We start from the raw sequence: 54097 nt of genomic DNA, 5'->3' as shown, positions 1-54097 counted from the left end.
CCCCGGATCACCCGGTCCAGATGCGCGGCATCGGCATCCACCAGCGACACGTCCTCGGCCACACCCGCCGCATGCACCACCGCATCAACCGGACCCACCACCGCCAACAACGCCTCGACCGCCGACCGGTCCGCCAGATCACACGCATGCACCTCAGCCCCGGGAAGCTCCGCCACCAACTCCGCAGCCCCCGGAGCCCCAAGCCCACGCCGCGACACCAACACCAACCGCTCCGCACCGGCCCCCGCCGCCCACCGCGCCACCTCCGCACCGAGCCCACCCGTGCCGCCAGTGACCAGCACCGTCCCACGCGGACGCCAGACCGTGCCCGAAGCCGCCGGCGCCTGCACCAGACGCCGCACCAACACCCCACCACTGCGCACCGCGACCTGGTCCTCCGCACCCAGCCCGCCAGCCAGCACCGCGCCCAGTCGCCCGACAGCCCGCGCGTCAACGGCCGCCGGAAGATCCAACAGGCCGCCCCAGAGCTCCGGGTGTTCCAGACCCACCGCGCGGCCGAAGCCCCACAGTTGCGCCTGGTCGACGTCCACCGCACCATCAGCCCGGCCCGTCGCCACCCCACCACGCGTCACCAGCCACAACGGCACCCGGCACCCCACGCCGACCAGCGCACGAACCACCGACAACGCGTCAACCACACTCACCGGCGACGCCACCACACCCACGACATCCAGCCCCGCCAGCGCAGCCCCGTCCACCACGGCCACCACCGACACGCCCAACCCGGCCAACACCGCACCCACACCGTGCACGTCCTCACCGACCACCGCCCACGTGCCGGACAACTCACCGACAGCAAGATCAGCCGGCTCCCACGTCACGCGATACCGCCACCCGTCGACCAGCGACCGCTCCCGACCACGAGCACGCCACGACGCCAGAGCCGGCAGCACGTTCTCCAGTGAGGCGGCCGGAACGCCGAGGCTCTCGGACAGGCCGGACAGGTCCCCCTGCTCCACCGTGGCCCAGAACCCGGCCTCGGCCGAGTCATCGGCAACAGCAGCAGCAGGGCGGCTCTCCAACCAGTAGCGCTGCCGCTGGAAGGCGTAGGTCGGCAGCTCGACCGGCTCGACGCCGGCGAACAGCGGCGCCCAGTCGACGGGGGTGCCGTTGACCCACAGGCCCGCGAGGGCAGTCAGCGCGGTGGCGACCTCGTCGCGCTCCCGACGCAGCAGCGGCGCCGTGACAGCCCCGGGCTGCTGAACCAGCGCGGACAGCACACCGTCCGGGCCCAGCTCCACGAAACGGCCCACGCCATCCAACACCGCCAGCGCGTCGGCAAAGCGAACCGGCTCGCGAACCTGCCGCACCCAATACTCCGGATCCGACCACTCACCCGACCTGACCGGCAGACCCGTCACCGACGAAACCACCGGCATAGCAGGCTCGCCGAACTCCAACTCGCCGACTATGGCCCGGAACTGGTCCAGCATCGGGTCCATCAGGCGGGAGTGGAATGCATGGCTGGTCCGCAGCCGCGAGGCCTTCCACCCCCGCTCGGCCGCCACCGCAGCAGCCGCCTCGATCTCCTCCACCAGGCCCGAAACCACCACCGACACCGGACCGTTGACCACCGCGAGATCGAGGTCCGGGAACGCTTCGCGAACCTCGCCCTCCGAGGCCCCGACCGCCAGCATCGCACCACCGGACGGCAGCGCCTGCATCAGCCGCCCGCGCGCCGCCACCAGCACAGCAGCATCCGCCAACGACAGCACACCCGCCACATGCGCGGCCGCGATCTCACCGATCGAGTGACCCACCAGCACGTCAGCCTCAACGCCCCAGGACCGGAGCAGCGCGAACGCCGCCACCTCCACCGCGAACAGCGCCGGCTGCGCGTACTCGGTGCGGTGGACCAACTCCTCGTCCGCCAGCACCTCCGCCAACGGCCGCTCCAGATGCGCGTCCACCTGCAACGCCACCGCATCGAACACATCCGCGAACACCGGGAACGCCTCGTACAACCCCCGCCCCATCCCGACCCGCTGAGCCCCCTGCCCCGTGAACAGGAACGCCACCCGCCCCGCACGCGCCACACCCGTCAGCGCACCCGAGCCCGACACCACCGCATCCAACCCGCCGACCAGCGCGCCTCGGTCACCCGCCAGCACCACCGCCCGGTGGGTGAGCGCACCCCGGGTGAGCGACGCGAGGCCGATCCCGGGCAGGTCGGCGTCGGCGACCGTCCGCAGCCGCTCCGCCTGCGCCCGCAGCGCGTCCGCCGTGTGACCGGACAGCAGCACCGGCACCAGCGGCAGTTCGACGGCCCTTCCCGACGCAGCAGGGGCAGTCGGCGGCTCCTCGATGATGACGTGCGCGTTGGTGCCCGAGACCCCGAACGCCGACACACCCGCCCGACGCGGACGGCCCACGGCCTCCCACGGCCGCGCCTCCGCCAGCAACTCCACCGCACCGGAGGCCCAGTCCACGTGCGAGGACGGCTCGTCGACGTGCAACGTCCCCGGCAGCACACCGTGCCGCATCGCGAGAACCATCTTGATGATCCCCGCCACACCCGCAGCCGCCTGCGTGTGCCCGATGTTCGACTTCACCGACCCCAGCCACAACGGCTCACCGGAGCGCTCGCGTCCGTACGTCGCCAACAGCGCCTGCGCCTCGATCGGGTCACCCAACGAGGTACCCGTCCCGTGCGCCTCCACCGCATCCACCTCGGACGCCGACAACCCCGCCTGCGCCAGCGCCGCCCGGATCACCCGCTGCTGCGACGGACCGTTCGGCGCCGTCAGACCATTCGACGCACCGTCCTGGTTCACCGCCGTACCCCGCACCACCGCCAACACCCGACGCCCGGCCGCCCGAGCAGTGGAGAGTCGCTCCACCAGCAGCATGCCGACGCCCTCACCCCAGCCGGTGCCGTCCGCCGCTTCCGCGAACGGCTTGCACCGACCGTCCGCGGCAAGGCCCCGCTGGCGTGAGAAGTCGATGAACGCGTCCGGGGTGGACATCACGGTGACACCACCGGCCAGCGCCGCGTCGCACTCCCCGCTGCGCAGCGCCTGCACGGCGAGGTGCAGCGCGACCAGCGAGGACGAGCACGCCGTGTCGACGGTCACCGCCGGGCCCTCCAACCCGAACGTGTAGGAGAGCCGCCCGGAGACGACGCTGCCCGCCGTACCGGTGCCGAGATACCCCTCCAGGTCGGTGGGGACGTCGTGCCGCTGGGTGGCGTAGTCCTGCCCGTTGGAGCCGGCGAAGACGCCGATCCGGGCGCCGCGCAGCGCCAGCGGGTCGAGGCCGGCGCTCTCCAGTGCTTCCCAGGAGGTCTCCAGCAGCAACCGCTGCTGCGGGTCCATCGCCAGCGCCTCGCGCGGCGAGATCCCGAACAGACCCGCGTCGAACTCGCCCGCCTCGTAAAGGAATCCGCCGAACCGGGTGTACGAGGTGCCCGCGTGGTCCGGGTCCGGGTGGTAGAGCGCCTCCAGGTCCCACCCGCGGTCCGTCGGGAACCCGCCGACCGCATCCACGCCCGACGCGACCAACTCCCAGAGAGCCTCGGGCGTGTCGGCACCGCCGGGGAAACGGCAACCCATCCCGACGATGACGACCGGGTCGTCCTCGCCCGACACCGCCGCGCCCACCGGGGTCAGCACGGCATCGACCGAACCGCTCAACTCACCCAGCAGGTGGGCCGCCAACCGCTCCACGCTCGGATGGTCGAACACCAGCGTCGCCGAGAGCGTCAGACCGGTGACAGCGGCCAGGCGGTTACGCAGCTCGACAGCGGTCAACGAGTCGAAGCCCAACTCCTTGAAGGCCCGACCGACAGCCACCGCCTCGCCGGACTCGTGGCCCAGGACCAGGGCGACCTGGGTGCGCACCAGGTCCGCGACGAACCGTTCGCGCTCGCCGGCGGCGAGGCCCGCCAGGCGCTGGCCCAGGCCCGAGAACACGGTGCCGCCGACAGCGGAGGTGGCCGCCACGGCCAGCTCGTCGAAGAGCGGCCGCGCGCGCATCGCCGCGAAGAGCGGTACGAACTCGGCCCACCGCACGTCGGCGACCGTCACCGCGCCCTCGTCGCTGCCGACGGCGCCGGCCAGGGCGCTGATCGCCTGGGCGGGTGGCAGGGCGAGAAGACCCTGCCGTCGGAGGAGTTCGGTCTCGCCCTGGTCGGCGGCCATGCCGATCCGCGCCCATGGGCCCCAGGCGATCGCCGTCCCCGGCAGGCCGTTCGCCCGGCGGCGCGCCACCAGGCCGTCCAGGGCCGCGTTCGCTGCGGCGTAGGCGGCCTGGCCGCGGCTGCCCCAGATGCCGGAGATGGATGAGAAGACCACGAACGCGTCGACCTCGCCGACCAGTTCGTCCAGGTGCAGCGCACCGTCGACCTTGCCCCGGATCACCCGGTCCAGATGCGCGGCATCGGCATCCACCAGCGGCACGTCCTCGGCCACACCCGCCGCATGCACCACCGCATCAACCGGACCAACCACCGCCAACAGCGCCTCAACGGCGTCACGCTCCGCCAGATCACACGCATGCACCTCAGCCCCGGGAAGCTCCGCCACCAACTCCGCAGCCCCCGGCGCCCCAAGCCCACGCCGCGACACCAGCACCAACCGCTCCGCACCGGCCCCCGCCGCCCACCGGGCGACCTCCGCACCGAGCCCACCCGTGCCACCGGTGATCAGCACCGTGCCACGCGGATGCCACACCGCACCCGACCCAGCCGGCGCCTGCACCAGACGCCGCACCAACACCCCACCACTGCGCACCGCGACCTGGTCCTCCGCACCCAGCCCGCCACCCAGCACCGCGGCAACCCGACCAACCGCCCGCCCGTCCAACACCTCCGGCAGATCCAGCAGACCACCCCACAACTCCGGATGCTCCAGACCCACCACCCGACCCAGGCCCCACACCCCGGCCAGACCCACATCCACCGCACCATCAGCCCGGCCCGTCGCCACCCCACCACGCGTCACCAGCCACAACGGCACCCGGCACCCCACGCCGACCAGCGCACGAACCACCGACAACGCCTCAACCACACTCACCGGCGACGCCACCACACCCACGACATCCAGCCCCGCCAGCGCAGCCCCGTCCACCACGGGCACCACCGACACACCCAACCCGGCCAACACCGCACCCACACCGTGCACGTCCTCACCGACCACCGCCCAGACGCCATCCAGACGGCCCCCGGCTGCGACGGTCACCGGCTCCCACTCGATCCGGTAGCGCCAGCCATCGATCAGCGACCGCTCCCGACCACGAGCACGCCACGACGCCAGAGCCGGCAGCACCTCGGCCACCGCCCCGGTGTCGACGCCCAGTTCCTCGGCGAGCGCCGGGAGGTCGGCGCGGTCGACGGCAGCCCAGAACGCGGCGTCGCCCGGGTCGACCGCGCCGGGCCGGGCGGGGGCGCTCTCCAGCCAGTAGCGCTGCCGCTGGAAGGCGTACGTCGGAAGGTCCACCACCCGGGCGTGCGGGAAGAGGGCCGGCCAGTCGACGGCCTCGCCGTGGACGTGCAGCGCCGCCAGGGCCGCAGCCGCGGTGGCGGGCTCGTCGCGGTCGCGGCGCAGCAGCGGCACGCAGACGGCCTCGGGGGCGGCCTGCCGGGCCAGCGCGGTGAGTACGCCGTCCGGGCCCAGCTCCACGTACCGGGTGACGCCGTCCAGCGCCGCGAGCGCGTCGGCGAAGCGGACCGGCTCGCGAACCTGCCGCACCCAGTACTCCGGGTCCGTCCACTCGCCCGGCCCGACCGGGCGGCCGGTCACCGACGACACGACCGGCAGCTTCGGCTCATGGAAGGTCAGGAAGCGCAGGAGGCGGCGGAACTCGTCCAGCGCCGGGTCCATCAGGCGGGAGTGGAAGGCGTGGCCGGTCCGCAGCCGGGACGTCTTCCAGCCGCGCTCGGCCGCCACCGCCTCGGCCGCGTCGAGCTCCGCCGCGAGGCCGGAGAGCACCACCGACGCCGGGCCGTTGACCGCCGCCACGTCCACCGACGGGAACGCGGCCAGCACCTCGGCCTCGGACGCGCCGACCGCCAGCATCGCGCCACCGGAGGGCAGTTCCTGCATCAGCCGGCCGCGCGTGCCGACCAGGGCCGCCGCGTCCGCCAGCGACAACACACCTGCCGCATGTGCGGCGGCGATCTCGCCGATCGAGTGGCCGAGCAGCACGTCGGCCCGGACGCCCCAGTGCCGGAGCAGTGCGTGCAGGGCGACCTCGACGGCGAAGATCGCCGGCTGCGCGTACTCGGTCCTGGCGAGCAGTTCCGCGTCGCCGATCGCCTCGGCGAGCGGCCGGTCGAGCTGGATGTCGAGGTACCAGGCGGCCTCGTCGAAGGCGGCGGCGAAGACCGGCTGGGTGCTGTACAGGCCGCGGCCCATGGCGACCCGCTGCGCGCCCTGGCCCCCGAACAGGAACGCGGTCCGGCCGCGGTCGGCGGTCCCGGTCACGACCTGTGCGGACGGTTCCCCGGCGGTGAGCGCGGCGAGGCCGCGCGCCAACTGTTCGCGGTTCGTACCGAGGACGACGGCGCGGTGGGCGAAGTGGGTCCGGGTGGTGGCCAGCGAGAGGCCGAGGTCGGCCGGGTCGGTGTCCGGCGCGTCCAGCCGGGTGAGCAGTCGCTCGGCCTGTCCGGCGAGCGCCTCGGGAGTCCGGCCCGACAGCGGCAGCGCGACCGGCCCGGCGGGCACGGCAGCGGGCGCGGCACCGGCCGCAGCGGCGGGCTCAACGGGGGAAGCGGTCGGCGGCGCCTCCAGGACGAGGTGGGCGTTGGTGCCGCTCATGCCGAACGAGGAGACGGCGGCGCGGCGCGGTCGGCCGGTCTCGGGCCACGGGCGGGCCTCGGTGAGCAGCCGGACGTCGCCCGCGGCCCAGTGGACGTGCGGGGTCGGCTCGTCGACGTGCAGGGTCCTCGGCAGCAGGTCGTGAGCGAAGGACTGAACCATCTTGATGACGCCGCCGACGCCGGCGGCGGCCTGGGCGTGGCCGATGTTGGACTTCAGCGAGCCGAGCCAGAGCGGGTCCCCGGTGCGGCCCTGGCCGTAGGTGGCGAGCAGGGCCTGCGCCTCGATCGGGTCGCCGAGGGTGGTGCCGGTGCCGTGCGCCTCGACGGCGTCCACCTCGGAGGCCGACAGCCCGGCGTTGGCGAGGGCCTGCCGGATCACCCGCTGCTGGGACGGGCCGTTGGGGGCGGTGAGGCCGTTGGACGCGCCGTCCTGGTTGACCGCGCTCCCCCGCACGACCGCGAGCACGCGGTGCCCGTTGCGCAGCGCGTCGGAGAGCCGCTCGACGAGCAGCATGCCGACGCCCTCGGCCCAGGCGGTGCCGTCGGCGGCGGCGGCGAACGGCTTGCAGCGCCCGTCCGGGGCCAGGCCGCGCTGGCGGGAGAAGGCCGTGAACGAGGCCGGGCTCGCCATCACGGCGACGCCGCCGGCCAGCGCCATGGTGCACTCGCCCTGCCGCAGCGCCTGCGCGGCGAGGTGGATCGCGACCAGCGAGGAGGAGCAGGCGGTGTCGACGGTGAGGGCCGGGCCCTGGAGGCCGAGCGTGTAGGCGACCCGGCCGGAGGCGACGCTCGCCGCGTTACCGGTGACCAGGTAGCCCTCCAGCCCCTCGGTGGCGTCCTGGACGCGGGGCCCGTACTCCTGCGCCTCGGCGCCGACGAAGACGCCGACGCGTTCCTCGCGCAGCGTCTCGGGCCGGATGCCGGCCCGCTCCAGCGCCTCCCAGGAGGTCTCCAGGACCAGGCGCTGCTGGGCGTCCATGGCCAGCGCCTCGCGCGGGTTGATCCCGAAGAAGTCGGCGTCGAACTCGGCGGCGCCGTAGAGGAATCCGCCCTGGCGGGTGTAGCTGGTGCCGGGCCGGTCGGGGTCGGCGGAGTAGAGCGCGTCGAGGTCCCAGCCCCGGTCGGCCGGGAAGTCGCCGATCGCGTCCGTTCCGCTCTCGACGAGCTGCCAGAGGTCCTCGGCCGACCCGACGCCACCGGGGAAGCGACAGGCCATGCCGATGATCGCGATCGGCTCGTCGTGGTGCCCGGTAGCGACGGTCTCGGCCCGCTCGGGGGCGAGGCCGAGCAGTTCGGCGTGGAGGTGGCGGGCGAGCGCGGCGGGCGTCGGGTGGTCGAACGCGAGCGTCACGGGGAGCGCCAGGCCGGTCGCGGCGGTGAGCCTGCCGTGCAGTTCGACGGCGGTGAGCGAGTCGAACCCGGTCTCGAAGAAGGTGCCGTGGGCGGGGACCGGCTCGTCGGCCGGGCGGCGCAGCGCGGCGGCCGCGAGCTCCGTGACGAGGTCGGTGAGCAGCTGCCGCGCCTCGGGGACGGGCAGGTCGGCCAGGCGGCGGCGCAGGTCCGGCCCCGGCGCGGCGGCCGTCCCGTCGGCGCTCGGCACTGCTGCTCCGAAGTCCCCGGACGAACTCATCATCAAGCGCTCACCTTCGGCGAGAAGAACCGTGGATAGCCCACACCGTCCGGCGAACGTAACCAGCCCTCCCCGGGGCCACAGCTCCTACCGCACCCCTATGGCTGCTCCCAGGAGGGGTGACGGCCCGCCTACGGCCCGGGGGCCGGTTCGGGAGCCGGTTCGGGGACCGGTTCGGGGACCGGTTCGGGGACCGGTTCGGGGACCGGTTCGAGGAATGCGTCGACGATCCCGGGCGTCGCCTCGCGGATGAACGCGAGCCCCTCGGCGAGCGGCACGTCCCGGACGGTGTACCCGCCCCGCCCGGCGGCGACGGCGGCGACCAGGGTGGCCAGTCCGGCCCGCCGCTGGGCCGCCGACTGCTTGACGGTCCAGCCGACGATCCCGGCCCGGTCGAGCAGGACGGTGCGCCGGGCGTAGGTGCCGTAGCGGGTGACGAGGTAGCCGCCGTGCAGGCCTCGGCCGAGGCTGCGGTAGGCGTCGACCGCTGCGGCCAGGGCCGTCGGCAGCAGGACCAGGGCGGAGATCCACGCGATGTGCAGCAGGACGTCGGTGAGCAGCGCGCCGAGCAGGACCAGCGGCGCCTCGATCAGGGTGACGGCCGCGAGCGCCCAGGTGATCCGGCGGCGCAGTGCCGCCCGGGGCGGGCGGGTGAGCTCGATCCCGGCGAGGAAGCCGGGTTCCTCGCCGAGGACGGCGGCGGCGACGCGGTCGGTCTCGGTCCGGGAGGCGGGGGGCAGCAGGGCGCTGCGGGTGGAGGTGGACCGGTCGTCGGCGGTGCCGAGGCCGGTGGCGACGGCGTTGAGGCGGGCGCCGCGGGCGAGCCGCAGGGGTTGCGGTTCGGCGATCTGGAGGCCGCGCAGCCGGCGGCGTTCCAGCCAGAGCGAGCGGGTGCTGAACATGCCTCGGCGCAGCCGGAGGGTTCCGGCGTCGACGTCCTCCAGGCGGTAGTCCCACCAGGTCTCGACGAAGGTGGCCAGTGAGGTGAGCGCGCCGAGCAGGAGGACGACCAGGAGCGGCAGGGTGATCGCGGCCCAGAGCGGGAGGCCGGTCAGTGCGGACCAGGTGGAGCGGAGCAGGCCGACCTCGGCGGGGTTGATCCGCAGCGCGTCGAGCAGCCGGGCGAAGCCTCCCGCAGCGGCGCCGACCCAGGCCACGCCCCAGACGGTCAGCGGCGCGTAGCGCAGCCAGCGCAGGCGCAGCACGGCGAGGGTGGTGTCGGCGGCGGTTCCGTCGGGGGCGAGCTGTTCGCGCAGGCGGTCGGCGGCGGCGCGGGGAACGCCGTCGAGGGCGAGTTCCCTGGTGTCGGCGGCGGTGTGGGCGCCGGTGCTGATCCGGACGGTGCGCAGCGAGAGGAGGCGGTGCAGCGGGCCGGCGGTGATGTCGACGCTGCGGATCCGGTCGCGCGGGACGGTGCGGTGGCGCTGCAGCAGGAGGCCGCTGCGGAGTTCGACCCGGTCCGCGGTGATCCGGTACCGGGTGGTGAGCAGGCGGACGCCGAACAGGGCGGCGATGACCAGGAAGGTCAGGGCGATGGAGCCGAGGGTGATCAGTGCGGCGAGGTCGAGGGTGCCGCCGGTGAGCAGGAGGGTCAGCAGGGTGGAGCAGAGCGGCGGGACGAGCCAGGTGAGGCAGGTCGCCACCATGCGCGGGTCCAGCCGCTGCCAGGGGGCTTCGGTCACGGGGGCGCTCCCGAGGGTCACTGAGCGTCCCCGGGCGTGGCCCGGGCCCGGGCGGCGAGGGTCTCGGCGAGGTCGGCCGCGACCTGGCGGTCCAGACCCTGGATGCGGACCGGGCCGGCGGCGGAGGCGGTGGTGACGACGAGCCCGGTCAGTCCGAAGAGCCGCTGGATCGGGCCGCTTGCGGTGTCGACGGTCTGGATCCGCGAGTGCGGCGCGATCCTGGCCTGCTGCCAGAGCCAGCCGGAGACCGCGTACACGGCGTCCTCGCCGGCCTCCCAGCGGTGGACGCGGTAGCGCCAGGCGGGCATGACCAGCAGGTGGGCGAGGCCGAGGGCGGTGGTGACGGCCAGGGCGAGGCCGAGCCAGGTGCGGGCGGGCGGGATGAGCGCGGTGAGCAGGGCGAGCACTGCGACGGGGGGCAGGGCGAGGGCCGCGGCCTGGGTTCTCCACCAGAGCAGAGCGCGGCGGTCGAGCCGGTGGCGGGGAGGACGGAGGCGCCGTGCTTCGTGCTGCGACACGTCGTCACTATAGGGGCCCGCACAGGGGCGGACAACAGCGGCCGGCACAGGTCAACGGGTACCAGTCGGCTAGGGGTTGCGGGCTGTGGCGGTCGCCGTTAGCTGTTCTCCGTCACGTCACGACGGCCTCGGATTGCGGGACGAACGAACGATGAATTCCTCGGGAACGGCGAACTCGGGAACGGCCAACTCGGGAAGGGCGGGGGCGACGCGGGTCGCGTGCTGGCAGTCCGCGTGGACCGGGAGCGCGTCGGGCCGGGACGGCTTCCTCGGCCGGCTGGCCGAGGTGGCCGCCCGGGCGGCGGACGGCGGGGCGGCGCTGCTGGTGACACCGGAGATGTCGGCCACCGGGTACCACCTGGGCGCGGCGCGCACGGCGGCGCTGGCGGAGCCGGCCGACGGCGCGCTGGCGGACGGGGTGCGCGCGATCGCGCGGCGGACCGGCGTGGCGATCGTCTACGGCTGGCCGGAGCGGGTCGGCGAGGGAGTCTGCAACAGCGTGCACCTGGTGGGCGCGGACGGTGAGGTGGCGGCCCGCTACCGCAAGACCCACCTGTACGGCGAGTTCGACCGCTCGGTGTTCACGCCCGGTGGCGAACTGGTGGTCCAGGCACGGCTGGGCGACTTCACGGTGGGTCTGCTGGTCTGCTACGACGTGGAGTTCCCGGAGGCGGTGCGGGCTCACGCACTGGCCGGTACGGACCTGCTGCTGGTCCCGACGGCGCTGGTGCGTCCGTGGGAGTTCGTGCCGAGGACGCTGGTGCCGGCGCGCGCCTTCGAGAGCCAACTGTTCGTCGCGTACGTCAACTGGTACGGCCCGGGGCCGGCCGGCTACTGCGGGCTGAGCCGGGTGGTCGGCCCGGACGGGGTGGTCCGCGCGGAGGGCGGCGGCTCGGCCGAGGAGCTGCTCCTCGCCGACCTGGACCACGGGGCGGTGGCGGCGAGCCGCCGGGCGACGCCGTACCTGGCGAACCTGCGCCCAGAGCTGTACGGCAGGCCCGGACTTCACGACGGACCCGGACTTCACGACGGGCCCGAGCCGCACGGCTGTCCCGAGCCGCACGGCACCGGGGCATGACCGCCTTCGCGGCGGAGCTGTCGGCTCCGCCGGTCACCATGTTCGGCCCGGACTTCCCCTTCGGCTACGACCGCTGGGCCGGCCACCCCGCCGGCCTGGGTTCGCTGCCGCCGGAGCGGCTCGGCACCCGGGTCGCGGTGGTCGGCGGCGGGATCTCGGGCCTGGTCGCCGCGTACGAGCTGATGCGCCTGGGCCTGCACCCGGTGGTCTTCGAGTCGGGTCAACTCGGTGGCCGGATGCGGACGACGAGCTTCCCCGGGCATCCGGGGACGGTCGCCGAACTGGGGGCGATGCGCTTCCCGCCGTCGGCGACGACGCTGTTCCACTACATCGGGCTGGTCGGGCTGGAGACCGCCCCGTTCCCGAACCCGTTGGCCCCGGCGACCCCGCACACCGTGGTGGACGTCAACGGCGCCCGGCACTTCGCGCGGGTGCCGGAGGACCTGCCGGCGGTGTACCAGGAGGTGTTCGACGCCTGGACGAAGGTGCTGGAGGAGGGCGCCGACTTCGGTGCGATGGAGTCGGCGATCCGCCACCGCGACACCGCGACGATCAAGGCGATCTGGAACCGGCTGGTGCCGCTGCTGGACGACCAGTCCTTCTACGGCTTCCTGGCCTCCTCCCCGGCCTTCGCCTCGTTCCGGCTCCGGGAGCTGTTCGGGCAGGTCGGCTTCGGTTCGGGCGGCTGGGACACCGACTTCCCCAACTCGATCCTGGAGGTCCTGCGGGTCGTGTACACCGGGGCCGACGACCGGCACCGGGCGCTGGTCGGCGGGGCGCAGCGGCTGCCGCTGCGGCTGTGGCGGCACGTGCCGCGGCGGGCGGCGCACTGGCCGGCGGGCACCTCGCTGGCGGGCCTGCACCCGGGGGGCCCGCGGCCGGCGGTGACCCGGCTGGCGCGGGGCGGCGGCGGGGGCGTGCTGGTGGAGACCGCGGACGGCGCGGAGGAGTTCGCGGCGGCGGTGGTCACCCCGCAGGTACGGCTGCTGCTGTCGGGGATCGACACGGCGGAGGAACTGTTCCCGACCGGGGTGTGGACGGCGATCGAGCGCACCCACTACATGGGGGCGTCGAAGCTGTTCGCGCTGGTGGACCGGCCGTTCTGGCACGACGTGGACGGGCTCACCGGGCGGCCGGTGATGGGGATGACGCTCACCGACCGGGCGCCGCGCGGGGTGTACCTGTTCGACGGGGGCCCGGGCGAGCCGGCGGTGATGTGCCTCTCGTACACGTGGAACGACGACTCGCTGAAGGCGGCGGCGCTGTCGGCCGGCGAGCGGCTGGACATGATGCTCCGCCATCTGCGCCGGATCTATCCGGACGTGGACGTGCGCAGCCGGGTGGTGGCGCCGCCGGTCGCGGTGACCTGGGAGACCGAGCCGCACTTCATGGGCGCGTTCAAGAGCAACCTGCCCGGCCAGTACCGCTACCAGCGGCGCCTGTTCACGCACTTCCTCCAGGACGGGCTGCCCGTGCACCAGCGGGGGGTGTTCCTCGCGGGGGACGACGTGTCGTGGACGGGCGGGTTCGCGGAGGGGGCGGTGACCACGGCGCTGAACGCGGTGTGGGGGGTGCTGCACCACCTGGGCGGGCGGACGGCGGCGGGAAATCCGGGTCCGGGGGACGAGTTCCGCACCCTGGCGCCGATCGAGCTGCCCGGCTGAGCCCCCTCCCCCGCCGGGGTCAGAGGAGTCCGGCCTGCACCGCCGCCATCACGGCGGCGGTGCGGTCGGAGACGCCCAGCTTGCCGAAGATCCGGACCACGTAGGTCTTCACGGTGGCCTCGGTGATGCACAGTTCGCGGCCGACGGCGGCGTTGGTGAGCCCTTCGGCGACCAGCCGCAGCACCTCGGTCTCGCGGCGGGAGAGCGTCTCGGGGCGGGGGCGGCGCACCTGGTCGAGGAGCCGGGCGGCGACGGTCGGGGAGAGCACGGTCTCGCCGCGCGCGGCGGCCAGCACCGCCTGGGCGAGGTCGGCGGGTGAGGTGTCCTTGAGCAGGTAGCCGACGGCTCCGGCCCCGACGGCGCGCAGGATGTCGCCGTCGCTCTCGTAGGTGGTCAGCACGACCACCCGGGTGGCGGGCAGTTCGGCGAGGATCGCGGCAGTGGCGCCGACCCCGTCGCCGTCCGGCATCCGCAGATCCATCAGAACCACGTCGGGGGTGAGCGCGCGGGCGGCGGCCAGCGCGGTGGTGCCGGAGACCGCCTCGCCGACCACCTCCAGGTCGGGCCGGCCGTGGAGCATCGCGCGGATGCCGGCCCGCACCACCGGGTGGTCGTCGACGAGCAGGACGGAGACGGTCATCTGGGCACCCGGATCAGGACGGCGGTGCCTCGGCCGGGCACCGATTCGACGGTGAGTTCGCCGCCCGCGCGGTCGAGCCGGCGGCGCATCAGGGGCAGGCCGTGGCCGGCCGCGGGGGTCCCGGCGGCGAAGCCGGCGCCGTCGTCGCGGACCTCCAGCCGGACGGCGTCGGCGTCGGTGGCGAGCAGCACCTCGACCCGGCGGGCGGCGGCGTGCTTGCGGACGTTGCTGAGCGCCTCCTGCGCGTGCCGGAGCAGGTCGACGTTGAGGGCGGTCTCGGTGGGGTCGGGGGCGCCGTCGACGCGCAGCGAGGCCTCGATGCCGTGCGCGTCGCGGAGCCGTTCGACCTCGCGGCGCAGTCCGTCGACGAGGGAGGCAGCGGTGGCCTCGGGCAGCGGGCGGGCGGTGATCAGGGCCCGGGCGTCGGCGAGGTTGTCGCGGGTGGTGGTCTCCGCGACGTCCAGGTAGTGCAGCGCCCGGGCGGTGTCGGTGGCCAGGGCCGGGCGGGCGGCCTGGAGCAGCATGAGGGTGCTGGACAGGCCCTGGGCGAGGGTGTCGTGGACGGCGTCGGCGATCCGTTCGCGTTCGGCGGTGCGGCCCGCCTGGTAGGAGAGCCGGCCGAGCCGCGCCCGGGTGGCCTCCAGTTCGCGGATCAGCTCGGCCCGTTCGGTGCTCTGCCGGACGATCTGGCTGACCCAGACGCCGAGGACGACGGAGAGGACCGCGACGGTGGTGCCGGCGACGGCGAGCAGCCGGCCGGAGCCGTCGAAGGCCCGGTCGTTCGCGGCGGCGCCGAGCCAGGCCAGGTTCATCGCGAGGACGGCGAGGGCGCCGACGACGGGGCCGCCGGACATGAACGCGGGGGCGCAGAGCGCGAACAGGGCGAAGGCGACGGCGGTGGAGAGGGTGACGGCGGCGGCGAAGACCAGCACCACGCCCGCCTGGTAGGCCGCTGCCCAGCCGGTCCCCCGGTGGTCGCGGATCAGGCGGCGGCCGACCAGCAGGTGGGCGGCGACCAGCAGGGCGAGCAGCCCGGCGGCGCCCACCCGCCGGGCGGGGTCGGCCCCGCCGGCGAGCAGGACGCCGGCCAGGCCGGCCGCGCTGACCAGGACGAAGTACCCGTCCCACAGCGGCTGCCAGCGCAGCCACTCGTCGGGGGCGCGGCTCACGGCGGCGAGCCTCAGGCCGGCGGGGCTCAACCGTCCCTCCGCCCCTTCCAGCGGAACGTCGTCAGGCACAGGACCAGACCTCCCAGGCACCAGGCCGCCAGCACCAGCGCGACGCGGCCGTGCTCCCAGGCTCCGGTCGGCTCCGCGGCGGCCGCCGAGTCGGGCAGGAACACCGAGCGGAAGCCCTGTGCCATCCACTTCAGCGGGAACACCGCGCCGACCTGCTGGAGCGCCGTCGGCAGCGTGGTGAGCGGCACGATGAAGATACCGGAGACGAATTGCAGGACGAGGAACGGCAGGTTGACGATGGGTGCCGCGCCGCGCACCGAGCGCGGGACGCTGCTCATCGCGGTGCCGAGCAGCGCGCAGCCGGTGACGCCGAGCACGAAGATCCAGGCGAAGGCGGCCCAGCGTCCGGGGTCGGTGGGCAGCGGCAGGTCGTAGCCGAGGACGCCGACGGTCAGCACGATCGCCGCTTCGGTGACCGCGGTCACCAGGACCAGGACGATCTTGCCGGCGAAGTAGGCGACCGGCGGCATCGGCACCCCGCGCAGCCGCTTGAGGGTGCCGTCCTCGCGGTCGCTGGTGATGCTGACGGCGAGGTTGACGAAGCAGGTCGAGCCGATGCCCGCGGCAATCATGCCGGCGGCCAGCAGCTGGCTGGCGGGGACGCCGGCGGCGGCGAGCTGCCGGTCGAAGATCGAGCCGAGCAGGGCGAGCAGGACGACCGGCAGTGCGAAGGTGAAGACGACGGCGGTGCGTTCGCGGAAGAACTGGCGCAGTTCGACCCCGCCGCGGGCCAGGCAGAGCCGCAGGACGGACGGCTCCCGGTCGCGGGCGGGCCGGGTGGGGCCCGCGGCCGCGGTGCTCCCGGCGGGTCCCGTGGTCGCGGTGGTCATCGTGTGCTCCCGATCAGGTCGAGGTAGACGTCCTCCAGGGACGGCCGGGTGACGGTCAGTCCGGGGACCTCCCCGCCGAGCCGGTCGGCCAGCTCCCGCACCGCCTCGGTGGGCCGGTCGGTGCGCAGCAGCCGCGGTTCGCCGTCCTCGACCCAGCCGACGGCGGCCCCGGCGGAGGCCCGGCCGCCGAGGTCGGCCGGGGTGTCGACGGCGAGGACGCGGCCTGCGGCGATGACGCCGACCCGGTCGGCGAGCGCCTCGGCCTCGTCGAGGTAGTGGGTGGTCAGCAGGATGGTGGTGCCGTCCTCGGCGGAGAGCCGGCGGATCAGCGCCCAGAAGCGGCGGCGCGCCTCCGGGTCGAAGCCGGTGGTCGGCTCGTCGAGGAACAGCAGCCGGGGCCGGCCGACGACGCCGATCGCGACGTCGACGCGGCGGCGCTGGCCGCCGGAGAGCGTGCGGACCTTGCGGCCGGCCTTCTCGGTGAGACCGACCAGTTCGATCACCTCGTCGACCGGGCGCGGGTCCGGGTAGTAGCCGGCGAAGTGCCGGACGGTCTCGGCGACCGTCATGTCGGCCATGTCGGAGGCGTTCTGCAGCACCAGGCCGATGCCGTACCGCCAGCGGCGGGAGGCCCGCTGCGGGTCCTCGCCGAGGACCCGGACGGTGCCGGCGTCGCGTTCGCGGAACCCTTCGAGGATCTCGACGGTGGTGGTCTTGCCGGCGCCGTTGGGGCCGAGCAGGGCGAAGACCTCTCCGTCGCCGATGTCCAGGTCCAGCCCGTCGACGGCGGGGGTTCCCTGGTAGGCCTTGCGCAGGCCGCGTACGTGCACCGCTTCTGTCACGCGGTCAGTCTCGGCCGTCGGGCGTGCGGTCCGCGACGGCCGGGGGATCGACAGCCGTCCGTCGTTCGATGGACACCGCGGACGGATGCGGGCGGCGGCCTCCCGTGGCTAGGGTCCGCTAGGGGTGGGAACGGGTGCGTGCCGTCCCTAGTCTCCCCACCGTGGATAAGCCGACGCCGTTCGCGACCGGCGGGCCGCGGACCGTGCGGTCCGACGACGACGGCGCGGCGCCCCGCAGGGGGTGCCGCGCCGTGTCCGAGCCGTTCGGGCTGCCCGTGCCGTCCGGTCCGGAGTGCGGGAGCCGCGGCTCAGGCGATGTTGCTGACCTTCGGCCCGAGCTTGACCAGCAGGTCGGCCCGGCGGGCCACGCTGAGCTTGCGGTAGACCTTGGTCAGGTGCTGCTCGACGGTGCTCAGGGTGATCAGCAGCTTGTTGGCGATCTGCCGGTTGGTGTTGCCCTGGGCGGCCAGCACGGCGACCCTGCGCTCGGCGTCGCTGAGCGAGTTCAACGCCTCGGTGTAGGACTCCCCGCTGCCCTCGGGGACGGCGTCGTCGACGTCCGGCAGCAGCCGCCGGCACAGCGCGTCGATCTGGCAGTCGGCGGCCAGGTCGTAGGCCCGGCGGACGGTCAGCCGGGCGCGGTGGAAGTCGCCGAGCGAGCTCTGCGCCTGGCTCAGGTCGGCCAGGGTGTGGGCGAGTTCCAGCCGGTCCCCGCAGGCGCGGAGCATCTCGGCGGCCTCGCGCAGCAGGGTGGGGCGCTGGGTGAGCGGGGCGGCGGCGGCGATCACGCGCAGGGCGCAGGCCTTGGCGCGGCTCGGTTCGGAGCCCAACTGGGTCAGCTGGCTCTCGGCCAGGACGCGGGCCGGCTGGGGGCGGCCGAGTGCCAGGTAGGCACGGGCGGCGAGGACGCGCCAGGCGACCAGGGAGGGCAGGTCGAGGTTCCAGCGGGCCATCAGGTCGCCGCAGGCGGTGAAGTCGTCGAGGGCTGCCTCGGGCCGGCCGGCGGCCAGGTAGTAGGTCCCGCGGGCCCGCAGGTAGTGCAGGCCCCAGACGGTCTCGAACATGGCGTCGGGCACCGGCCGATCGAGGTGGCGGGCCGCCTCGACGAGCCGGCCGCGGGCGGTGAGCGTCAGCAGCAGGGTGCCGAGCGGGACGCCGACGGCGGCCGACCAGCTGTCGGCGGACATCATGGCGAGGGCCGCCTCGGCGTCGCGCTGGGCGTCGGCGAGCCGGCCGGCGCGGTGGGCGATGTCGGCGCGGATCGCCGTCAGCATGCCCTGCATGGAGGAGGAGCCGCGCTCGCCGGCGTGGGCCAGCAGCCGGTCGGTCCAGTGTGCGGCGCTCTCCAGGCGGTCGCCGTGGATGAGGACGGTCAGCGCCGCGACGTACATGGTCATGGTGTCGCCGCGGCCCGAGGAGCGCGGAAGCGCCTGTTCGGCGGTGTGCATCGCGAGGCTGTTCGGCCCCTTGACCAGCACGCTCTCCAGCGCCTGGGCGAGCGCCTCGCGGGTGTTGACGACGCTCTCCGCGGTGCGCCGGGGTACCCCGGGCGTCACCGGGTCGGCGTCCAGCAGGCCGGGGTGGGTGAAGCGGGTCCAGGCGGTGAGCAGGCGGATGCGGCCGCGTTCCTCGGCGTCGGTGTCGGGGGCGGTGTCCAGCGCGGTGAGGGCGTCGAGCAGTTCGACCGCCTCGGCGGTGCGGCCCAGCCAGAGCAGGCAGTGCACGGTGGTGACCTGGGCGGTGACGCCGAGCCGGCCGGCCCGGGCGGCGTTCACCAGCTGACCGAGCCGGTGGCCGGCGGCGGCGGGGTCGCTCTGCCACTCGGCCCGCAGCAGTGCGACCTTGAACGCGGAGCGGGCGCCGTCGTCGGTGGCGCCGTCGTGAGCGAGGCGCAGCAGGGCGGCGGCGAGATCGGCGTCGCCGGTGGTGAGGAGTTCCTCGGCGGCGGCCGCGAGCACCGGCCCGGCCCAGACCGGGCTGTGGCCGGCGGCCAGCAGGTGGCGGGCGACCGGGAGGGGGGCCGAGCCGTCCTCGTGGAGGATCCGGGCGGCGCGCAGGTGCAGGTCGGTGGCGGCGGCGGGCGGCAGTTGGTCGAGGACGGCCTGGCGGGCCGCGGGGTGCGGGAGGCGGCCGTCGCTGATCAGGCCGGCGTTCTCCAGGCCGGTAAGGGCCCGGCGGGCGGCGGCGGTGTCGACCTCGGCGAGCCGGGCGAGGGTGAGCAGGCCGGCCGGCGGGCGCCGGTCCAGCAGGGCGGCGGCGGCCAGGACCCGGCGGGTGACGGGGTCGCAGCGCTCCACGTAGCGGCGGGCGGCGGCGGTGTAGGCGCTGCCGGGCGCGACCTGGCCGTCCGGGTCCACGCGGGGGCCGCCGGCCAGGCGCAGGTCGGCGATCAGTGTCCGGGTCAGCAGGGGGTTGCCGCCGGACGCCTTGGCGCAGGCGTCGACGAGGGCGTCGGCGGGCGGGGCGCCGAAGGCGTCGGCGAGGAGTTCGCCGACGCCTTCGCGGGACAGCGGCGGCAGTTCGTGGTGGCTGTCGGAGGCGAGCGCCATGAGTTCGGCGTACAGCTGCGGGTCGGTGGGCTCGGCGAGTTCGGTGCCGCTGACCACCACCAGGACGCGGGCGCCACGCAGCCGGCGGACCAGGTGGAGCAGGCAGTGCAGCGAGAGCGGGTCGACGTGGTGCAGGTCGTCGACGGCGATCAGCAGCGGGGTCCGCTCGCTGTCGGCGAGCAGTGTCGCGGAGGCGCCGTGCACCTCGCGAACGAGTTCGGCGCGCCCGGCGTGGCCGGTGGCGGCCGGCAGTTCGTGACAGAACTGGCTGACCAGGCTGAGCGGCAGTTCGCGCTCGGCCCGGGAGCCGGTGGCCCACAGGACGCGGAAGCCGGCCGCGTCGGCCTGTTCGGCGAACGCGCGCAGCAGGGTGGTCTTCCCGCTGCTCAGCGGTCCCACCACTGACAGCAGTCTGCCGTGTCCGGCCAGACACTCGTCGAGAGCGCCTTTGAAGCCGACGAATTGCTCCTGTCGTTCTACAAACACCTGCGTCGTCCTCCCCGAGGGTAACAACCGTGGTTCCGGCGACCGGTCGGATGCCCGCGACCTCCCGTCGCACCCCTGGAGTCCGAGCGGCGTTCGACCGGCCGATCATTGCGCCGATGCCTTCTGCCGCCACTGCGCCAGACGTTGATGTTTTCTGATTTCAGGACGGCAGCGACACTATGCTCCTGGAATGGTGTTCTCCTGCTGAATCGGCGGGATACGGGATGTGAACAGGATGAGCATGCCCGAAAGGGCATGAATATGCCGGGCGCCGACCGGATCGTCAGCCCGGGCCGGCCCACCGGGCCGGTCCGGGTGATTCCGGTGCGAACGGGACCCGGGCGGCACGGACGCACCCCCCGCCCGGCGCCCCGCCCCGCCCAGCTCCGCCGGGTAGGGGATCCGCTGGGGTTGGCCTGCCGAAGCCGCCTCCGTAGCCTGCCGTCGGCGTCGGGAGGCCACCCCGGAAGGCGTGCTCGGAACCGGCGTCCGGCAGTTCGGGCATATTCCGGCGCGATTCGGCAGAGGCAACGACAAGGAAATCAGCGTGACGGACAATGACGCCGAGGGTTCCTGGCTAATTCCGGTCGACCGCTCGCAGGAATCGCCCCGCGAACCCGGTCCGATCGATTTACGGCGCACCTTCCTCCAGCCGGCCTATTCCGGTATCCCGACCTTCATGGGGGCGCCGGTCTGCCTGAACCAGGAGGACCTGCGCGCGGGAGCCGTGGACGTGGCGGTGTTCGGCGTGCCGCTGGACTCCTCCTCCGGCCACCGGGGCGCCGCCTACGGGCCGCGCGCCATGCGCTCCGACGAGCGCTACCTGTTCAACACCCCCGAACTGCTGATCAACGCCAGCACCCGGGTGAGCCCGTTCAAGGTGCTGAAGGTGGTCGACTACGGGGACGCCCCGGTCGACATCTTCAGCGTCGAGAAGTCACTGCCCTCGATCGCCTCGACCGTCCGCGAGGTCGCCGACCTCGGTGCCGTCCCGGTGATCCTGGGCGGCGACCACTCGCTGATGATCGCCAGCGTCGGCGCGCTGGCCGAGCTGTACGGTCCCGACAAGGTCGGCGTCGTCCACTTCGACGCCCACCCCGACTGCCACGAGCACGTGTTCGGCCACCGGATCACCCACGGCACCCCGCTGCGGCGGCTGATCGAGGACCACCGGATCCCGGGCCGGAACTTCGTCCAGGTGGGCCTGCGCACGCCGTCCGGCCCGGACGACGCGCTCTTCAACTGGATGCGCCGCAACGGCCTGCGGACCCACTTCATGGCGGAGATCGAGCGGCTGGGTTTCCCGGCGGTGCTCGACAGGGTGATCGAGGAGGTCCTCGACGGCCCGGAGTTCGTCTACCTGTCGCTCGACATCGACGTCCTGGATCCCGCCTACGCCCCCGGCACCGGCACGCCCGAACCAGGGGGGCTGACCCCGCGTGAGCTGTTCCCGGCGTTCCGGCGGATCTGCGCGGAGACCAACGTCATCGGCATCGACGTCGTCGAGGTCGCGCCGCACCTGGACCCCGGCTACTCCACCACGATGAACGCCCGCCGGGCGATCTTCGAGGGCCTGACCGGCCTGGCGATGAGGAAGGCCGGGATGACCAGCAGCGACTACGTCAACCCGATCGCCTCGGGCCAGTTGAAGTTCCCGCTGACCTGACGCCCCGCCCGCACCACCACCCCGGAAGGACGCACCCGCCGATGACCGCCACCGTGTTCGCCCCCGGTTCCGCCCACTCCCTGACCGACCTGGAGCGTTCGGCCGTCGGCGTCGCCGGGGTGCTGGCCGGCCTCGGCGTCCGCCCGGGAACCCGGGTGCTGTTCAAGGCGGACAACTCGACCGCCTGGGTCACCGTGCTGCTCGCCCTGGCCCACGCCGGTGCCTCGATCGTGCTCCTGGACCACCAGGACACCGCCGAGGAGACCACCCGCATCCACCGGCTGACCCGGGCCGCGCTGTCGGTGGTGGGCAGTGAGGCGCTGCCGCCCGCCGAGGGCAGGACGGCCCGCGTCGACGAACTGCTGGCCGCCGCCGGGCCGCCGTCCCCGGGCCGGGACCGGGCGCTCGACCTCGGCCCGTGGCGGGCCCTGCCGGACGGGCTGATCATGTGGTCCTCCGGCTCGACCGGCACCCCGAAGGGCATCGTGAAGACCGGCGCGCGGTTCCTGCGCAACTTGGAGCGCAACGCCGCGCAGATCGGCCACCGCCCCGACGACGTGCTGCTGCCGCTGCTGCCGTTCTCCCACCAGTACGGCCTGTCCATGGTGTTCATCGCCTGGCTGGTCCGATGCTCGCTGGTGGTCGCCCCCTACCGGCGGGTCGACCAGGCGATGGACCTGGCCCGGGAGACCGGCGCCACGGTGCTCGACGCCACCCCGGCCACGTACCGCACCCTGTGGAACATCGCCGGCCGGCGCCCCGACCCGGCCGCCGACCTGGCCGGCGTGCGGCTCTTCTGCAGCGGCGCCGCCCCGCTGGACCCGACCCTGGTCGACCGGTACGTCGAGCGCTACGGCCGGCCCCTGCTGGACAGCTACGGCAGCACCGAACTGGGCAACATCGCCTTCGCGACCGAGTCCAACCCGGTCGCCGTCGGCCGGCCGGTCGAGGGCATGGGCGTACGGATCGTCGACGACGCGGGCACCGTGCTCGGCCCGAAGGAGACCGGCGAGATCGAGGTCGACTCCCCCGACCTGTTGGAGGGCTACCTCGGCCCGGACGGCGCGCTGGTCCCGGTCACCCCCGGCTGGCGGCGCACCGGCGACTTCGGGCAGCTGGACGAGAACGGCAACCTCTCCGTGCTGGGCCGCAAGCTGGCCGTCCACCGGATGGGCTACACGCTCTACCCGGAACGGATCGAGGCCCGGATCGCCGAGGCCGGCTGCTCGGCGAAGGTGATCGCCGTCCCGGACGAGCGGCGCGGCAGCTCGCTGGTCTTCTTCGTCGAGGACGAGACCGGGGCGGACGTCGCGCACTGGCGGGAGCGGATCTGCGCGGTGCTTCCCGCCTACGAGCAGCCCAACCGGGTCGTGGTGCTGGACCGGCTCCCGCTCAACCGCAACGGCAAGCCCGACCGGCGGGAGCTGGAGCGGCTCGCCCTGCGCCCCGCCGGGCGGAGCGCCTCCGGAGGAACCCGATGACCGCCGCGATCGTCTTCCCGGCCCTGTCACCACTGCGCCGCGGCGACCTCGGCACCTTCCTGATGGTCCATCCGCTCGCCCGCCGCCGGCTGGCCGAGGCCGACGAGGCGCTCGGCTACCGGCTGGTCGACGCGCTCGCCGACGCCCCGCCCGAGGACGACTACGCCGAGCCGGTCCAGGTCGCCGTCCTGGTCGCCTGCCTGGCCCTGGCGGAGTGGGCCGAGCAGCGGCTCGGCGCCGCCCCGCAGTACTGCGTCGGCCCGAGCTTCGGGGAGCGCACGGCGCTCGCCTACACCGGCGCGCTGCCGTTCGCCGACACCGTCCGGCTGGTGGAGGAGATCGCCCGGGTGGAGCGGGACTACTTCGCCACCGAGCACCGCCACGTGGTCACCCACTCCCTCGTCCGGGTGCCCGCCGAGCGGCTCGACCCGCTGCTCGCCGAGCTCTCCTGGCACGAGGTCTCCGGGCGGATGGACGCCGACTTCCACATGGTGTCGCTGCACGAGCCCGAGCTGGACGGCTTCAAGGCCGCGATCAGCCGGGCCGGCGGCTACTCGCTCTACACGATGCGCCCGCCCGCCCACTCCTCGCTGTTCACCGGGGTCCGCGCCCGGATGGAGCGGGTGTACGCGCGCTACCCGCTGGCGGCGCCCCGGATTCCGATCGTCTCCTACCAGGACGGCGCGGTACTCACCGAGCCCGAACCGCTGCGGACCGCGCTGCTCGACGGCTTCGTCCGCCCGATCGGCTGGCCCGAGGCCGTCCGCTCGCTGCGCGGGCTCGGCGTGGAGCGGCTCTGGATCACCGGCCCCGACACGATCCTCTCCCGGATGCGGGCCACGGCGGACAACTTCACCGTCGACCTGTGCGACCTGCGGCGGGTGATGGTCCGCCCGCGCCGCCGAACGGCCGCCTGAGCCACGGCGCCGCACCCGCCGCGAGCGGCGTCGGGCGTCACCCTCCCGCCGCCCAGGCGGGCGGGTGTCACCCCACCCTACGCACCGTGCCCGACGGGGGTGGAGTGCAGCCAGGAGACCTTGTCGTGGAGGTCGTCCTCGGTGAGCGGGCTCAGCATCGCGTCGCGGGCCAGGGCCTCCTCGCCGGCGGGGTGGTAGAGCATGTCGCCCATCTCGCGGGCGAGCAGTTGGACGCGTCCGGCGCGCTCGCGGCGGGCCTCGACGTACTTCTCCAGGCGGTTCGTCACATCGCCGGCCGGCGCGTGCTCCAGGAGGTCGCCGAGGACGACGGCGTCCTCCAGGGCCTGGCAGGCGCCCTGGGCGGCGTACTGGAGCATCGGGTGGGCGGCGTCGCCCATCAGCGTCACCCGGCCGCGGCTCCAGTCGTCGACCGGGTCGCGGTCGCACAGGACCCACTCGCGCCAGTCCTCGCCCAGCCGCAGGAGCTCGGCCGGGGCCGGGTCGAGCTCGGGGAAGCGGGCCAGCACGGTGTCGCGCCCGGTCGGGCGGCCCGCGACGGCCTCGGTGGCACCGTCGTCCAGCACCGCGGCCAGGTTGAGCTGCTCCCCGCCCGCGACGGGGTAGTGGACGACGTGCCAGCCGGGGCCGGCCCACAGGGTCACCGCGTTGCGGCGCAGCCGGGGCGGCACCCGCTCCATCGGGACCAGGGTGCGGTAGATGGTGTGGCCGCAGGGTCGCAGCGGTCCGTCGTCCAGCAGTTGCGCGCGGACGGTCGAGCGGATGCCGTCGGCGCCCACCAGCAGGTCGCCGGTGAAGGTCCGGCCGTCCGCGGTGGTGACGCCCACGCCGTCCGCGTCCTGGGTGAACCGCTGCACCGGGGCGCCCGGCACGAGTTCGACGTCGCCGCTCTCCCGGCAGGCCGCGAGCAGCGGGTTGTGCAGGTCGCGCCGGTGGACGACGGCGTACGGGCCGCCGAAGCGCTCCCGGTAGCGCTCGCCGACCGGCATGGCGACGAGCGGGCTGCCGGTGAGCGCGTCCAGCAGGCGCAGTTCGTCGACGTGGACGGCGCGCTCGCGCACGGCGGCACCGACGCCCAGCAGGTCCAGGGCGTGGAAGCCGTTCGGTGCGATCTGGACGCCGGCGCCGACTTCGGTGAAGACGTCCTGGCGCTCCAGGACGGTGACGCGGTGGCCGCCGTTGGCGAGGGCCAGGGCCGTGGCCAGACCGCCGATGCCGCCGCCGGCGACGAGTGCGTGAAGCATGTGGTTCCCCCGTGGGTCGTTCCCCCAAGTCATGAGCAGCTTATGTGCCTGCGTGCCGCAAGTGGAAGGTTTGCCGCCGTTCGGATCGGACTACTGCGACGGCTGTTTCGGGCGCCGCCCCGGGAGGCGGGCGAACGGTTCCGTGACGTCACCGGTGGTGTCCACGCGCACCACCGGGAGCGGTGCGACCGGGCGGGCGGGGGACGAACGCGGACCGCCGGGGCCGCGTCCGGTGGGAGGCGCGGCCCCGGCGGTCACCGGCGGCAGGGGCGGGGGCTACGGGCAGAGCTGATGGGTCGTGGGGATGCACTCGGGGTCGGTCGGGTCGATCGGGCCGGTGCCGCCGCCGGGGCGGTAGTTGGACCACCACAGCGGGGTTCCGCCGTAGTAGACGACCAGGTTCCCGCCGTTCTGGATGGCGAGGTAGGCGCCGGGGTGGCGGCCGGTGCGGCTCTCCCAGAGGGGGCGCCAGGCGGCGTCGTAGGCGGTGAGGTTGCCGTCGTCCTGGACGTAGAAGTAGGTGCCGACCCCGTAGGTGCCGACGGCGGTCCAGATCGCGACGCCGTTCTTGTAGAGGACGACGTGCCCGTCGTACTGCTGGTGCAGGACCGTGCTGCCGTCGGGCGAGGACCAGCTCTGGCCGCGGCTCAGGCCGGCCGTGGCCCGGATGACCGTCTGGTCGGCGTCGGAGGCGGGTGCCGCGGCGGCCGGGGCGGCGGCCGTGACGGCCGGGGCGGGGGCGCCGTCGGCGGCCTGGGCGGGACCGCCCAGCAGCCCGGTCGCCATCAGTACGGCGCCCAGCGCGACGCCGGCGCGCGGGACGAGGGAACGCGCGATCCTCATGACGGACACTCTCCTCAAGTCACTTCTCCGGATGGCCTGTTGCCTCGGAGAGTCTCACCGGGCGGGCGGCGGCCGGGCAAAGCCCTTCGACCCACCCCGAAAACGGGCACGCCGTCAGCCGGCCCCGCCCGCCCCCGCCCCCGCCCCCGGGCGGCGCAGCAGGTAGAGGCCGGAGGCGGCGGCGAGCACGGCCATGCAGCCGGCGAAGACCAGGCCCGCGTCGGACAGGCCGAGGGGTTCGGCGAGCAGGCCGATGCCGATGACGGGGATCGAGATGCCGAAGTAGGCGACGACGAAGAGCGCGGAGAGCGCGCCGCCCCGGTGTTCGGCGGGGGCCGCGGCGGCGATCTCGCCGACCGCGCCGCGCAGGCCCATGCCCTGCCCGGAACCGCCCACCAGGGCGGCCAGCACCAGCGGCGGCAGGGTGTTCCAGGCGAGCGCCGCCGCCAGCAGGGCGAGCCCGGCGATCAGCACCAGGCAGCCCAGCGGGATGGCCCGGGCGGTGCCCAGCCGGGGCACCAGGAGCTGCCCGAGGGTGGAGCCGAGGAAGGCCGTGAAGACGATGAGGCCGGTGACCGCGTGGTTGTGGACGTCCAGGTCCTGCGCGAGGAAGGCGGGGCTGACCGAGGTGAAGACGCCCAGCAGCGAGAACCCCGCGAAGGCGGCGAGGCCCGCCGGGACGAAGACCCCCCGGACCTGCGGCGGCAGCGAAGGCCGGCGCGGCCGGGCGGTGCGCAGCGGGCGGGCGCCGTCGACGGTCTCCGGCAGGAACCAGGTGACGGCGAAGGACGCGGCGAGCATCACCAGGTGCACGGCGAACGGCAGGACCAGGGGGTGCGGCGCGTACTCGGCGAGCAGGCCCGACAGCAGCGGGCCGCAGCCCAGGCCGCCCATGTTGGCGGCGGTCGCGGCGAACGCGGCGCGGGCCCGCCGGCCGGGCGGGGCGAGTTCCAGCACGTAGGCGGTGGCGGTGCCGGTGAACAGGCCAGCCGAGAAGCCGGAGAGCAGCCGGCCCAGGCAGAGCAGCGGCAGTCCGCCCTCGGCCAGGAAGGCGACGGCGCTCGCCGCCGCACAGGCCAGTCCGCAGAGCAGCACGGGCCGGCGTCCGACGGTGTCGGAGACGTTGCCGACGAGCAGCAGGACGCCGATGACACCGAAGGCGTAGACGGCGAACACGACGGTGACCATCAGCTCGGAGAAGCCGATCTCCTCCTGGTAGAGGCCGTAGAGCGGGGTGGGCAGGGTGGTGCCCGCCATGCAGACGGCGAAGGCGGCGGCGGCCCCGAGGTAGGCCGGGCCGGGCACGGCGGGCGGCCGCCCGGTCGGACGATCGGTCACCAGCCCACCGTAGGCGCGCGGCCCGGCCCGGGGCGGGTCGGCGGCGGCGGGCTGCGCCGAATGGCCGCGGGGGTCCGGTACGGCGCGGGCGCACCGCCCGTGCACGCCCGGCTTCCCGAGCGGCCGGTGCGGGCGCTCGCACGTACAGTGGGTTTCCACGACGCGTTCGCCCACCGCACCGCGGTCAAGCGGATACGCGGGGTGAGCCCTTCGCCCTGGTGGCGGCGGAGCGCCGGACGGCACGCGCGACCGAGCGTGATCCGGGCAGGCGCCGCCCGAGAGGTGCATCATGCGCAGAAGAATGATCATCATGGCAGGCGTCCCGGTGATGGCCGGGGCGCTGGCGCTGTCCCCGCTCGCTCACGCGGGCGCCGTCGCAGCGGACAAACCCACCTACACCATCGGCTTCCAGGGGCCGCTGACCGGGCCCAACGCCCAGCTCGGGATCAACATCGACTGGGGCGTCAAGCTCGCCGTCCAGCAGGCGAACGAGCGGGGCGACCTGCCGTTCACGCTCAAGGTCAAGGAGGCCGACGACCAGGGCGATCCCGCCAAGGGACCGACCGCGGCCCAGCAGCTCATCGGGGACAGCAGCGTCGTCGGCGTGGTCGGGCCCACCTTCTCCGGCGCCACCAAGGCCGCCGAGCCGCTGTTCACCCAGGCGAACCTCGCCTCGGTCAGCGCGTCGGCGACCGCCTCGGCGCTCACCGATCCGGCCAACGGCTTCAAGACCTTCTTCCGGATCGTCCCGCCGGACTCGGCGCAGGGCGTCGCAGCGGCCGACTACCTCACCAAGGTGCTCCAGGTGAAGTCCGTCTACCTGCTCGACGACAAGTCGGACTACGGGGTCGGCCTCGCCGGGAACATCAGGAACCAGCTGACGGCCAACGGCGTGCAGGTGACCGGCGACAGCGTCGCCGCCGGGACCAACGACTACTCGGCGGTCGCCACCAAGATCGCCAACTCCGGTGCGCAGGCCGTCTACTACGCCGGCTACTACGCCGACGCGGCCCCGCTCGCCAAGGCCCTGGAGAACACCTCGTTCACCGGCAGGGCGATGTCCGACGACGGCACCAACGACCCCAAGTTCATCCAGCTCGCCGGCTCCGCCAGTGAGGGCTGGCAGATGACCTGCCCGTGCCTGTCGGCGGCGGCCTCCGCCGATCCGGCGGCCAAGAAGTTCGTCGAGGACTACACCGCGCTCGCCCACCAGCCCCCGGGCACCTACTCGCCGGAGGGCTACGACACCACCAACACCCTCATCCAGGTGATGAAGTCGCTGGGCACCGACGTCGACCGCCAGAAGGTCGTCGAGGGCCTGCGCACCGTGGACCACAAGGGCCTCAGCAAGGAGATCAGGTTCCAGCCCAACGGCGAGGTCACCGAGAAGGGCATCTACGTCTACGAGGTCAGGAACGGCCGGATCGCCGCGCTCGGCACCGTCGACAAGCTGATCGCCGGATGACCCGCGCCGCCCCATGTGCCTCACCGACCACTTCTGGCAGTTCCTGGTCCCCGGGATCACCCTGGGCGCGCTCTACGCGCTGATCGCCATCGGCTACACGCTGGTGTACGGCGTGCTCCAGCTGATCAACTTCGCGCACAGCGAGGTGTTCATGACGGGCGGCTTCGCCGGCCTGTTCACCGCCCAGGCGCTCGCCGCCCCGGGAACCACGCCGCACGGCGCGCAGTCCGTCCTGTTCACGCTGGCCGGGCTGCTCGGCGCCGCGGTGTTCGGGGCCGCCGTCGCCTTCCTGCTGGAGCGCGTCGCCTACCGTCCGCTGCGACGGCGCGGCGCGCCCCGGCTGGTCTACCTGATCACCGCGATCGGCGCCTCGCTGTTCCTGTTCAACCTCGCCGGGAAGCTGTTCGGCCGCGACCGCACCGACGTCCCCGCGCTCTACTCCAACCGCGTGGTGTTCACCCTGTTCGGTGCCCAGGTCCGGGTCCAGCAGCTGGTGATCGTCGGCACCGCCGTCGTCATGATGCTGCTGCTCGACCGGGTGGTGAACCGCACCAGGCTCGGTTCGGGCATCCGCGCCGTCGCCCAGGACGCGCAGACGGCCAGTCTGATGGGCGTCGACATCGACCGCGTCATCTCGCAGACCTTCGTGATCGGCGGGCTGCTCGGCGGCGCCGCCGGCTTCCTCTTCGGCACCTACCTCAACGTGCACTACCAGATGGGCTTCCTGCCCGGCATCAAGGCGTTCGCGGCGGCGGTGCTCGGCGGGATCGGCAACATCCGCGGCGCCATGATCGGCGGGCTGCTGCTCGGTGTGGCGGAGAGCCTCAGCCAGTCCTGCATGTCCAGCCAGTGGATCGACGTGGTCGCCTTCGTGGTGCTGATCCTGGTGCTGATGTTCCGCCCGACCGGCATCCTCGGCCGGGGCCTGGGGCGGGCGGCGTGAGCGGCGCGCCCCCCGTCCCCGCCGTCAGGCGCCGGCGGCGGGTCCCCGCGCCGCTGCTGCGGCTGGGCGGCTGGCTGGCCGCCGGGGTGCTGCTGACCGTGCTCACCTCGACCGCCCAGGGCACGCCCACCGACCACCTGCTGGTGCTGCGCGAGTCGCTCGGCTCGGCCGCCCTGCTCCGGTGGCTGGCCGCCGCGGTCGCGGTGTGGGCGGTGCTGGAGGTCTGGCGCGCCCGCGGTCCCGGCCCTGGCCTCGCCCGGCGCACCGCGGGCGTGCGGGCCGGCTGGCAGCGGATCGCCGAACGGCGGCTCAACCGAAGGCTGTTCCTGCTCGCCGTGGCGGTCGCGGCGATCGTCCTGCCGCGGTTCGCCGGCGAGTTCTACCAGCGCGTCCTGGTCGACCAGGTCGCGGTGTTCGTCCTGCTCGCCGTCGGCCTCAACGTGGTGGTCGGCTGGGCCGGCCTGCTGGACCTCGGCTACGTGGCCTTCTTCGCGATCGGCGCCTACACCTGCGCCTTCTTCACCCGGGCGCTGCCGGTGAAGCCGCCGTTCGCCCTCAACCCCTTCGTCGTCCTGCCGATCGCCGTCGTGGTCTGCCTGCTCGCCGGGCTGCTGCTGGGCGCGCCGACGCTGCGGCTGCGCGGCGACTACCTGGCCATCGTGACCCTCGGCTTCCACGGGATCGTCCAGCTGTTCCTGGTCAACAAGGACACCTGGACCGGCGGCAACCAGGGCGCGGGCGGCATCCCGCACTTCTCCGTGCACGTCGACGGCGTGCACTACGCCTGGGGCCTGGACTCGCTGCCGTACTGGTACCTGTTCGTCGGCATGCTGGCCGTCGTGCTGCTGCTGTTCTCCCGGCTGGAGCACTCCAAGGTCGGCCGCGCCTGGACCGCCGTGCGCGAGGACGAGGTCGCCGCGGCCGCCACCGGCGTGCCCACCGTCCGGTACAAGCTGATGGCCTTCGCGATCGGCGCCTCGGTCTCCGGCCTGTCCGGCGTCCTCTACGCCTCCCGGATCGGCTACATCAACCCGGCGAGCTTCCCGATCGTGCTGTCGATCAGCGTGCTGTCGTACGTGATCTTCGGCGGCATGGGCTCGCTGACCGGGGTGGTGGTCGGCGCGGCGCTGCTGACCTTCCTGCCCGCCGTCTTCCAGCAGCAGGAACTCGTCCGCCAGGAGGACATCCCGATCTGGATCGGCGGGATCCTCGTGGTGATGATGATCTTCCGGTCGCAGGGCCTGATCCCCTCGCGCCGCCGCCGGCGCGAACTCGGCCTGGCCGCCCAGGGCGTCGCGGACGCCGACGCGATGTCCGAGAACCCCGAGGGGAGGTCGCCGTGACGGCCGGCCCGCCCGCCGGCGCTCCGGAGGGCCCGCTGCTCGCCGTCCGCGGGGTCACCCTGCGGTTCGGCGGCCTGACCAGCCTCGACCGGGTCGACCTCACCGCCGGCCGGGGCGAGATCCTCGCCGTCATCGGGCCCAACGGCGCCGGGAAGACCTCGCTGTTCAACTGCCTGACCGGCGTCTGCACCCCCCAGGAGGGCACCATCGCGTTCGCCCCGCCCACCGCCGGGCACCCCGTCCACCTGGTCGGCGGCCCGGCGCGGCGGCGGCGCGGCCGCAAGCCCCACGCGGTGAACCGGGCCGGCATCGCCCGCACCTTCCAGAACATCCGGCTGTTCGCCGCCCTGTCCGCCTACGAGAACGTCAAGGTCGCCGCCGAGACCAGACAGCGCACCGGCCCGGTCGCCGCCATGCTGCGGCTGCCGCGCGCCCGCGCCAACGAGCGGTCCAGTGACGCCGCCACCGCCGCCCTGCTGGACTTCACCGGGCTGCGCGCGGTCGCCGACGAGACGGCCTCCGCGCTCCCGTACGGCGTCCAGCGGCGGCTGGAGATCGCCCGCGCGCTCGCCACCGAGCCGGCCCTGCTGCTGCTGGACGAGCCCGCGGCGGGCACCAACCCGACCGAGAAGCGCGAACTGGAACGGCTGATCCGGCGGATCAACGGCGAGCTCGGGGTGACGGTGCTGCTGATCGAGCACGACATGCGGCTGGTGATGTCGGTGGCGGACCGGGTGACGGTGCTCAACTTCGGCCGGGTGATCGCCGAGGGGCGGCCCGCCGAGGTGCAGCGCGACCCGGCGGTGGTCGAGGCGTACCTGGGCACCGCCGGGCCGCAGGAGGAGCCGTGACCGCCGGCGGATCGGCGGGTCCGGGGCAGGAGCACGAGCGGGGGCAGGAGCGGGCACCGGTGCTGGAACTGCGCGACCTGCACGTGGCGTACGGGGCGATCGAGGCGCTGAAGGGCGTCGACCTGGTGGTCCGGGAGGGCGAGGTGGTCGCCCTGCTGGGCGCCAACGGGGCCGGCAAGACCACCACCCTCCAGGCGGTGTCGGGCCTGCTGCGGCCCCGGGCGGGCGAGATCCGTTTCCGCGGTACCCGGGTGGACGGCGTCCCGCCGCACGAGGTGGTCGGCCTCGGGATCGGGCACGCGCCCGAGGGGCGGCGGGTGTTCCCCGCGATGACCGTCCGGGAGAACCTCGACATGGGCGCGTACCGCTTCCGCCGCACCCCGGAGGAGGACCTCGACCGGGTCTACGGCCTGTTCCCGGTGCTGGCCGAACGGCGCGGGCAGGAGGCCGGCACGCTGTCCGGCGGCGAGCAGCAGATGCTCGCCATCGGGCGCGCACTGATGGGCCGGCCCGCACTGCTGCTGCTGGACGAGCCGTCGATGGGCCTGGCCCCGTTGATCGTCACACGGATCTTCGACATCGTCCGGGAGATCAACGGCCAGGGGACGACCGTCCTGCTGGTCGAGCAGAACGCCGCCCAGGCGCTCGGGCTCGCCGACCGCGGCTACGTCCTGGAGACCGGGTCGATCGTGATGAGCGCCCCGGCGGCCGAACTGCTGGACGATCCGCGGGTGCGGGCCGCCTACCTGGGCGAGGCGGCGGACTGAGCGGTCCGTCCCCTCACGGCCCGGGTCACCGGCTCGGGGGCGGGCCCGGGCCCGGGCCGCGGTCCCGGGTGCGGGCGCGGGTCCGGACGGGGCGCGGGCGGGGGCAGCGGATCGGGTTCCGGCCGCGGCGGGGCGGGCGGCACCGGGTCGGGCCCGCCGGGAGCGGGCACCGGTCCCGGCAGCGGACCGGGTCCGGGCCCTGGTCCCGGTCCGGGGGCCGGGGTGGGGCTGGGCGGCACGGGGTCGTTCGGCGGGGTTCCCACGGCGGGTCGCTCCTCTCGGGTGCCACTCGCGGCTACCCCGTCCGCCACGGCTCATACCTCGCCGGAGGCGCGGTGCCGAGCCGTGTGGCGGTGCCGAGCCGTGTGGCGGTGGCGGTGGCGGCAGGATCCCCGCTCCGGCGGCACATCACCGCGGTGCGCTCCTCCTGATGCCCGCACCGGCTGCGCTGTCGGTTCCGGCGGGTACCGTGCCCCGCATGTCGCCACTCATCACCGCCATCACCCGGCACGCCGAGGCCGCCCGCTTCCTCGACTGGCCGGGCGACTTCGACCTCGCCCGCGGGGACCACGGCGAGGAGGTCCACCTCGCCTCCGGGGCGGCGCTGGAGGGGTTCGCCGGGGACGGGGCCGGGGGCACCTTCTTCTTCTGCGGCGACGGCGGCGAGGAGCGTCCGGTCCTGTACGCCGACTCCGAGGGCCGGGCCGCCCTGCTCGCGGTCGGGCTGCCGGAGCTGCTGCGCCTGCTGCTGGTCGTGCCCTGGTGGCGGGACTGCGGCGGCTTCTCCCCGGCGGAGAGCGCGCGGGCCGCCGCCGAGTACCTGGAGGACATGCCCGACCTGGCCGCCCGGCGGGACCGGGCGGCCGCCGCCCTCGGCCTGACCCTGCCCGGCGAGGCCGAGGTCCTGGCGCGGCTGCGCGAGGTCGTCACGGGCACCGGCCGCGGCGAGGAGTACGTCCTGGTCCACACACCGGAGGACTCGCCCTACGAACCGTACTTCGCCGGCTGACCGCCCGCTCGCCCCTCGCCCGCCGATCAGCGCCGGTCGGCGGCGGGGGCGGCGTCGGCCAGCGCGTCCAGCACCGGGCGGATCAGCGGGTGGCCGTCGGCACCGGCCCGCACGGCGGCGAACACCCGGCGGGTGGCGAGCGCGCTGTCGACGGGGCGCACGGCGACCCGGCCCAGGTCGACGCCGAGCAGCGCCGAGCGCGGCACCAGCGCCACGCCCGCACCGGCGGAGGCGAGGGCGACCACGGCGCGGAAGTCGTCCGAGGAGTGCACCAGCCGCGGCTGGAACCCGGCGTGCTCGCAGGCCAGCAGCACCACGTCGTGGCACGGGTTGCCCGGGTAGGGGCCGATCCACGGCTCGTCGGCGAGGTCGGCCACCGCGATCGGCCCGTCCCCGGCGGCCAGCGGGTGCGCCAGGGGCAGCACCGCCTCGAACGGTTCCGCGTAGAGCGGCACACGGGTGAGCCGGGCGTCGTCGGCACGCGGGGCGCCCCGGTACTCGACCGCCACCGCGAGATCGGCGCGACCGTCCAGCACCATCGGCAGGCTGGCGTCCCCCTCGGCGTCGAGCACCTTGAGCCGCACACCGGGGGCCCGCGCGGCCAGCGTGCCGATGGCCGGCGCGAGCACGAGCGAGATCCCGGTCGCGAACGACGCGACGGTCACCTCACCGGAGACGCCCGCACTGTAGGCGGCGAGGTCCGCCTCGGCCCGCTCCAACTGCGCGAGCACGGCGTCGGCGTGCCCGAGCAGGATCTCCCCGGCCGCCGTCAGCCGCACCCCCCGCCCCTCCCGGGCCAGCAGGTGGTGACCGGTCTCCTGCTCCAACGCGGCCAACTGCTGCGAGACGGCCGAGGGCGTGAGGTACAGCGCAGCCGCCGCAGCGGTCACCGTCCGGTGGTCCGCCACCGCTCGCAGGGTCCGCAGCCGTCTCGCGTCGATCACAACCCAATTCTGCCAGCGCCCCCGCACCCCCCGACCCACGGGTGACGATCCCGTGAAGACAGGGGGCCGGAGGGCCGGTCCGGGGTCGCCTACCATGCGGGCATGCAGAAGGGGATCTTCGGCCGGCCCTCCGTGGTCAAGGCCATCGAAGAGTGCGACCGCGTCGGCGCCGCGGCTTTCCGGGAGAGCTACGGCTACGGCCGGGCGCTCGACTACGTCCTGGATTTCAACGGGCGGTGGTACGACTCCAAGGCGATCGCCGGGGTGGCCCACCGGTACGAGTACGGGCAGGCCCTCACCCACGACGACTTCAGCGGCGGCCGGGCCGGGGCCGCGCTCTGGCTCCGGCGGATCGGCTTCGTGGTCCGGCAGGTGCGGAACCCGCCGTGGACGACGGACGAGACCGTCCTCGCGTGCGCCCTCGTGGTGGAGAACGGCCGGCAGGGGCTGGCCGCCGGCGATCCCCGGATCGTCGAGCTCTCCGCCCTCCTGCGGCACATGGCGGCGCACGACAGCACCCGGGGCGGACCGTTCCTGGAGCCGGAGGGCGTCGCCCGGAAGACCCGCGAGCTGGCGGCGGGTCATCCGGATCGCGGTGAGCCGGGCACCACGACCGACGGGGAGAACGCGGTCCTGCGCGCGTTCGCCGACCGGCCGGCCGAGATGCTGGAGGCCGCCCGGCGCATCCGCGAGCTGGTGGAGAGCCAGGACTTCCTGCCCGAGCAGGTCTCCGGCGATGAGCCGGACGGCTTCGAGGACGACGGCTTCGAGGCTCCCGAGGGCCGGCTGCTGATGCGGCGCCATCTCCGCCGGGAGCGCGATTCCCGGCTCAAGGGCAAGAAGATCGAATCGGTCCTCCGCCGCGGTGGCACCGTCGCCTGCGAGATCTGCGACTTCGACTTCGAACAGGCGTACGGAGCACGCGGCGCGGGCTACATCGAGTGCCACCACATCGTGCCGCTCCACGTGGCCGGGGAGAGCAGGACGAACCTCTCCGACCTCGCGCTGATCTGCTCCAACTGCCACCGCATGATCCACCGCCGCGCCCCGTGGCCCACTCCCCTGGAGTTCCGCGCCGCCCTGGCCCTCCGGCCCCGCATCCCCGGACAGCCGACGCCCTAGAAACCGCGAACGGGAGTGGGAAGTCGGGTGGGCCGACTTCCCACTCCCGTGGCGGGAGGGTGGGGCAGGTGGTTCCGGGGGTGAGGTGGTGAGCCCGTGGCGCGGCCGGTTCCGAGCGGGCGCGCCACGGGCGTTCGGGGGTGGGCGGCTACTCGCCCAGGGCGGCGCGGGCGTCGATGAAGGCGGCGACGGCGCGCTCGACGTCCTCGGTGGTGTGCGCGGCGGAGAGCTGCACGCGGATCCGGGCCTGGCCGTGCGGCACGACCGGGTAGGAGAAGCCGATCACGTAGACGCCGCGCTCCAGCAGCAGTTCGGCGAGGCGGCCGGCCTTGGCGGCGTCGCCGATCATCACCGGGGCGATCGGGTGGTCGCCGGGCAGGATCTCGAAGCCAGCCTCGGTCATCTTCGAGCGGAACAGCGCCGTGTTGGCCGCCAGCCGCTCGCGCAGCTCGTTCGACTGCTCGACCAGGTCCAGCACCTTCAGCGAGGCGGCGGCGATCACCGGCGCGAGCGAGTTCGAGAACAGGTACGGCCGCGACCGCTGGCGCAGCAGCGCGACGATCTCGCGACGCGCGGCGACGTAGCCGCCGGAGGCGCCGCCGAGCGCCTTGCCCAGCGTGCCGGTGATGATGTCGACGCGGTCCAGCACGCCGTGCAGCTCGGGCGTGCCGCGCCCGTTCGCTCCGACGAAGCCGACGGCGTGCGAGTCGTCGACCATGACCATCGCGTTGTAGCGGTCGGCCAGGTCGCAGATCTCGCGCAGCGGGGCGACGTAGCCGTCCATCGAGAAGACGCCGTCGGTGACGATCAGGCGGCGGCGGGCGTCCTGGCTCTCCTTGAGCTGCTGCTCCAGGTCGGCGAGGTCGCGGTTGGCGTAGCGGTGGCGGCGCGCCTTGCAGAGCCGGATGCCGTCGATGATGCTCGCGTGGTTGAGGGCGTCGGAGATGACGGCGTCGCGCTCGTCGAGCAGGGTCTCGAAGACGCCGCCGTTGGCGTCGAAGCAGGAGGAGTAGAGGATGGTGTCCTCCTGGCCGAGGAACGCGGAGAGGCGCTCCTCCAGCTCCTTGTGCACGTCCTGGGTGCCGCAGATGAAGCGGACCGAGGCCATGCCGTAGCCCCAGCGGTCGAGGGCGTCCTTGGCGGCGGTGAGCACCTCGGGGTGGTCGGCGAGGCCGAGGTAGTTGTTGGCGCAGAAGTTGAGCACCTCGCCGGGGGTGCCGCCGCCGGTGACGGTGACGGCGGCGCTCTGCGGGGTGCCGATCACCCGCTCCGGCTTGAAGAGGCCGGCCTCGCGGATCTCGTCGAGGGTGGCGGCGAGGTCGTCGCGCACGGTGTCGAACACAGCTGCTCCTAAGCGGGGTGGCAACGCGGGGGTGGCGAGGGTGTCTGGCGGGCGAGGGGGATCAGGCGGTCCAGTCGAGGATGACCTTGCCGCAGCGGCCGCTCGCCGCCTCGTCGAAGGCGGCCTCGAAGTCGGCGGCGGGGTACCGGCCGGTGATCACGGGGCCGAGGTCGAGGCCGCCCTCCAGCAGGACGGACATCGCGTACCAGGTCTCGAACATCTCGCGCCCGTAGATGCCCTTGATGGTGAGCATCGAGGTGACGACGGAGGCCCAGTCGACCGGGAACTCCTCGGCGGGCAGGCCGAGCATGGCGATCTTCCCGCCGTGGGTCATGTTGGCGATCATCGACCGGAGCGCCTCGGGGCGGCCGGACATCTCCAGGCCGACGTCGAAGCCCTCGCGCAGGCCGAGCTTCTGCTGGCCCTCCTCGATGGTGTGCTCGGAGACGTCCAGCGCCAGCGAGACGCCGACCTTGCGGGCGAGGTCGAGGCGGTACGGCGAGACGTCGGTGATCATCACGTTGCGGGCGCCGGCGTGCTTGGCGACGGCGGCGGCCATGATGCCGATCGGCCCGGCGCCGGTGACCAGCACGTCCTCGCCGACCAGCGGGAAGGAGAGCGCGGTGTGCACGGCGTTGCCGAAGGGGTCGAAGATCGCGGCGACGTCGAGGTCGACGGGGACGCGGTGGACCCAGACGTTGGAGGCGGGCAGGGCGACGTACTCGGCGAAGGCGCCGTCGCGGTTGACGCCGAGGCCGACGGTGTTGCGGCAGAGGTGGCGACGGCCGGCCAGGCAGTTGCGGCACTTGCCGCAGACCAGGTGGCCCTCGCCGCTGACCAGGTCGCCGACCGCGATGTCCGCGACGCCGGCGCCGATCTCGGCGACCTCGCCGACGAACTCGTGGCCGAGGACCAGCGGGGTCCTGATGGTCTGCTGGGCCCAGCCGTCCCACTTGCGGATGTGCAGGTCGGTGCCGCAGATGCCGGTGCGCAGCACCTTGATGAGGACCTCGCCGGGGCCGATCACCGGGGTCGGGACGTCCATCAGCCAGAGTCCGGGCTCGGCGTTCTGCTTGACGAGTGCCTTCACGGCGGTGGCTCCTGACGCACGGTGGGGGCGGCCTGGTGTGGGCAGGCCGGCGAGGCCCGGTCGGTGGCGGCCGGCGGCACCGATGGTGTCCGCATTCCGGGCAGGCAGAAATCTGCCTGGTGGGAGGGGGTGCGGTCCATCGAGGAATTCTTAAGGGCCGCGACAGCTCGGCTAAACGATCGTGCCCGAGCAGGCGTCCGGGGCCTTCGCGGCATGCCGGTCGGCACTCCGACGGCGGAGCGTGCGGGGCGCGTTCGGGGCACGCGGGGCGCTGTGCCGACGGGTGCGCGCCCCCGGTACGGTCAGCCGTCGTCCGGGGTCGTCCGCGGTCAGTCCCGGCGGGCCGCGACGGCGTGGGCGAGTGCCGCGGCGGCCGCGAGGAGGGCGACGGCGAGCACGAGCAGCAGTGCGGTGGAGGCGAGCAGGTCCGCCGAGCGGTGGTGCGCGGAGAGCCGGGTGAGCAGGAGGTTCACCGGCGGCAGGCCCTTGCTCACGGTGAGCGCGAACAGCAGGCCGAGGGCGAGCAGCAGACCGTGGCCCTGGCGGCGGACCACCGGCCGGGAGGCGAGCAGGCCGACGGCGGTTCCGGTGCAGGCGCAGGTGAGCTGGGCCTCGGTGCCGAGGAGCAGGTCGGCGGCGGTGGGGCTGTGGGTGCCGACGAGCAGCGGCAGGGCGAGACCGAGGGCGGTGAGCGGCAGGCAGCCGAGCAGCGCGGTGAGCACGGTGCCGGTGAGCAGGCGGCGCGGGCTGCCGGCGGCGGCGGTGAGCAGCGCGCGGTGGGGCCGGTCCTCCAGACCGCCGAGCGCCATGGTGAGCCAGGTGGCGGCGAGCAGCATCGCGGCGGCGGCCGCGCCGTGGGCGGCGGTGAGCGGACCGGTGTCGTTGCTGGTCAGGACGGCGACCAGGGCGGTGAACAGGAGCAGCGGGGCGAGGTAGCGCTGGGAGAGCAGCAGGGTGGTGAGCCGGTAGCGGACGAGGGCGGTCATCGGGCGGCGGTCCTCGGGGCAGGGGCGGGGACGGGGGCAGGGGCAGGGGCGGCGGGCCGGGTGACGGCACGGACGGACCACCCGTGGCCCAGGGCGGCGAGCAGCACGGCGTCGGCGTGCGCCTGTTCGACGCGCAGGTGCAGTTCGGACTCCCGGCGGGTGAGCGCGAGGACCCCGGGCAGGGCCGGCCAGTCGGGTGCGGCCGGGCCGGGGCCGCTGAGGACGATCTCGGCGGGCGGTGCGCAGGAGGACCCGGAGGCGGTCCGGGTCACCCGGCCGTCGGCGATGGTGCGGGTGGCGGTGGCGTGCGCCTCGGCGACGGCTTCCCGGTGGTCGGTGAAGACCACCGCCCCGCCCTCGGCGGCGGTCTCGGCGATGAGTTCGGCGAGCACGGTGTGCGCGGAGGCGTCGAGGCCGGACCAGGGTTCGTCGAGCACCAGCAGGTCGGGCGGCACGAGCAGCGCCTGGGCGAGCGCGACTTTCTGGGCGTTGCCCTTGGACAGGGTGCGCAGCGCGGCGTCGGGGCCGCCGACCAGGGCGAGCCGTTCGAGCAGTTGCCCGGCGCGGTGGCGGGCGGTGGCGGTGGGCAGGCCGCGGATGCGCCCGAGGTGGGTGAGGTAGCCGGCGGCGGTGAGGCGTTCATGGGCGGTGAACCGGTCGGGGACGTAGCCGACGGCGGCCCGGCCGGTGGCGACGGCGCCGGTGAGGCGGCCGGTGGTGGGGCGGGTGAGGCCGGCGAGGACGCGCAGCAGGGTGGACTTGCCGGAGCCGTTGGCGCCGAGGACGGCGAGCACGTCGCCGGGGGCGAGCCGCAGGTCGACGTCGCGCAGGATCCAGGGCCCGCGTCCGTAGCGTTTGCCGACGGCGACGGCTTCGCAGTGCAGCACCTCGGTGTTCCCCCTCCCGTCGGGTCCGGCGGTGGGCACCCTACTCGCCCGCCGGTAGGGAGCGGGTAACCACGGCGGGGGGCGCGCGGCGGCGGCGCGCGAGCGGGGTTGCGGCGGGTGGCTGACGCGTGGGGCCGTTCGGTCCAGCGGGCGGGCGGTGGGCGCGCGCGGCGCGATGGGCGCGCATACGGTGGCGAACGCTCCCCCTTGCGGGCCCGTGGAGCGCTGCTCCGGGTCCGTCCGGCCCAGAGAGGCGCCCGAAGATGACGAACCGTGCGACGGCCCGAGCCACGACCCCCCGGCGGCGGCCCGCCGTTCCACTCGCGCTGCTGCTGGCGCTGTCCGCGCTGGCGGCCGGCGCCGGTTGCTCGGCCGGCTCGCCGTCCGAACCTCCGCCGGCCGGGGAGGTGACGGCGGCAGCGGCGGCGGCGAGCCCCACGCCGACGGCGAGCCCCTCCCCGAAGGCGACCGTCACACCGGTGAGCCCCTCGCCGCCGACGCCCACTCCCCCGGCCGCCACGGCGAGCGGGACGACGGTGCCGCTGACGCCGGAGGTGACGGCGAAGCTGGACGAGGCGGTGCAGCGGGTGCTGACGCAGGCCTCGGTGCCGGGCGTGATCGTCAACGTGTCGACGCCGCAGGGCGAGTACCTGAAGGCCTTCGGGGTCTCCGAGCGGGTGCCGGGCACGGCCATGGTGACCGGGCTCAACATGCGGGTCGGCAGCCTGACGAAGACCTTCACCGTCACCGGAGTGCTCCGTCTGGTCGACCAGGGCAGGGTCGGCCTGGACGACCCGGTCGGCAAGTACCTGACGGGCGTGCCGAACGGCGGGACGATCACGCTGCGCCAGTTGTCGGACATGCGCAGCGGCCTGTTCTCGTACACCCAGGACGAGGACTTCGTGCGCACCCTCCAGGCCGATCCGCAGCGCGCGTTCACCCCCGACCAGCTGCTCGCGTACGCGTTCCGGCACCCGGTGAACTTCGCGCCGGACGCGGAGTTCGAGTACTCCAACACCAACACGGTGCTGCTGGGGAAGGTGATCGAGAAGGTGGCCGGCCAGCCGCTCGGGGACTTCCTGAAGAAGGAGGTCTTCCAGCCGGCGGACCTGGACCGCACGGTGTTCCCGACGGACAACGCCTTCCCGCAGCCGCACGCGCGCGGCTACACCGACCAGACGGCGGACGGGACGATCACGGACGCCACGGACTGGAACCCGTCCTGGGGCTGGGCGGCGGGGGCGGCGATCTCGGACCAGGCGGACATGAAGAAGTGGGCGAAGGCGCTGGCCACCGGGTCGCTGCTGAAGCCGGAGACCCAGGCGCAGCGCCTGGAGCCGCAGCCGTCGAAGGTGCCGGGCACCTGGTACGGGCTGGGGGTGTTCTACAACCACGGGTGGATCGGGCACAACGGTTCGCTGCCGGGCTACCAGTCGGTGGCGGTGTACCTGCCGTCGGCGCAGGCGTCGTTGGTGGTGCTGCTGAACACGGACGTCGAGTACCGGGGTTCGGCGCCGTCGACGCTGTTCGCGAAGGCGATCACCGAGGTCGTCTCGCCGGGGAACGTCTACGACCTGCCGGCCGTCCCGGCGGAGGCGGACGACCCGGGGACGGAGGAGCCGTCGGCGTCGCCGTCGGTGAAGACCTCCTCGACGGTGAAGCCTCCGGAGGAGTCGGCCTGAGCGCGCCCGGGTGGAGGAGTCGGCCCGAGCGCGCTCAGCCGCCGAGCACCCGGGCCAGGTCGTAGGAGACCGGCTCCTCCAGCTGCTCGTAGGTGCAGCCGTCGGGCGTGCGGTCGGGGCGCCAGCGGCGGAACTGCGCGGTGTGCCGGAAGCGGGTCCCCTCCATGTGGTCGTAGGCGACCTCGACGACGCGTTCGGGGCGCAGCGGGACCCAGGAGAGGTCCTTGCCGCCGGTCCAGCGGCTGGTGGCGCCGGGCAGCCGGGCCCCGGCGTGGGCGGCCTCGTCGGCCCAGGCGCCCCAGGGGTGGCCGGCGAGGTCGGTGGTGCGCAGCGGGGCGAGTTCCTCGGCGAGTTCGCGGCGGCGGGCCATCGGGAAGGCGGCGCAGACGCCGACGTGCTGGAGGCGGCCGTCGGCGTCGTGCAGGCCGAGGAGGAGGGAGCCGACGACGGGGCCGCTCTTGTGCTCGCGGTAGCCGGCGACGACGCAGTCGGCGGTGCGCTCGTGCTTGATCTTGTACATGGCGCGTTCGCCGGGCCGGTAGGACTGGTCGAGGGGTTTGGCGACGACGCCGTCGAGGCCGGCGCCCTCGTACTGGGCGAACCAGGTCTCGGCGAGCTCGCGGTCGGTGGTGGTGGGGGCGGTGAAGACCGGGTCGGCGGCGTCGGCGAGGGCGGTCTCCAGGGCGCGGCGGCGGGCTTCGAGTGGCTGGTCGAGGAGGGGGTCGTCGCCGAGGGCGAGCAGGTCGAAGGCGACGAAGGAGGCGGGGGTGCGTTCGGCGAGGGTCCTGACGCGGCTGGCGGCGGGGTGGATGCGTTCGAGGAGTTCCTCGAAGCGCAGGCGGCCGTCGCGGGCGATGACGATCTCGCCGTCGAGGACGCAGCGGTCGGGGGTCTCGCGGCGCAGGGCCTCGACGAGTTCGGGGAAGTAGCGGGTGAGGGGTTTGCCGGTGCGGCTGCCGAGTTCGACCTCGTCGCCGTCGCGGAAGACGATGGTGCGGAAGCCGTCCCACTTGGCCTCGTACTGCATGCCGGGCGGGATCTTCGCGACGGACTTGGCGAGCATCGGGGCGACGGGCGGCATGACGGGCAGGTCCATGGTCCCGATCCTCGCGCCGAACACCCCGGGCCGCGCGGCGGGACACCGCGTGCGGCGGGCGCGGCGGGCGCGGCACGCTTAGCGTGAGAGGCATGAGCTCTGCCGTGGAACTGGATGTCGCCGGGCGCACCGTCCGGTTGTCGAACCCGGACAAGGTGTACTTCCCCGAGCGCGGGTTCACCAAGCTGGACGTCGCGGAGTACTACCTGGCGGTGGCGGACGGCGTGCTGCGCGGACTGCGGGAGCGGCCGACGACGCTGCAGCGGTTCCCGGACGGGGTGGAGGGCGAGTTCTTCTACCAGAAGCGGGCGCCGAAGGGCCTGCCGGAGTGGCTGCCGACGGCGCGGATCGCCTTCCCGAGCGGCCGCTCGGCGGACGAGATCTGCCCGACGGAGCCGGCGGCGGTGCTGTGGGCGGCGAACCTGGGGTGTCTGACGTTCCACCCGTGGCCGGTGCGGCGCTCGGACACCGAGCACGTCGACGAGCTGCGGATCGACCTCGATCCGCAGCCGGGCACGGACTTCAAGGACGCGGTGCGGGCGGCGCACGAGCTGCGGGCGGTGCTGGAGGAGCAGGGGCTGCGGGGCTGGCCGAAGACCTCGGGCGGGCGGGGCCTGCACGTGTACGTGCCGCTGGTGCCCGAGTGGTCGTTCACCGACGGGCGGCACGCGGTGATCGCGCTGGGCCGGGAGCTGGAGCGGCGGCTGCCGGGGCGGGTGACGACGGCGTGGTGGAAGGAGGAGCGCGGGGAGCGGATCTTCGTCGACTACAACCAGATGGCCCGGGACCGGACGATCGCCTCGGCGTACTCGCTGCGCGCGCGGCCGCGGGCGACGGCGTCGGCGCCGCTGCGCTGGGAGGAGCTGGACGACGTGCTGCCGGAGGACTTCGACCTGCGGACGCTGCCGGCCCGGTTCGCGGAGCTGGGGGACGTGCACGCGGGGATGGAGGGCGAGCCGTTCCGGCTGGAGGGGCTGCTGGAGCTGTACGCGCGGCAGGTCGCGGAGGGCGCGCACGGCGAGCTGCCGTACCCGCCGGACCACCCGAAGGCGGCGGGCGAGCCGACCCGGGTGCAGCCGAGCCGGGCGCGGAGGAGGACCTGAGGACTGCCCGTAGGCTGGGTGCCCACGAAGATCACGGAGGGGTGGGCGAGCAGTGGGCGCACGGGGGTTGCGGGAGATCCTGGCGGACGCGGCGGGCGGGGTGTTCCCGCCCGCGGACGGTTCGGTGACGGTGGTGGCGCAGCCGTCGCCGCGCGAGGCGGGGGTGGTGGCGTTCTCCGCGCACGCGGTGGTGTTCACGGACGAGGACCCGGCGTGGGTGCGGGCCGCGCTGGCGGCGGTGCCGAGCGATCCGCTGGCGGCGCCGCTCTGTCCGCCGTTCCTGGGTGCGCTCGCCGAGCGGACGGGGCGGGTCAACGGCAACATCGACCTGCTGACGGTCGCGGACCGGCTGCCGGGTGCGCCGCCGCTGGAGGTGCGGGCGGTCGAGGACCGGGGGCATCCGCGGGTGGTGCGGGCGCTGCGCTACCGCGAGGACGTCCGGGTGTTCGAGGCCGACGGCGGGCGCGGGGTGCTGGTGCTGGGGCGCGGGGTCGCGGGGCGCTGGGAGTGCGCGATCGAGGTGGACGAGGCGGCGCGCGGGCGCGGGCTGGGGCGGGCGCTGGCGCTGGCGGCCCGGCACCTGCTGCCGGAGGGCGACCGGCTGTGGTCGCAGCAGGCCCCGGGGAACGCGACCAGTGTGCGGGCGTTCCAGGCGGCCGGCTACCGGCCGGTGGGCGCGGAGACGCTGCTGGTGGTGGGGCGGCCGTGAGCGCGTCGGCGGTGGTGCCCGAGGAGGTGCGGGCGCGGCTGGTGACGCGCTTCGGGCCGTCGGCCGGGGCGTGGTGCGCGGGGCTGCCGGACCTGGTGGAGGCGCTGGCCGCCCGCTGGGGGCTGGCGGTGCGGGCGGCCGGCGGGGGCGGTACGGCGCGGGTGTTCCGCTGCGTGCGGCTCGCCGACGGCGCGGCGGTGTGGCTGAAGCTGACGCCGGACGCGGCGGTGGCCCGGCAGGAGGCCGCGGCGCTGTCCGCGTGGCGGGACGTGCCGTCGGTGGTGCGGCTGCTGGAGTACGACGCCGGGTCGGCCGCGCTGCTGCTCGCGGACGTCGCGCCGGGGACGTCGCTGCGCGAGCGCGGCTGGCGGCCGGCGGAGGTGGCGGGTGTGCTGGGCGCGCTGCGGTCGGTGCCGGCGGCCGGGGTGGACCTGCCGTCGATGGCGGAGCGGCTGGACTTCCTGTTCGAGCTGACCGGGCGCCGGGCCCCCGGCGTGCCGACGGCCGACGCGCGGGCGCTGGCCCGTGAGCTGACCGGGGACGGCGGCCCGGTGGCGCTGGTGCACGGGGACCTGCACCCGGCGAACGTGCTGCTCGGACCGGACGGTCCGGTGGCGATCGACCCTCGCGCGTGTCTGGGCGACCCGGACTTCGACCTGGTCGACTGGGTGCTCGACGGCGTCGCCGACCGGGCCGCGCTGGCGGCCCGGATCACCGGGCTGGCGGCGCTGGTGCCGGGTGCGGACGCCGAGCGGGTGCTGGCCTGGTGCCGGGCGACGGCGGTGGTGATCGCCGCCCCGCGCCTGGCCGCCGGCCACCGGGACGCCGGGACGCTGTTCCTGCGGGACCTTGCGGGGCTCTGACTAGGCCGCCAGAGCACCCGCGAAGGTGGCGAGCGCGCCGACCAGCAGCACGGCCGTGGCCACACCGAGGGCGACCCGCTTGCGCTGGGTCCGGTCCCGGTGGCGCAGCATTCCGTGGACGGCGACGAACCCGGCGACGGGGAACGCGGCGAGGGCGAGCAGCAGGAGGCTCAGCCAGTACAGCACCCCGCCGGGGCCGGCGAGGCGGCACTCGCCGTCGGCGGCGCAGGAGGCGGGGACGCGCTCGTGGGTGTCGATCCGCCAGTCCGTCCGGGCGTGCTCGTTCGCCGGGCCGCCGTCGTCGGGGAAGAAGGTGCCCCGGCAGTCGCCGGTCGGGCCGAGCGCGGTCCGGTCCGGGTCGGTCCGCAGGCACCGGTCGGCGACCAGGACGCCACGGGTACCGGTCAGTCCGGAGGCGTGGGCGAGCCCCTCACCGGCGTGGGCGGTGCCGCGCCCGCCGATCGCCAGCAGCGTGAGCACCGCCACGAGCGGGACCAGCGCCTTGCCCGCCGCCCGCAGCACGTCCCGGTCCATCGCCGCTCCTCACGCCGTCCGGTTGGCCTCCTGTCGGCAGGGACGCGGAGCCGCACTGTCCGGTTCGGATCACCGACGGACCGGCGACGGCCGGCTCTCCGGAGGCGGTGAACGCGATGCAGGACGACGAAGACCGTGCCCGCAGTCGGCCTGGGGACCCGCCGCGAGGGCGGTCAGCAGCAGGCCGGACGACCGGGCCGTCGCCCGCGCCCCGCCTCGCACCGCGCCTCGATCTCGCCCTGTCGGCCGGCCGGGTCAGCCTCGATGGTGCAGCAGCGGACGGGCTCCCCGCCGTCGGGGGCGAAGCGGCCGCAACGGGCTGCGGGGGTGTTCGGCGGGCGGCGGGCAGTCCTCGCACAGGACCTGGCCGTGCACGCCCGCGCCGCCGCCGGACTCGACGAGGCGCGGGACGGCGCGCGTGGCGGCCACGGCGGCGAACGCGATCAGCACCGGCGCGCCGGGGCCCGCCGCGATCCTGACGGTCCGGCGGGCCGACAGCCGGGGCCGGGAGCGGCACCGCTCATGCCCGGCCGCCCGCGTCCTGGGGAGCGGTGGCGGCGATGATCCGCACCGCCTCGGCGATCTGACCATCCGTCAGATCACCCCGGGCGGTCAGCCGCAGGCGCGAGACGCCGTCGGGGACGGACGGGGGCCGGAAGCAGCCGACGGCGAGGCCGGCTCGGCGGCAGTCGGCGGCCCAGGCGACGGCGGCCTCGGGGCCGGGGGCGCGCACCGAGACGACGGCGGCGTCCGGGGCGGAGGCGTGCAGCCCGGCTGCGGTGAGGCGGGCGGCGAGGGCGCGGGCGACCTCCCGGGCGCGTTCGGCGCGCCACGGTTCGGCGCGCAGCAGGCGCAGCGCGCCGAGCGCGGCGCCGGCGGCGGCGGGGGCGAGGCCGGTGTCGAAGATGAAGGTGCGGGCTGTCTCGGTGAGGTGGCGGACGACCCGGCGGGGGCCGAGGACGGCGCCGCCCTGCGAGCCGAGGGACTTGGAGAGGGTGACGGTGGTGACGACGTCGGGCGCCCCGGCGAGTCCGGCGGCGGCGGTGGCGCCCGTGCCACCGGGGCCGAGGACGCCGAGCCCGTGGGCGTCGTCGACCAGCAGCGCGGACCCGTGCCGCCGGGTGGCGGCGGCGAGTTCGGCGAGCGGGGCGGCGTTGCCGTCGACCGAGAACACCGAGTCGGTGACGACCAGGGCGCGCCGCCGGGTGCGCTCGGCGAGGATGCCCGCCACGGCCACCGGATCGCTGTGCGGGGCGCGGTGGACGTCGGCGCGGGCGAGGCGGCAGCCGTCGATCAGCGAGGCGTGGTTGTAGGCGTCGGAGACGATCAGGGTGTCCGGGTCGGTGAGCGCGGTGAGCGCGGCGAGGTTGGCGGTGTACCCGGAGGAGAAGACGAGCGCCGCCTCGGCCCCGCAGAAGTCGGCGAGCTCCTCCTCCAGCTCGGTGTGCAGCGCGGTGGTCCCCGTCACGAGCCGCGACCCGGTCGCACCGGCGCCCCAGCGCAGCGCGGCGTCGGCGGCGGCCCGGGTGACGACCGGATGCCGGGTGAGCCCCAGGTAGTCGTTCCCGGCGAGGTCGAGCACCCCGTCGTCGGCAGCCCGGCTCCGCAGCGTCCGCGTCAGCCCGGCCCGGGCCCGCTGCCCGGCACTCTCGTCCAGCCAGTCGAACACGGCGGCGGGATCAACGGAGGCCCCGCCCGCCTCGGGCGCCTCGAACACGGTGCGATTGACCATGCCCGGCACTCTGGCACGCCCCGGACGACCCGGGCAATGTGCGCCGGGGCACACCCACCGGGCGAAGAAGAGCCCAAGCGGCACCCAGATGTCTTCTTGAATTCATATTTAATTCACTCATCCTCCGGCCTATCGAGCCCCGCCTTCCGATTCCCGCAAAAACGACCGATCGTTCGCGCTCCCCCGGTAGTGTCCCCACGAGTCGAACAGTCCTGGGGGGACGTAGTGGCAGACCTCGAATTCGAGCGGCGGATCAACCCGTGGCTCTTCGACAGTTCCGGAAACCTCACCGAGGCGGCGAAGAAGCAGTTCCCCGACCTCGCGGCGGCAGCCGCCGGAACGCCCGCCCCCGTCACCCTTCCGCCGGCCGGCGGCGGGCCGTCCGTCAAGGCCAACCCCGGAATGATCCGCCAGGCCGGCACCAACGCGGGGGCCCTGCGCGAGTCCGTGCGCACCGAGTGCGCGCAGCCCTCCCAGCACGTCACCGGCGCGGTCGCCGCGCTGGCGGGATGGAACCTGTCCACCGCCCTCAACACCGCGTGGAGCATCTGGTCGGGCCAGGCACACACCCTCGGGGAAACCGTCGGGACGATCGGCAAGAACCTGCACACCACGGCGCAGAACTACGACAACACCGAGGCCGCGATCCACAGCCAGTTCGCGCAGCAGCACTGAGAAAAGGGAAGGAGCGGCGACCGCCATGGTGACCTACACCCAGCTCCAGAACGTCGACCTCACCGGTCTCAACGCTGCTGCGGGCGACTTCGAGAAGATGGTCCGCAACTGGGACCTCTCGACCAAGGTCCAGAACGAGGTGATCGGCCCGGTCCAGCAGTCCGGCTGGACCGGGCCCAGCTCCGAGTCCGCGGCCACCGCCCTCACCCGGGCGCGCGACCAGATCCGCGCCGCGTTCGAGGAGGCCTCCGCGATAGCGCGCACCCTGCGCGACGCCCACGACGAGTTCGCCGCCGCGAAGAAGGACCTCCAGGTGGCCCTCCAGCACGCCACCGAGCAGGGACTGACCGTCGCCGCCGACGGCAGCGTCCACTGGCCGCCCGCCACCGACCCGGCCGACAAGAACGACCCCGACTACGCCGAGACCCGACGGGCGAGCGCCCAGGCCTCCGCCCAGGAGATCGGCAAGGCGCTGGACCGGGCCACCGAGGCCGATTCCGCCGCCGCCCTGGCCCTCGCGATGGACACCGGCAACGACACCAAGAGCTTCAACAGCAATCCGCTGGGCAGCGTCGCCGACGCGGAGGCCAAGCAGGCCGCCCAGATCCTCAGCCTCGGCAGCGCCGCCAGCGACACCCAGCTCGCGCAGTTGCAGGCCCTGCTCCAGCACCACTCCGGCGACCCCAGGTTCGCCACCGCCTTCTACGGCGGCCAGGACCCGGGCACCTTCCTCGCCTCCTACGGCGCGCTCGCGCAGAGCGGCGACTTCGCCGGAAGCCCCCTCCGCAAGGACGCCGTCAAGGGCATCCAGGAGGGGCTCGGGCTCACCCTGGCCACGGCCACCAACAGCGGACGGCAGCCGCACCTGCCCCCCGACTGGGGCGACCGGCTGCGCCGGGCCGGCAGCCGGCACATCCAGCTCGCGCCCGGCGCCGACTACGACTCCAGCCCGTACGGCTACCAGGTCCTCGGCAACATCCTGAAGCACGGCAACTACGACGCCGCGTTCCTGAAGCCGATCGCCGAGCACGTCACCCAGCTCACCCGGGAGAACCCGGCCCGCTGGGACGCGGTGGCGATGAAGGGCGGCGCGCCGTTCCAGGACTTCTGGTTCACCGGCACGCCGGACGAGAAGGGCAACTACCACGGGTTCAACCCGATGGGCTCGGTGCTGAACGCGCTCGGGCACAGCCCGGACGCGGCGACCAAGTTCTTCACCGACCCGCCGACGACGTACTGGCCGGACGGCTCGGTGAAGAGCACCGGCGGGACGAACCTCTACTTCAAACTGCTCACCGACACGGGCGATCGCTCACCGCTGCGCGACGTCTCCTACCCGCTCGGGCCGAACAACGGCAAGGCCGGCCCCTTGCAGGTGGAGGCGCTCGGCCACGCCCTGGAGGCGGCGGCGACCGGCCGGGCGTACGACGACGAGAAGGGGCCGCTGCCTCCGCACAGCAAGGAGATGGCGCAGGTGATGCGGACGACGGTAGGTGTGTTCGGCGGAGACAACGCGTCCGCGCTGCTCTACGACAAGGACAAGGCGCTCTTCGGCGAGTTGCAGGGGTCCCTCGGCAAGATGGCCGGTGCCTACATGGGCGACGTGCAGACCGCTCTGGCCGACCCGTCCACCGTGCTGCCGATCAACGGGGAGATCGCCAAGCTCCGCGAGATCGACGTGCAGAGGCTGCTGGTCACCCTCGGCCACAACCCGGAGGCATACGCCGCAGTGGCAGCCGCGCAGCAGGCCTACACCACCGCGGCGATCAACGACGTCCTGCTGCACCCCGCCGACCACGGCGACCTGACCGCCGGGGCCCTCGCGGCCGCAGGACCCGGCGGCACGGTCGCCGGGCTCCTCAGCAAGGGCATGGTGGACGAGGTCATCACCGCGGGAAACGACAGGGACGAGGACTTCAACTCGGCCGTCAAGACCACACGCGAATGGGCGGGCACGATCTGGGGGGCGACCGCCGGACAGATCGTGGACCGGGCGCCGGTCGTCGGCCCGTTGGCCAACGAGGTGGTCGACAAGATCATGGACGGTGTCGCCGAGAGCTACGAGGTGACCACCAAGCCGAAGACCACGAACGACGCGCAAGTGGCGTACAACGAGGCGTTGAAGGGTGCCCAGGGATCCGTCGAGGACGCGATCCGTGCCGCGGCAACCCGGGCCGGCCTCGAACAGAGGTACCTCCACGACCTGGCCCCCGCCCTGGAAGGCCAGATCAAGGGCGCCTTCGGCAGCGGCACCGGAATCCCTTGGCAGGTCACCCATCCGGAGAAGGAGGACTGAGACGGTGCGACGCTACAGCGGGCGGCTCGCGGTCGCAGCCATGTGCACAGTACTGGTGCTCGTCGGGGGCGGACTGTGGTGGTGGTGGCCGCCCTCGAAGTCGACGAACGTGCCGGCCGGCGCGTGCTGGGGGCTGGTCACATCGGACGACCTGCGGACGCTCATGCACGACGACGGGAAGGCCGTCAAGGCCCCCTTCAGCACCTCCGACCTGTCGGGCCGGAGCGTCAAGGCCGAATGCGAGGTCGAATGGGAGCCGGGGGAACCGCATCACGTGGTGGAGATCGGGGTGGATCAGATCGAGGAGGACTACTACCGCGCCACGCGGAATCACGAGACCGAGCTGGCCGGAACCGGGCAGAACGCGGTGCTCGACTTCGGGGCAGGGGTCGACGGCTGGCTCCAGCCCTTCGGTTCCCTGCTGCTGTTGCTGCGGTGCGACAACGGCCGGCCGGCGGTGCCGGGGAGGGTCTACCGGCAGATCTACGTTTCGGGTGGCGGCGACAGCGGCCTGCCCGAGCAGGAGCGCACGCAACTCTTCGCCGAGGTCGCACGCCGCACCGCCGCTGAGATCGTCCGCCAGCAGGGGTGCCCCGACGTGCGGGTCGCCGAGCGGGCGCCCGTGGTGGCGGGGTAGCTTTGCCGGGGGTGGCGGCCAGCAGGCAAGATAGCCGGGTGACCCTCCTTGATCTGATGCCGAAGCCCGCCACGCCCGACGCGCTGTACGAGACGTTCGCCGCCTGGACGGAGGAGCGCGGGATCTCGCTGTACCCGGCGCAGGAGGAGGCGCTGATCGAGCTGGTGTCGGGGAACAACGTGATCCTGGCGACCCCGACCGGGTCGGGGAAGAGCCTGGTGGCGGCCGGTGCCCACTTCGCGGCGCTGGCGGAGGGGAAGCGGACGTTCTACACGGCGCCGATCAAGGCTCTGGTGTCGGAGAAGTTCTTCGACCTGGTGAAGATCTTCGGGACCGAGCAGGTCGGCATGATGACCGGCGACGCCTCGGTGAACCCCACCGCGCCGATCATCTGCTGCACGGCCGAGGTGCTGGCGCAGATCGCGCTGCGCGACGGGGCCCGGGCGGACGTCGGCCAGGTCGTCATGGACGAGTTCCACTTCTACGCGGAGCCGGACCGCGGCTGGGCCTGGCAGATCCCGCTGCTGGAGCTGCCGCAGGTGCAGTTCCTGCTGATGTCGGCGACGCTGGGCGACGTGCGGCGGTTCGAGGAGGACCTGACCCGGCGCACGGGGCGTCCGACGACGGTGGTGCGCAACGCGACGCGTCCGGTGCCGCTGTTCTACGAGTACCGCCGCACCACCCTGCACGACACGCTGGAGGAGCTGCTCCAGACCGGCCAGGCGCCGGTGTACGTCGTGCACTTCACGCAGAAGGAGGCGGTGGAGCGGGCGCAGTCGCTGATGAGCATCAACATGTGCTCCAAGGCGGAGAAGGACGCCATCGCCGAGCTGATCGGCAACTTCCGCTTCACCACCAAGTTCGGCCGCAACCTGTCGCGTTACGTCCGCCACGGGATCGGCGTGCACCACGCGGGCATGCTGCCGAAGTACCGCCGGCTGGTCGAACGGCTCGCCCAGGCGGGGCTGTTGAAGGTGATCTGCGGGACGGACACGCTGGGCGTGGGCGTCAATGTGCCGATCCGCACGGTGCTGTTCACCGCGCTGTCCAAGTACGACGGGCAGCGGGTGCGGATCCTGCGCGCCCGTGAGTTCCACCAGATCGCCGGGCGGGCCGGACGGGCCGGGTTCGACACCGTCGGCCAGGTGGTGGCGCAGGCGCCCGAGCACGTCATCGAGAACGACAAGGCCGTCGCCAAGGCGGGCGACGACCCGAAGAAGAAGCGCAAGATCGTCCGCAAGAAGGCCCCGGAGGGCTTCGTCGGCTGGTCCGAGGAGACCTTCGAGAAGCTGATCGCCGCCGACCCGGAGCCGCTGGTCTCCCGGTTCAAGGTCAGCCACGCGATGCTGCTGTCGGTGATCGGCCGGCCCGGCAACGCCTTCGAGGCGATGCGCAAGCTGCTCACCGACAACCACGAGGACCGGGCCGCGCAGCGCCGGCACATCCGCACCGCGATCGCCATCTACCGCTCGCTGCTGGAGGGCGGCGTGGTGGAGCGGCTGCCGGAGCCGGACGCCGAGGGCCGGATCGTGCGCCTGACCCTGGACCTCCAGGAGAACTTCGCGCTCAACCAGCCGCTGTCCACCTTCGCACTGGCCGCCTTCGAGCTGCTGGACCCGGCCTCGCCGTCGTACGCGATGGACGTCGTGTCGGTGGTCGAGGCGACGCTGGACGACCCGCGCCAGATCCTCGCCTCCCAGCAGAACAAGGCGCGCGGCGAGGCCGTCGGCGAGATGAAGCGCGACGGCATCGAGTACGAGGAGCGCATGGAGCGGCTCCAGGAGATCACCTACCCGAAGCCGCTGGAGGAGCTGCTCACCCACGCCTACGAGGTCTACCGGCGGGCGCACCCGTGGATCGGCGACCACCAGCTCCAGCCGAAGTCGGTGGTGCGCGACCTGTACGAGCGGGCGATGACCTTCGCGGACTACGTCGGCCACTACGAGCTGGCCCGCACCGAGGGCATCGTGCTGCGCTACCTGGCGGGCGCGTACAAGGCGCTGGAGCAGACCGTCCCCGAGGACGTGAAGAACGACGACCTGAAGGACGTCATCGCCTGGCTCGGCGAGCTGGTCCGCCAGGTCGACTCCAGCCTGCTGGACGAGTGGGAGCAGCTGGCCAACCCGACCGATCCGCAGGCCGCCGAGGTGGTGCTGGACGAGAAGCCGGCGCCGGTGACGGCGAACGCGCGGGCGTTCCGGGTGCTGGTGCGCAACGAGCTGTTCCGCCGGGTGGAGCTGTGCGCGCTGGAGCACTACGACGAACTCGGCGCGCTCGACGGCGAGTACGGCTGGGACGCGGACCGCTGGGCGGACGCCATGGACGGGTACTGGGAGGAGTACGACGACCTGGGCACCGGTCCGAACGCGCGCGGCCCGAAGATGCTGATCATCGAGCAGGAGGACTCGGCCTGGCGGGTGCGGCAGATCTTCGACGACCCGGAGGGCGACCACGACTGGGGCATCAGCGCCGAGGTCGACCTGTACGGCTCGGACGAGGAGGGCCGCGCGGTGCTGCGGGTCACGGCCGTGGACCGGCTGGGCGGCTGACGGACGGCCGTCGCGTGCGCGGTGGAGCCG

At 74.1% G+C, this 54097-nt stretch carries 39 protein-coding genes; 20 read left to right on the top strand and 19 right to left on the bottom strand.

What is annotated here, in order from left to right:
* The 3 genes from ACFU74_RS09965 to ACFU74_RS09955 form a co-directional block, all read right to left on the bottom strand.
* A partial coding sequence (locus ACFU74_RS09965) for an SDR family NAD(P)-dependent oxidoreductase (protein ID WP_380754523.1) occupies positions 1-8411 on the bottom strand: 8411 nt, incomplete at its 3' end.
* A gap of 128 nt (positions 8412-8539) precedes the next feature.
* Positions 8540-10090, bottom strand: coding sequence for a PH domain-containing protein (locus ACFU74_RS09960; protein WP_380754521.1), 1551 nt, complete (start codon positions 10088-10090; stop codon positions 8540-8542).
* A gap of 17 nt (positions 10091-10107) precedes the next feature.
* Positions 10108-10608 carry a PH domain-containing protein gene (locus ACFU74_RS09955; protein WP_380754518.1) on the bottom strand — a complete coding sequence of 167 codons (501 nt, stop codon included), beginning with the start codon at positions 10606-10608 and terminating at the stop codon, positions 10108-10110.
* 151 nt (positions 10609-10759) lie between these two features.
* Here ACFU74_RS09955 and ACFU74_RS09950 point away from each other — a divergent pair, with 151 nt between their 5' ends.
* On the top strand, positions 10760-11686 hold the full coding sequence (locus ACFU74_RS09950; RefSeq protein WP_380754516.1) for a carbon-nitrogen hydrolase family protein: 927 nt from the start codon (positions 10760-10762) through the stop codon (positions 11684-11686).
* Complete coding sequence (locus ACFU74_RS09945) at positions 11683-13350, top strand: flavin monoamine oxidase family protein (protein ID WP_380754513.1); 1668 nt, start codon at positions 11683-11685, stop codon at positions 13348-13350. The genes ACFU74_RS09950 and ACFU74_RS09945 overlap by 4 nt, the downstream gene beginning before the upstream one ends.
* Positions 13351-13369: 19 nt before the next feature.
* On the opposite strand, the gene ACFU74_RS09940 is transcribed toward ACFU74_RS09945, so the two are convergent.
* The 5 genes from ACFU74_RS09940 to ACFU74_RS09920 form a co-directional block, all read right to left on the bottom strand.
* Positions 13370-13990, bottom strand: coding sequence for a response regulator (locus tag ACFU74_RS09940; RefSeq protein ID WP_380754510.1), 621 nt, complete (start codon positions 13988-13990; stop codon positions 13370-13372).
* Complete coding sequence (locus ACFU74_RS09935; RefSeq protein ID WP_380754508.1) at positions 13987-15159, bottom strand: sensor histidine kinase; 1173 nt, start codon at positions 15157-15159, stop codon at positions 13987-13989. The genes ACFU74_RS09940 and ACFU74_RS09935 overlap by 4 nt, the downstream gene beginning before the upstream one ends.
* A gap of 26 nt (positions 15160-15185) precedes the next feature.
* Entirely contained in the window at positions 15186-16058 is an 873-nt protein-coding gene (locus tag ACFU74_RS09930) for an ABC transporter permease (RefSeq protein WP_380754505.1), read from the bottom strand.
* The gene (locus tag ACFU74_RS09925; protein WP_380754502.1) at positions 16055-16900 is read right to left on the bottom strand and encodes an ABC transporter ATP-binding protein; all 846 of its coding nucleotides are present in this window, start codon (positions 16898-16900) and stop codon (positions 16055-16057) included. The genes ACFU74_RS09930 and ACFU74_RS09925 overlap by 4 nt, the downstream gene beginning before the upstream one ends.
* 308 nt (positions 16901-17208) lie before the next feature.
* Positions 17209-19935: an AAA family ATPase gene (locus tag ACFU74_RS09920; protein ID WP_380754499.1), complete on the bottom strand. Its 2727-nt coding sequence runs from the start codon at positions 19933-19935 to the stop codon at positions 17209-17211.
* Positions 19936-20482: 547 nt separating this feature from the next.
* Between ACFU74_RS09920 and ACFU74_RS09915 the strand changes: the two genes are divergently transcribed.
* Genes ACFU74_RS09915 through ACFU74_RS09905 form a run of 3 tightly spaced genes read left to right on the top strand, consistent with a single transcriptional unit; the run spans position 20483 to position 23999 of the window.
* Positions 20483-21601, top strand: a complete 1119-nt coding sequence (locus ACFU74_RS09915; RefSeq protein WP_380754496.1) for an agmatinase family protein — start codon at positions 20483-20485, stop codon at positions 21599-21601.
* Entirely contained in the window at positions 21598-23082 is a 1485-nt protein-coding gene (locus ACFU74_RS09910) for a class I adenylate-forming enzyme family protein (protein ID WP_380754534.1), read from the top strand. The genes ACFU74_RS09915 and ACFU74_RS09910 overlap by 4 nt, the downstream gene beginning before the upstream one ends.
* A complete protein-coding gene (locus ACFU74_RS09905) occupies positions 23079-23999 on the top strand; it encodes an ACP S-malonyltransferase (RefSeq protein WP_380754493.1) in 921 nt (306 codons plus the stop codon). Before ACFU74_RS09910 ends, ACFU74_RS09905 begins: the two co-directional genes overlap by 4 nt.
* Positions 24000-24076: 77 nt before the next feature.
* On the opposite strand, the gene ACFU74_RS09900 is transcribed toward ACFU74_RS09905, so the two are convergent.
* The 3 genes from ACFU74_RS09900 to ACFU74_RS09890 form a co-directional block, all read right to left on the bottom strand.
* A complete protein-coding gene (locus ACFU74_RS09900) occupies positions 24077-25261 on the bottom strand; it encodes an FAD-dependent monooxygenase (protein ID WP_380754490.1) in 1185 nt (394 codons plus the stop codon).
* A 276-nt stretch (positions 25262-25537) separates the two neighbouring features.
* Positions 25538-26104, bottom strand: coding sequence for a hypothetical protein (locus ACFU74_RS09895; RefSeq protein ID WP_380754487.1), 567 nt, complete (start codon positions 26102-26104; stop codon positions 25538-25540).
* A 114-nt stretch (positions 26105-26218) separates the two neighbouring features.
* A complete protein-coding gene (locus ACFU74_RS09890) occupies positions 26219-27361 on the bottom strand; it encodes an MFS transporter (protein ID WP_380754532.1) in 1143 nt (380 codons plus the stop codon).
* A gap of 391 nt (positions 27362-27752) precedes the next feature.
* On the opposite strand from ACFU74_RS09890, the gene ACFU74_RS09885 reads away from it, so the two are divergent.
* From ACFU74_RS09885 to ACFU74_RS09860, 6 genes are all read left to right on the top strand, one after another.
* Positions 27753-28907 carry a branched-chain amino acid ABC transporter substrate-binding protein gene (locus tag ACFU74_RS09885; protein WP_380754485.1) on the top strand — a complete coding sequence of 385 codons (1155 nt, stop codon included), beginning with the start codon at positions 27753-27755 and terminating at the stop codon, positions 28905-28907.
* A gap of 13 nt (positions 28908-28920) precedes the next feature.
* Positions 28921-29850 (top strand): branched-chain amino acid ABC transporter permease, encoded by a 930-nt coding sequence (locus tag ACFU74_RS09880; RefSeq protein WP_380754482.1) that lies wholly within the window; start codon positions 28921-28923, stop codon positions 29848-29850.
* Complete coding sequence (locus ACFU74_RS09875; RefSeq protein ID WP_380754480.1) at positions 29847-31193, top strand: branched-chain amino acid ABC transporter permease; 1347 nt, start codon at positions 29847-29849, stop codon at positions 31191-31193. The genes ACFU74_RS09880 and ACFU74_RS09875 overlap by 4 nt, the downstream gene beginning before the upstream one ends.
* Positions 31190-32044 (top strand): ABC transporter ATP-binding protein, encoded by an 855-nt coding sequence (locus ACFU74_RS09870; protein WP_380754477.1) that lies wholly within the window; start codon positions 31190-31192, stop codon positions 32042-32044. Before ACFU74_RS09875 ends, ACFU74_RS09870 begins: the two co-directional genes overlap by 4 nt.
* Before the next feature lie 59 nt (positions 32045-32103).
* The gene (locus ACFU74_RS09865; protein WP_380754530.1) at positions 32104-32811 is read left to right on the top strand and encodes an ABC transporter ATP-binding protein; all 708 of its coding nucleotides are present in this window, start codon (positions 32104-32106) and stop codon (positions 32809-32811) included.
* A 478-nt stretch (positions 32812-33289) separates the two neighbouring features.
* Entirely contained in the window at positions 33290-33820 is a 531-nt protein-coding gene (locus tag ACFU74_RS09860) for a hypothetical protein (RefSeq protein ID WP_380754475.1), read from the top strand.
* Positions 33821-33846: 26 nt separating this feature from the next.
* Here ACFU74_RS09860 and ACFU74_RS09855 read toward each other — a convergent pair whose 3' ends face one another.
* Positions 33847-34764, bottom strand: a complete 918-nt coding sequence (locus ACFU74_RS09855; protein ID WP_380754472.1) for a LysR family transcriptional regulator — start codon at positions 34762-34764, stop codon at positions 33847-33849.
* 102 nt (positions 34765-34866) lie between these two features.
* Here ACFU74_RS09855 and ACFU74_RS09850 point away from each other — a divergent pair, with 102 nt between their 5' ends.
* Positions 34867-35886, top strand: coding sequence for an HNH endonuclease (locus ACFU74_RS09850; protein WP_380754469.1), 1020 nt, complete (start codon positions 34867-34869; stop codon positions 35884-35886).
* Positions 35887-36034: 148 nt separating this feature from the next.
* Here the strand turns inward: ACFU74_RS09850 and ACFU74_RS09845 are convergent, their stop codons facing one another.
* From ACFU74_RS09845 to ACFU74_RS09830, 4 genes are all read right to left on the bottom strand, one after another.
* On the bottom strand, positions 36035-37228 hold the full coding sequence (locus ACFU74_RS09845; protein ID WP_380754466.1) for a glycine C-acetyltransferase: 1194 nt from the start codon (positions 37226-37228) through the stop codon (positions 36035-36037).
* 61 nt (positions 37229-37289) lie between these two features.
* Entirely contained in the window at positions 37290-38318 is a 1029-nt protein-coding gene (gene tdh / locus ACFU74_RS09840) for an L-threonine 3-dehydrogenase (protein ID WP_380754463.1), read from the bottom strand.
* Between the two features lie 329 nt (positions 38319-38647).
* The gene (locus tag ACFU74_RS09835; protein WP_380754460.1) at positions 38648-39304 is read right to left on the bottom strand and encodes a hypothetical protein; all 657 of its coding nucleotides are present in this window, start codon (positions 39302-39304) and stop codon (positions 38648-38650) included.
* Positions 39301-40191 (bottom strand): ATP-binding cassette domain-containing protein, encoded by an 891-nt coding sequence (locus ACFU74_RS09830; RefSeq protein WP_380754457.1) that lies wholly within the window; start codon positions 40189-40191, stop codon positions 39301-39303. Before ACFU74_RS09830 ends, ACFU74_RS09835 begins: the two co-directional genes overlap by 4 nt.
* 263 nt (positions 40192-40454) lie before the next feature.
* Between ACFU74_RS09830 and ACFU74_RS09825 the strand changes: the two genes are divergently transcribed.
* Positions 40455-41873, top strand: a complete 1419-nt coding sequence (locus ACFU74_RS09825) for a serine hydrolase domain-containing protein (protein ID WP_380754454.1) — start codon at positions 40455-40457, stop codon at positions 41871-41873.
* 34 nt (positions 41874-41907) lie between these two features.
* On the opposite strand, the gene ACFU74_RS09820 is transcribed toward ACFU74_RS09825, so the two are convergent.
* The gene (locus ACFU74_RS09820) at positions 41908-42969 is read right to left on the bottom strand and encodes an ATP-dependent DNA ligase (protein ID WP_380754451.1); all 1062 of its coding nucleotides are present in this window, start codon (positions 42967-42969) and stop codon (positions 41908-41910) included.
* Positions 42970-43073: 104 nt separating this feature from the next.
* Between ACFU74_RS09820 and ligD the strand changes: the two genes are divergently transcribed.
* From ligD to ACFU74_RS09805, 3 genes are read left to right on the top strand one after another with little or no spacing between them, the layout of a single operon-like run.
* On the top strand, positions 43074-44072 hold the full coding sequence (gene ligD / locus ACFU74_RS09815) for a non-homologous end-joining DNA ligase (protein ID WP_380754528.1): 999 nt from the start codon (positions 43074-43076) through the stop codon (positions 44070-44072).
* Positions 44073-44124: 52 nt separating this feature from the next.
* Positions 44125-44781 carry a GNAT family N-acetyltransferase gene (locus ACFU74_RS09810; protein WP_380754448.1) on the top strand — a complete coding sequence of 219 codons (657 nt, stop codon included), beginning with the start codon at positions 44125-44127 and terminating at the stop codon, positions 44779-44781.
* Positions 44778-45644, top strand: a complete 867-nt coding sequence (locus ACFU74_RS09805) for an aminoglycoside phosphotransferase family protein (protein ID WP_380754445.1) — start codon at positions 44778-44780, stop codon at positions 45642-45644. Before ACFU74_RS09810 ends, ACFU74_RS09805 begins: the two co-directional genes overlap by 4 nt.
* Here ACFU74_RS09805 and ACFU74_RS09800 read toward each other — a convergent pair whose 3' ends face one another.
* Entirely contained in the window at positions 45645-46178 is a 534-nt protein-coding gene (locus ACFU74_RS09800) for a hypothetical protein (RefSeq protein WP_380754442.1), read from the bottom strand. It abuts the gene before it with no gap.
* Positions 46179-46698: 520 nt separating this feature from the next.
* Positions 46699-47910 (bottom strand): 8-amino-7-oxononanoate synthase, encoded by a 1212-nt coding sequence (locus ACFU74_RS09795; RefSeq protein WP_380754440.1) that lies wholly within the window; start codon positions 47908-47910, stop codon positions 46699-46701.
* Between the two features lie 225 nt (positions 47911-48135).
* On the opposite strand from ACFU74_RS09795, the gene ACFU74_RS09790 reads away from it, so the two are divergent.
* Genes ACFU74_RS09790 through ACFU74_RS09775 form a run of 4 tightly spaced genes read left to right on the top strand, consistent with a single transcriptional unit; the run spans position 48136 to position 54067 of the window.
* Positions 48136-48585 carry a WXG100 family type VII secretion target gene (locus tag ACFU74_RS09790; protein WP_380754438.1) on the top strand — a complete coding sequence of 150 codons (450 nt, stop codon included), beginning with the start codon at positions 48136-48138 and terminating at the stop codon, positions 48583-48585.
* 25 nt (positions 48586-48610) lie between these two features.
* Positions 48611-50881 (top strand): hypothetical protein, encoded by a 2271-nt coding sequence (locus ACFU74_RS09785; RefSeq protein WP_380754435.1) that lies wholly within the window; start codon positions 48611-48613, stop codon positions 50879-50881.
* Between the two features lie 4 nt (positions 50882-50885).
* Entirely contained in the window at positions 50886-51518 is a 633-nt protein-coding gene (locus tag ACFU74_RS09780; protein ID WP_380754433.1) for a hypothetical protein, read from the top strand.
* A 56-nt stretch (positions 51519-51574) separates the two neighbouring features.
* Positions 51575-54067 carry a DEAD/DEAH box helicase gene (locus ACFU74_RS09775; protein ID WP_380754525.1) on the top strand — a complete coding sequence of 831 codons (2493 nt, stop codon included), beginning with the start codon at positions 51575-51577 and terminating at the stop codon, positions 54065-54067.
* Positions 54068-54097: the final 30 nt, after the last annotated feature.

The organism is Kitasatospora sp. NPDC057500, assembly GCF_042802195.1.
GTDB lineage: Bacteria > Actinomycetota > Actinomycetes > Streptomycetales > Streptomycetaceae > Kitasatospora.
This window is presented reverse-complemented; position numbering and strand designations above follow the sequence as displayed.

What these genes read in the sequence shown, in the direction of transcription:
- ACFU74_RS09950 (WP_380754516.1), top strand. Translation starts at nt 10,760, where the DNA reads ATGAATTCCTCGGGAACGGCGAACTCGGGAACGGCCAACTCGGGAAGG.
- ACFU74_RS09945 (WP_380754513.1), top strand. Translation starts at nt 11,683, where the DNA reads ATGACCGCCTTCGCGGCGGAGCTGTCGGCTCCGCCGGTCACCATGTTC.
- ACFU74_RS09940 (WP_380754510.1), bottom strand. Translation starts at nt 13,990, where the DNA reads ATGACCGTCTCCGTCCTGCTCGTCGACGACCACCCGGTGGTGCGGGCC.
- ACFU74_RS09930 (WP_380754505.1), bottom strand. Translation starts at nt 16,058, where the DNA reads ATGACCACCGCGACCACGGGACCCGCCGGGAGCACCGCGGCCGCGGGC.
- ACFU74_RS09905 (WP_380754493.1), top strand. Translation starts at nt 23,079, where the DNA reads ATGACCGCCGCGATCGTCTTCCCGGCCCTGTCACCACTGCGCCGCGGC.
- ACFU74_RS09900 (WP_380754490.1), bottom strand. Translation starts at nt 25,261, where the DNA reads ATGCTTCACGCACTCGTCGCCGGCGGCGGCATCGGCGGTCTGGCCACG.
- ACFU74_RS09895 (WP_380754487.1), bottom strand. Translation starts at nt 26,104, where the DNA reads ATGAGGATCGCGCGTTCCCTCGTCCCGCGCGCCGGCGTCGCGCTGGGC.
- ACFU74_RS09890 (WP_380754532.1), bottom strand. Translation starts at nt 27,361, where the DNA reads ATGGCGGGCACCACCCTGCCCACCCCGCTCTACGGCCTCTACCAGGAG.
- ACFU74_RS09885 (WP_380754485.1), top strand. Translation starts at nt 27,753, where the DNA reads ATGGCAGGCGTCCCGGTGATGGCCGGGGCGCTGGCGCTGTCCCCGCTC.
- ACFU74_RS09880 (WP_380754482.1), top strand. Translation starts at nt 28,921, where the DNA reads ATGTGCCTCACCGACCACTTCTGGCAGTTCCTGGTCCCCGGGATCACC.
- ACFU74_RS09860 (WP_380754475.1), top strand. Translation starts at nt 33,290, where the DNA reads ATGTCGCCACTCATCACCGCCATCACCCGGCACGCCGAGGCCGCCCGC.
- ACFU74_RS09850 (WP_380754469.1), top strand. Translation starts at nt 34,867, where the DNA reads ATGCAGAAGGGGATCTTCGGCCGGCCCTCCGTGGTCAAGGCCATCGAA.
- ACFU74_RS09835 (WP_380754460.1), bottom strand. Translation starts at nt 39,304, where the DNA reads ATGACCGCCCTCGTCCGCTACCGGCTCACCACCCTGCTGCTCTCCCAG.
- ACFU74_RS09825 (WP_380754454.1), top strand. Translation starts at nt 40,455, where the DNA reads ATGACGAACCGTGCGACGGCCCGAGCCACGACCCCCCGGCGGCGGCCC.
- ACFU74_RS09820 (WP_380754451.1), bottom strand. Translation starts at nt 42,969, where the DNA reads ATGGACCTGCCCGTCATGCCGCCCGTCGCCCCGATGCTCGCCAAGTCC.
- ACFU74_RS09800 (WP_380754442.1), bottom strand. Translation starts at nt 46,178, where the DNA reads ATGGACCGGGACGTGCTGCGGGCGGCGGGCAAGGCGCTGGTCCCGCTC.
- ACFU74_RS09795 (WP_380754440.1), bottom strand. Translation starts at nt 47,910, where the DNA reads ATGGTCAATCGCACCGTGTTCGAGGCGCCCGAGGCGGGCGGGGCCTCC.
- ACFU74_RS09785 (WP_380754435.1), top strand. Translation starts at nt 48,611, where the DNA reads ATGGTGACCTACACCCAGCTCCAGAACGTCGACCTCACCGGTCTCAAC.
- ACFU74_RS09775 (WP_380754525.1), top strand. Translation starts at nt 51,575, where the DNA reads ATGCCGAAGCCCGCCACGCCCGACGCGCTGTACGAGACGTTCGCCGCC.